This is a genomic window from Clostridium sp. HBUAS56017, assembly GCF_007115085.1.
Classification (GTDB): Bacteria; Bacillota; Clostridia; order Clostridiales; family Clostridiaceae; genus Clostridium; species Clostridium cibarium.
The window spans coordinates 57,672-115,342 of sequence record NZ_SULK01000009.1 but is presented as its reverse complement, the minus strand read 5'-3'; the positions used below and the strand labels follow the sequence as shown (position 1 = coordinate 115,342).

The window sequence follows — 57,671 nt, the reverse complement described above, 5'->3', positions numbered from 1 at the left end:
TGGACAGTGTTATTAACCCAACACTGATATGGGACAAGGATACAATTATGTTAGTAGATGCTGGATATCCAGGACAATTGCCTAAAATTCGTGAGGAAATAGAAAAGACAGGGATAGAATTTAATAAACTAAATAAGGTTATGATTACTCATCAAGATATTGATCATATAGGAAGTCTCTCAAGTATATTGAAGTCTTTACCTAATGAGGTGAAAGTCTTTGCTCATATAGAAGAAAAAGCTTATATAAATGGAGAAAAAGTGCCAGTTAAGCTTTCTGAGTTAGAAACTAAACTGGCAAATGGGGCAGAGGAGCTTAAAATGATATACGAAAAACTTAAGACTGGCTTTGAAAATTGTAAAGTAAATATAGATAAGACATTGACAGATGGTGAAGAATTACAATGTTGTGGTGGAATTATAGTAATTTTTACCCCAGGTCATACCCCAGGGCATATTAGCTTATACCTTAAAGAAAGTAAGACACTTATAGCTGGAGATCTTTTGATGGTTAAAAGTGGGAAGCTAGTTGCCTCTCCTGATTCTATTAATTTTGATAATAATTTAAACGAAAAGTCATTAAAAAAACTTTTAAAATATGATATAGAAACAGTGATTTGCTATCATGGGGGCATATATAAAGGTAAAGTAAATGAGCGTATTGAAAGAATTTTAAGAGAGTAATATTAAGTGACAGTTTAAAGGGTTGTAATATATGTATTAAAAATATACCACTTACTATGAATAACTAACCACTTACCTATAACATATAGACAATGGGAAAAGCAGTTAATATAATAAAAATGTGGGGAGTGAAAATATGAAAATACGAATTGAATTAGATACTAAAATTGAAGAAGATGAAGTTATTATTAGATGTAATGAATTAAGTGAAGAAGTCAAAAATATTCAAGTTTTTCTTGAGGATATGTTGTCAAAAAAGAAAAATATAACTTTTTACAGAGGAGATACTGAATATTATCTTTCATTACAAGAAGTGTTGTTTTTTGAAACTGATGAAAATGGGATTTGCGCGCATACCATAGATAATATTTATAATGTAAAATATAAACTTTATGAACTTGAAGAGTTTTTACCAGGATACTTTATGAGAGTTTCAAAATCAACAATTTTAAATACTAATCATATTTACTCCATAACACGAAGCATATCATCATCAAGTAAAGTGGAATTTCAAAATACTCATAAACAGGTATATGTTTCAAGATATTATTATAAACCATTAAAAATCAAGTTATTAGAAAAGAGGAAATGATATGAAAAAAGATAGGATTTTTTGGGGGATAGGTTTTATATTGCTAGGGGTTTTCTTAGTTATAAATAGGCTAGGATACTTCCCAGATGTAAATGTATTTAGTTTATTGTTCACAGTTTTTTTAGTATTAGTTATAATAAAAAGTTTGCTAAGACTTAATTTTCCAGGTGTTTTATTCCCTTTGGCATTTATTTGTATAATGTATGATAATGAATTAGGGATTACCGGTATTACTCCTTGGACTGTGCTTATAGCAGCATTGTTTGGTAGTATAGGGCTATCAATGATTTTTAATAGACATCATAAATGGATTCATACAAAATATAATTCTGAAGATTATAAGTTTGAAAAGATTGATGTAGAAGATGATAGCCATGTTAGATGCAAAAGTTCCTTTGGGGATAGCATAAAATATATAAATTCAGATAATTTTGAGCAAGCTGATTTAGAGTGTTCTTTTGGAGCTTTGAAGGTGTATTTTGATAATGCAACTATGGCTAATGGGAAGGCTGTAGTTAATATTAATGCTTCTTTTTCAGGAATAGAATTATTTGTACCAAGATCTTGGAATATAGATGATAGAACTCATGTGTTTTTAGGTGGTATTAGTGAAAAAAATAAAAATGACAGGCAAACAGAAAATACTTTAACATTAGTTGGTGATATTTCCTTTGCAGGCGTAGAAATAATTTATATCTAATTTATTATGATTAAAGAGAAGCCTATATCTTATTTTGTGTAACGATTTAAGATATAGGCTTTATTTTTGTATAATTTACAAAATACTAAAATATTTATTTTAAGTCGTAAATTAAATATTCTAATATTTAAGATATGACTTATTGTATTTAAGATATATTTTATTTTGAAAGGATATATCTTTGGTAGAATAATAAAGAAGAAATTAGAAAATGGGGGTATAAAAATGAAAAAACTAAGAAAATCTTGTAGGTGGGTTGCAGCGTTTATTTCAATAATTTTAATTCTTGTTAACTGTAATACTAATACTTGGGCATTGGATTCTTCTATGGTGAATGATACAAATTCATTTAAGAAAGTAGTTGAATTTGAATCTGCCAAGCATTTTTCCTTAGGTAGAGGTAATGCTATAAGAAAAGATCTTTTTAATGGTTATTCTGGAAATGGATTTGTATATCTTGTATCAGGGTGGGCAGATGTTAATTTTACGGTTCCTAGTGATGGAAATTATAAAATAACTATAGTTACTAATTCAGACCAATATAAGGAGAATTGGCTTTATTTAGATAAGGATTCAGCTGGTAAGCTTTGTACTAATGCAGGTAGTTGGACTAAAACTACTAATGAATATACTCTTTCAAAGGGACAGCATAAATTTGGAGTATCCAGTGATTGGGGATATGTAGCTCTAGATTATGTATTAATCGAGAAAGTTGATGATGCAATGCAACCTACAGATCCTGTATCAAAAGGTGGGTTTAATGTAAAAGGCAATAAGCTATACGATGGAAAAGGAAATGAATTTGTAATGAGAGGTGTGAACATTGCACATGCATGGTATACTTCAGAGACAAAAACATCTATTGATGCTGTAGCAAGACTTGGAGCAAATACTGTAAGGGTAGTGTTAGCTGATGGAACACAATGGAATAAAACTACTGCTGAAGAAGTTAATAATATTATTTCTTGGTGCAGAGAAAAAGGATTAGTTTGTATCCTTGAAGTACATGATCATACAGGCTTTGACGATCCTCAAAGATTATATACAGCAGTTAATTATTGGATAGGCTTAAAGGATGTTTTAAATGCCAATAAAGATTATGTTATTGTAAATGTCGCTAATGAATGGCTTGGAACATGGAATAAAGGTGATGTTTGGACAAATACTTACTGCACAGCAATTAAAAAGATGAGAAGTGCAGGAATTGAAAATGCAATAATGGTTGACGCAGCAGGATATGGTCAAGAAACTTCTTCTCTTATATCAAACTGTACAGCAGTAAAAAATGCAGATGTGACTGGCAATATTATGTTCTCAATTCATATGTATTCAGTAGCAGGTGCCAATTCAACTGTAGTAAAGAGCAATATAGACAGAATGCTTGAAAAAGGCGTTTGTACAGTTATTGGTGAATTTGGTGATTACCAAAATGGTGGAGATGTAGATGAGGCAACAATAGTAAATTATAGTGATGAAAAGAAAGTTGGAACAGTAGCTTGGTCATGGAAAGGGAATGGAGGACAAGATGTAACTCTTGATTTATCAAATGACTGGGAAGGAAACAACTTAACTAGTTGGGGCAAATATGTATTCTTTAGTGAACATGGAATTCAAAAGACATCAAAATTAGCATATTAAAATTAAAAACATAATTATCTAATAGGATATGGCAGGTTTTCTTGAAAATCTAGCCATATCCTTTATAGATTATGCTATTACTAGTACTTGTCCAACATAAATGACGTCAGGATCAGGAATATTATTGATTCTAGCAAGTTCTTGATAGGTTGTGCCAAACATTTCAGCAATTTCACTAAGGGTATCTCCATCACGCACAATATAGGTTCCATTAAAATAAATTAATAGAACTTGGCCATCATAAATAAGATCAGGATTAGGAATATTATTAATTGCAGCTAACTCCTGATAGGTTGTACCAAAACTATAGGCAATCTCGCTAAGAGTGTCACCTTCCTTTACAGTATAATAGAATTTAGTAGTGCAAGAATAACCTGTATATTCATTTATATTATCAAAGTTAGTTAAGAATGGTTCTCCAGGTTGTTTCTCTATATGACCAGAGCTGTAAGGATTACCAGCTAGTGTGATATATACCTTGTTTTTATTATAATATCTTCCTATAGCATTTGTTATTGAAAGTAAGCTTAATAACTCATAGCTAGATCCAGCATTTAAGTCGCTAACAAAGTTAGCTGAAAAATCTACATGAACCATATCATCAGTTGCATTATAGTAAAGATAATTGATAGTTGTATTAGGGCCTATGCAAGGAGCAAAGCAGTTAGGTGGATTTTTAAATTCATTTTGAAATTTTACCTTAGTTAAATCATTAGTGAAAAAATTAATATTTTTATCCACATACCAAGCATTAGTAGTATTATTATCAGGATAGAAAAACCTTATTGTTTGAGTTAAAGGAGTAGAGTTTCTAATTTCTTTTAATGAAGAAGAAACTAGAGAAGTATTATTAGAATAGAAGTTAGTTTTAATTAATCCAATTCCTTCTACATAATAATCTATAGTTTTGTTTTGTCCATTAATAGTAGTAATTTCTATAGCAGAAGGAATGTTTATATAAGGAGTTTGAATTGATATATTAATGTGAGTTATAGTCCTTATACCTCCATCAGGTAATGTCCAGGTATTGCCAACTGATATTGGATTTAATATAATATATTCATTTTTATTAGGAGTTTTATTTAAAAAGTTTTCACGGTAATAAGTCTCACCTTGTGAGAAAACTAATTTAACCCCTTCAGTGGTATATTCATATACTCTTACTATTTCAGTTCCACCATTGTTTGTTCTAAGTTGCTCTTTATTATTAGTAGTGTAATCAGTAAAGTTAGTAAAACTTGCAAATTCATTTCCAAGACCTTCGTAGATATATTCTGAGTTTGAAGTTATTGGGAAATAATCTTGAGCTAAAGACAATTAGATCACCTCATAATTTTTTTATTTTACTATAATAATATTGTGTAATATATTATATGATTGAAGAAGTGGAGTTGGCGCATTAAAATTTTATAAGTTTTTATTGACTGATACCTTAGGGAATAGATTAACATATAAAGTAGAGGTGAGTGTATGCTAATAAATGAAGTCTCAAAATTGACTGAATTAACAAAGAAAGCCATTTCTTATTATGAGAAAAAAGGGCTAATAAAACCTAAAAAGAGTAGTAATGGATATAGAGAATATTCAGATGATGATATAGCATTATTAAATGAAATTTCTCTATATAGAAAGCTAGATATATCAATTAAGGATATTAAGAAAATAGTTAACAGTAAAGATAAAGAGAAAGAAGTTAGTAAACTTATAAAAGAGAAACATGAGAAAGAGATAGAATTAAAGATACAAGAGAAATACTTGGAGAAAATAATAAGTGATAATTTTTCTATGAAATCTATAAAGGAATTAAATGAAGAAATTATAGAAGTTGAAAAAAATAATGGAAATTTTATAAGAAGAGAATTAGTTAGAGCATTTCCAAGTGGAATAGGAAAATACCTAGCATATCATTTTGCACCATACCTAAATGAGCCATTAGACACAGTAGAAAAATATAAAGCATGGGTGGAAATAGTTGAATTTTTAGATAATGTACCAGAAATAAAAATACCTAGAATTATTGAGTTTGGATATAAAGATATGAGTGATGAAATGTATAAGAGAATATCTGAGAGGACAAGAAATGAAATAAATAATATGCTAGAGGCTAAGGGTGAGGCTTTAGAAGAATATAAGAGAAAAATATTAGATAATATAGAAAAGCAAAATGATGAATCCCTAATAAAAATAATGAATCCAATTAATAATTTTAAAAAGTATCTTAATGAATTTTTTACGAGCAGTGGATATTATGACATTTTCATACCTAATATGAAGATAATAAGTTCAGAGTATAGAGAATATCATGAAAAACTTACAGAGTTAAATGAGCTTATGATGAAAGAGCTTGGTATTAAGTATGATGACAATATGAGGATAGTAAGAATTTAAAGATGTAGATTTTTAAATTAGTACCATATAATTAATGAAGCCAATGATTTGAAATCATTGGCTTAAAGTTATTTTTAAAGAAATGCTATTGATAAACATCTACAAGTAGGTATTTATCTTTATATTTTATCACATCAACAACGTTACCTTTCTTTAAAATCCAGTTGTTATCTGATATATCACCATAACCAGCAAGCCATGATTTACCTTCTTCTGTATACTGAATATCATAGGTAATATCAACGGTAAATTTATTACCGCTTTCTTTAATAAAGTAGGCATTAGTAATTCTATAGTCTGTAAATGTTGGTAATGGCTTTCTATTCAAGTTTTTATCTTTAACATTCTGCCAATCAGTTGACATTTTGTTTAGATGTTCTTCAAACAAGTTTTTAGCAATTTCTTCTTTTCTATCCTCACTAATATCTTCAACAGAGTATAGATCTCCTATTAAGTTTTCTTTATCAGAATCTGATAATTTATCTAGAGATATTTTAGATAAGCTTTTTTCGCTACCTTTATTGTAAATATATATAGCAAAAAATAAATTTAGTAAAATGCTTAAAATCAAAGCTAAGATAGTAATCTTCCTTTTATTCATATAAAACTCCTTTATATAATGTAAAACTTCATTTATCTATATATTAATTTACACGTTGAGTTCAAAATTCCTTTTTTATTTCTATTTTTTTCAAAAGAAGAGGATGTTTGGGTGGAGATCGAAATTCATTTAATAATCATTAAAACAATGGCTTTAATATGCTACTAAAGTACGTTTTAACAAAAATATTATGAAAATAAAATTTATTCTAAAAATTGAAAAGAATCAGTTTAGAAACTAAAGTATGTGAAAAAAATGTCGAAAATAAAAGTGTTAATAATTATTGAATTAGTTAGACTAGCATAAAAAAATAAACTTACAAAAATATAATCTTTTAGAAGGAGAAAGATATGAAGAAATTATTTAAAGGTATAAAGAGAAAAAATAGAGTCATAAGTTTAAAGCAAGAATTTTTAAGTGTATTTTTGCTAATAGGGATTATTCCATTAGCTATATTTACTTGCATATTTTTCATATTAATTAAGAATTCAATCTACACTAATCAAATAAATTCTATGAAGCAAATTTCTAGTATGGCAACTGAAAATATAGATAAATGGGGAGATAGTAATATATTATTAGTCGAAGAAATTTCTAGTTCACAAATAGTAGCTAGTAATAATTTGAAGGATATTCAAACAGAATTAAAATCTAAATTAGCACAGGATAGCAGCATAAAAAATATATTGTTTTCAGATAAAGAAGGTAATGTGCTTGTTGACGGATTAGGATCAAAAAACTTAAATATTAAAAAGGAACAATATTTTAGTGAAGTAATGAAAGGATATACATATATAAGTGATGTTTTAATTGAAAGCGATTCCGCAGATTCTTTTATTGTGTTTGCAGCGCCAGTGAAGAAAGATGGACAAGTAACGGGATGCATTATAAATCAAGTAAAAGCATCAAGTATGGATTCAATTATAGGCAATGTGTTTTTTGCAAAAAGTGGAACTGTATATACATTTAATAAAAAAGGAGATATTACATTCCATCCTGATAAAGAAAAAATAATGAAAGAAAACATTAATAATTATAATTCGAAAGAATTATCTAATTCAATTAAATATGCGTTAAATGGTAATATGAATAGCTCGAGTTTTAATGTAGAGGGACAAGAAGAGATTGGTGTTTATAACTATATTCCATCCTTAGGCTGGGGTTCAATTACTACAATACATACTAGTGAGCTATATGAAGGATTTACAGAAGTATTAAAGGTATCTATTCCACTTTTGGGAGTACTGATTTTAATCATTATAGCTATAGCTTGGAATCGTCAAAAGAGACTTGTAACTCCAATTGAAAAGTTAGCTAATTTAACTAAAAAAGTTGCAAATGGGGATTTAACAGTAACTTCAAATGTTTATGGTGCTAAAGAAATTATAGATATAGGTAATGACTTTAATGAAATGGTAAGTTCTTTAAAATCATTGACAAGTGACATATATGCTAAGAATGATTATTTGAAAAAAGCTTCAGATAATTTAAATAATATATCAACTTCAGTTGAAGAATCTAGTAAAGAAGTTTCAAGAGCTATGAATGAGATTGCAGGTGGCTCTGTGTCACAGGCAGAAAAAACTGGGGGAGTGCTAAGCAGTGTTATGGAGCTAGAAGACAAGATGGGTGAATTAAATGGTAAGATTATTCACATTAATAGCTGTTTGGATAATTCTAAAGTAGCTATATCTAACGGGGAAAATGGTGTAGATAATTTAAAACACAATACAGGTAATCAAAATTCATTAGTTCAAGATACTGTAAAAGAAGTAGAAGAATTAGAGAAATCAGTAGGAAATATAGATAATATTATAGAAGCTATTAGAAATGTATCAGATCAGACTAATTTATTGGCATTAAATGCGTCTATTGAAGCTGCAAAAGCAGGAGAAAGTGGACTAGGATTTGCAGTTGTAGCAGAAGAAATCGGAAAGCTAGCTAAAGAATCACATGATTCCACTGAACAAATTTCACTTATACTTAAGGACATAAGAAGTAAAGCAGATAATACTACAAAATTAATGAATTCCATGTCAGACAGTATGAAGTTACAGATATCAATAGTTGAAAAGACTGCAAGTATATTTTCTGAAATTGCTGTTGCAGATAATAATATCTCAGAAAATGTAGAATCCTTTAATAAATTAATCGAATATATAAATAAATTTGCAAGTGATTTATTAGGGGTTGTAGAAACTTTATCAAGTGTATCAGAGGAAAGTGCAGCTGTTACAGAAGAAGTTACTGCTTCGTCTGAAGATCAAATAGCTATGATAAAGAAGTTAAGAGAATCAAGTGAGGGAATAAACCAAATAGTAGATGAATTAGAAATTAATATAAAGAAATTTACTGTTTAATTTGAAAGAATCAATTATAGAAACAATAATAATATTTGGAGGATCAAATAATGAAAAAGAAATTATCAAGTGTGTTATTAGTAATATTTACTCTAATAATACTATCTGGATGTACTAACAAAGAAAAGAATACTGGAGTTGTACATATTTCTATATTGAATTCAAAACCAGAAATTCAAGTAGCATTAGAAGATGCAACAAAGGAATTTTCTAAAGAAAATCCTAATATAAAAATAAAGGTTGTTAAATACAATCGAAATGAAACATATTATAATAAATTAATGTCTATGTATTCATATGAAAATGCACCAACAATGACAATAGGGGATCCAACTCATATAAAAAATATTAAAAATAATCTTCTCGACTTATCATCGGAAGAGTGGGTAAAAGATGTTTCGGGGGGAATATCGAATATTGCAAAAAATGAGAGTGGTGAAGTTATAGGGTTTCCTTTTGCTACAGAGGGTGTAGGTTTTATATACAATAAAAAGGTAATAGAGGAAGCTGGGATTGATGTAAGTAGTATCAATACAATAAAATCTTTAGAAGAAGCATTTAAAAAGGTTGAAGCTATAGGTAAAAAAGGTGTGATAGTAACTAATGAAAAATGGTCATTAGGAGATCATTTTTTATCAACTGCTTATTCTGCTCAATCAAAAGATACTAATGATATTATTGAATATATTGAAAATGTTAAGAAAGGAACTCTAAATGTAAAAGATAATGCTAAATTAAATGGCCTTTTAGATACCTTTGATTTAATGAAAAAATATAATATATATAAGGATGAACCGCTTACTCCATCATATGATAAATGTGCAGAAGTACTAGGAAAAGGTGATGTTGGATTTTGGTATATGGGAAATTGGGCATCTAAGTCAATATTAGATAGCAGTAAGGACAATAAAGATTATGGGTTTATTCCTGTACCAATAAGTAATGATAGCTCTGAGTATGGAAATAATGAAATTACATTAGGAGTAACAAAATATATAGTTGTTGATAAAAGTAACAGTTCAAAAGAACAACAAGATGCTGCAAAAAAGTTTTTAAATTGGGTAGTTTACACAAAAGAGGGACAAGAATTCGTGGTTAATAAATCAGGCATTATTTCTGCCTTTGCTAATAATGAAATTAAGCAAGCAGATCCATTGGCTAATGATATAATGAAATATAAAGAAAAGGAAAAAGCAATGGAACTTATGAATAGTTACTTACCAGAAAATAACTCAGAAAATGTTGGAGTTGCACTAAGGAAATATTTATCAAGTGAGATTGATAGAAATCAACTTTTAAATATTATTCAAGAATACTGGGAAAATCAAAAATAAAGGGAATGTAGCTAGATTTTTTAAAACAAATCTAGCTACATTCCTTATTTTTAAAATCAATATTTAATTATTTTAATATTTTTGAACCCCAATTACCATACCATGCATATCCAAGTTGTCTTTCTACTTCGATTTGATTAACGTTATAGAATATCTGACTCTTACGATTTACAAATATAGGTTTGTTAGTTCCAATCTCGTAAAAACGAGCCCAGATAGGAGCTGCTTTAGGATCTTTTTGAAGCTTTAGACCAGTACTTGTCTTAGTCACTTTTGTTCCGGTAATTTTTACTGAATTAAACCAGCTTGTAGCAGCATTAATTGATGTAGCTATTTGTGGTGTACTTCTTCTGGTCTTTAAGAAGTTTACAATACCTACACTTTCAGAAGTAGAAAGAGAAGGAACTTCATAAGCTCTTGCAGATGCAGGCTGTAAAGTTTTTTCATCGTGTTGTTGTCCCCAAGCTGTTAGCTTTCCATTAACTTTAACTTGAGTTTTTAATATACAATCTACACCTTTGTTAACTGCGGCTTTACATCTATCAACTAAATTGTTGTCCACAAATGAAAAATCACCTTTTCTATTAGAAACATCATCTAAAAGAAACATTACATTAACCATTGCATCATCGTTGTATGTTATATGAGTGTGATAACCTGAGCTTTTATAAACTTGTGGCCATCCACCATTATCATATTGCATATTTAATAAGAAGTTAATTCCTTTTATTGCTGCATTAGAATAGGTACTATTTTTTGTCTTTTTATATTCAGCTGCTAATCTTCTTATTTCTGTGTAGGTAGCTTTGTTATCAATAGTCGATTTTCCCCATTCGCCACTTTTTTCATTATAATACTTTATCCAACCCCCATCTGGTTGTTGATTCTTTAAAATATCTGATATACTCGCTGTAGTACCAGTAGCATCTCCCTTTGCAAATGCTTTTTGAGAAGGTTGTAGCATGAATCCAGAAACAGCTAAAGCAACTGTACATGCTAATGTGAATGATATACGTTTTAATTTTGATTTTAACATAAGAACTCCCCCTTTAATTGTTAGTAATTTTTGAAGATTTCTTCAAAAATTAAATAATAAATTTAAACTTATTACAAAAATTATATTTTCTTAGATATGTAAAATCAACAATATTTCGTGAAATATAGCAAAATTATACTTAAAGTGCAAAATGATTTAACTAAAGAACAAAATGTTTATATATGGATTTGACAACTTTATTTAACTATATTACAATATGTTTCATATTAGAATAAAGGGGGAAGATTCAATGAAAAAGATAAAATTTAATAGCTTAGTTGTGATGTCATTAGTGTTTTTTACATTATTAACCAGTGGTGTGACTACACAAGCTAAATCATCAGTATTAGTAAACCAATCTTATGATGTTACATCAAAAAATTACAATTATACTGGACAAGCACTAAACCAAAGTTGGGGTTTAGGAAAGTATCAAACAGAATATGTAAGTAATAATAAACCTTATGATTGGTATATTGATCAAGGAAATACAGGAGCATATTCAGATAGTAATTGTGGACCATCTAGTACTACAATGGCATTAAAATGGGTTAATGGTAATTTTAACAGAACTGCTGAAGATGCAAGAAATACTTATAGAAGTAGTGGTGGTTGGTGGTATACAGATGATGTAACTAACTATCTTAATCTATATAACAGTAGATATAGTGTAAAAGATTTGGGAAAAACAATTCCTCAAGGAGAAGTGGTTTTAAAGGATCAACTAAAACAAGGAAACATAGCAATTCTTTGTATTGATACATCTTATCTACCATATAATTCGTTATCAGAGCGAAGAGTAGGCAAATTCTATAGTTATTCAGGGGGACATTTTATAGTTGTTAAAGGTTATAGAGTAGTTGATGGTAAAACTTACTTTGAAGTTTATGATCCAAATAACTGGAATGAACACTATCGAGATGGACAAGAAAAAGGAAAAGACAGATATTATTTATCTAAAGATTTAATGAATGCAGAAATTAATTGGTGGAATTATGCAATTGTAGTTCAACCTCAAAATTCAAGATTAAGTAGTTCTTTAAATATGGTTAGGTCTTTAAAAAGAGATCAAGTTGATATTACTAAGATAAAATCTGCATATGGAAGATAATTAAACATAGAAAATTATAAAAGACTTAAAGTTAATGAGCTTTAAGTCTTTTATTTTTTTAGGCAAAATGTATGATTATATTAACCGTAATCCATAAGATTTATATACTACAAAGTTTATATAAATTTATTTAGAAAAAAGAATTTCCTGCATTTCATAAGCCAAATCTAAGCCTGCACCACTTTCTCCATATTGAAGCCACAGCTGAAAAGAAGTTAATACATATGAGGCATAATGGAAACAAATATATTCATTTGAAACATTAAATTTACTTTTAAATTTCTTATGTTCTAAATAATTTAAACATTCTTCTATTAAAAGATTTTTTAAGTCAGCATATAAATCAATAGTTTCAGCATGTACACTTAGTAATGCTTGTATAGTAGTTTTCCTATTTCCTAAATAATCGATTATGCCAGAGCACACATCAATAAAATCATGAGAATTTATTATATTAAATCTATTTTTAATATAAGGTTTTAATTCATCAAAAGTTTCATGAACCATTTTATTAAGCAGGTCATATTTATCAAAGTAATGATCATAAAAGGTTGAGCGACCAATTAAAGCTCTATCACAAATGTTTTGAACTGTAATATCTTTAAAGCTTTTTTCTAATAAAAGATTAGAAAAAGCATTTTTTATATTTTCATGTGTTTTTAGTACTCTTAAGTCTACTTTTTTACTCATATTATCCTCCATAAAAAGGGGTATTTTTAAAATTACACCATTAATTTTACTACATATGTTTAATAGATTGAACCTAAAAAATATTTAATAAGAACTAATATATATAGAAAGCGTAAGTTATCATACACTTTCTATATATATTGTAGGATAACTTACAATATATGAATATATGATTCTTTAAATGATAATATTTATCAATTATACTAATAGCATAAACATATATATGTTATAAAAAATATGAAGGAGTGGTTTATTATGTTTAAAGAATTTGTGGAAAATAGACAATTCAATTTTCAAATCAATCGTTTTTTAGGAGGATTTTATACTGATCCTGAAATTAAGAAAGATATTGATTCTGTATTACCAATCCTAACAGATACAGATGCTTGGTATAAGTCTTGGAGAAAACTAGGAGAGCAAAGTGAAGAGAAGGGGCAATTTGAATTAGCAGCTGCCTACTACGAAGCAGGGAATTTTTATTTAAGACAAAATGATCCAAATAAAAAATATATGTATAACAAGTTTAAAGAAAACTTCTATAAGTCTTATAAGGAATTACCATTAGAACATTTCCAGGTTCCTTATGAAAATTCATTTTTATCAGCTGTAGGTGTAAAATTTGAAAACTCAACTAAAACATTACTTATACATGGTGGATATGATTCCTGTTTGGAAGAAATAATTCCATGTCTAGCTTATTTTAAAGGATTAGGGTATGATATTATCGCTTTTGAAGGCCCAGGTCAAGGAGGAGTATTAATGAATGGTTTAAAGTTCATTCATAACTGGGAAAAACCAGTATCTGCTATTTTGGATTATTTCAATCTAGAAGAAGCCAGCATATTAGGCTGTTCCTGGGGAGGCTATTTTTGCTTGAGAGCTGCTGCATTTGAGAAGAGGATTAAAGAAGTAATTTGTTATGATATTTTTTATTGTGGAATGGATGTTATTAGTATGTCAAATAAGGAAATGAGAGACAAATTAGAAAAACTACTGGATAATAATGAAAAAGATAAAATAAATGAATTAATGTCAGCAAAGATGAAAGGAGATATTGATTTTAATTGGAAAATATGCAAGGGGATGGACAATACTGGTACAGAAACCCCATATGATTTTCTAAAAGCTATTAGATTGCATACAATGGCAGGCATAGAGAAGTTTGTAGATCAAGACTTATTGTTATTAGCTGGTGAGGAAGATCAGTATGTTCCAATAGAAACATTGGCTTTATTAGAAAATAATTTGGTAAATGCAAAATCTATAACAAAGAAAGTTTTTACTAAAGAAACAGGAGGGGAACAGCATTGCCAAGCAGGAAGAATGGACCTAGCTTTTGATGAGATTAAGAAATTTCTAACAAGATAAAATTGATTTTATAGAGTATTATTTTTAAATAAATTATACAATTAAAAATATAATCTTAATACACTAACTATCGGATACAAAAAGTCGAAAAAAGATGAAAAAACTGTATCTTCATGCTATAATATAACTCGATTGTATATTTATTTTTTGGGAGGGAAACAAATGAAAAGGGTAATTAGAATAGCATTAATATTTTTGCTGAGTATATCTATGTTAAATGGGCCATTTTTTAATGTGACAAAGGTATATGCTGAAAGTGATTATTTTGATGTTCGAGAGGGTGTATTAGTTGAATATATAGGATCTGGTGGTAATGTTGTAATTCCAGATACGGTTAAAGAAATTGCTTACTATGCCTTTAAAAATAATACGAGTATAACTAGTGTAACATTACCAAACAGTTTAGAAACTATTGGTACAGAAGTGTTTTCAGGGTGCACTAATCTAAATAATGTAATAATACCTGGAAATGTCAGAACTATTAGATCTAAGGCCTTTGCTGGCTGTAGCAGTTTAAGTAATATTACAATACCAAATACTGTTACTGAAATAGGGGGACAGGCATTTTCAGGAACACCTTGGCTTAATAATTTTTCAGGAGATTTTGTAGTCGTTGGAAATAAAATATTAATAAATTACAAGGGAGCGAACACAGATATTACAATACCAAATACTGTTTTAAGTATAGGTGAAGAAGCATTTATAGATAGTAGCATAACAAGTGCTATTGTACCAAATAGTGTAACAACTATAGGGAATGGTGCTTTTTCTAGATGTGGTAAATTAAGAAGTATCTCTTTGCCAAATACAATAACTAAGATAAATGATGGAGTATTTAAAGGTGCAGGGCTAACAAGTATAACTATTCCAAGTAGTGTAATAACTATAGGTGAAGAAGCATTCTGGGGTAATGGTTTTCTATCAAGTGTAAGCATACCAAGTAGTGTAACTTATATAGGTAGTAACAATTTTGATGGAACACCTTGGGAGAATCAGTATCCAAGTGATTTTATTGTTGTTGGAGATGGTATTTTATTATCATACAAAGGTGAAGGAGCTAATGTGACAATTCCAAGCAGTGTAAAAACAATTGGAGTTACTGCCTTTGGAGGTAAACCAATTACAAGTTTGACTATACCAAGTACTGTAAAAAGGATTGAAAAGTCTGCTTTAATATGTACTAATTTAACAAGTATAACTATTCCAGATAGTGTAACAAGTATTGGAGTGGATGCTTTTGGACAGAATCAAGAGCTTAAGAGTGTATATATACCTGATAGTGTTACAAGCCTCGGCGAGTTAGCATTTATAGAGTGCGGAAAATTAACTGATGTTAGGCTATCAAATAAATTAACCAATATTTCTGATGATGCATTTTATGGTTGTACTAGCCTTAAAAATGTTAATATTCCAAGCAGTGTTACTAAAATAGGAGCTCTTGCCTTTTATAAATGTAGTAGCTTAAACAATATATCACTGCCAAGTACATTAAAAAGTATAGGTGATTATGCCTTTTACGAAAATACTAGTTTAACTAATATATCTTTACCACAGGGCTTAACTTATATTGGAGGAAGTGCATTTTTTAACTGTAGTAGTTTAGCAAATGTAAGTATCCCTGAAGGGGTAGAAGAACTAGGAATTGGAGCTTTTGCAGGATGTAGCAGTTTTACAAGTGTAACTGTACCTGGAAGTGTTAAAGTTATTGCATCTTCTGTATTTGAAGATTGTACAAATTTAACTAGTGTAGTGCTTTCAGAAGGTGTAGGAGGCATTGGAGAAAGAGAATTTGAAGGTTGCACAAAATTAACAAGTATAAGTATTCCTAAGAGCGTGATTTCAATCTATGATCGTGCATTTTTTAACTGTAGTAGTCTAAAAAATATAGCTTTGCCTTATGTTGATACTTCATTATTTGGAGGTGGTGTATTCTATGGATGTCCTCCAGATTTTACGATTTATGGCAGCCAATACTCAGATTCTGAGTTTTATGCTAAAAGGTATAATATTAAGTATGTAGTTGTAAGTAATGATGTAGATGGTAACGGAAAAGTGGATTTAGTGGATTTAGCTATAGAAGCTAATGAGTATAATAAGCGTTTTGATAAAGCTAATCCAAGTAAGTTTGATTTAAATTATGATAGTATTATAGATTTATATGATCTTGTTAATGTTTCTAAGGATATAAAATTGGAAGCGATGTAAGTATTGTGGCAGATCACTGGTTTTATCAGTGGTCTGTTTTTATATAAGCTTGTGATTTTTTTGCAATATTCTTATATGGTAATATTCTAATATTCTCGTATTCTTAAGAATATGCTGAAAAAATGCAGGTTTAGAGCTCTTAGGGTGGAAATATTAGTTATATCATTTTTGGGGAAGCCACAAATGACTTCCCCTATATGGAAAATTTATTCTAAATCAAATGAGAATTCAATTGTAGAACGTTCAATAATATCAATATTTTCAATATATATTTTATCAATTAGGATTTCAAAACTTTCGTCATAATAGCTTAATTCATCAAGGGCTTTATCAAACTCAATTTGCTCAGGTAATCTACCGACAGTTAAGTGAGGGCAATATGTTACTTTCCTAAATAAAAAACTCTCTAATATTTCACTGTATAATTTATCATGCAATTCAATTATATTGTCATTTCCCTTCTTTACATTAAGAAACAAATATCCATCTCTAAAGTCCCCTGTAAAATCCTTTAGTTGAACATTGAATTTTTTTATTCCTTTTAACACTTTATTAAAATGGGATTTCAAATCATTTGTTGATATATCACTATCAAATGGAAAAACAATAGTTATATGTGGGTCAATGCAGTTTGCAAGTGGGTCATACTTTTCTCTTATACTCTTAATAATATTAATGTTATGGAAATTTGGAAATAAAATTACTGCCCTTTTCAAAAAAATCACTCCTAACAAAATCATATACATAATTATACCATTTAAGAATCTTTTGTGAAGAAAGTTATAATATGTATTGATAAATTTGACAACATACTATATAATACTACCAAATATATAAGTTTTGTAAGAAATAAGGATGGAGTGAGGTAGTTAAATGGAAAACAAAAAATTAGTTCAGTGTGAAATAGAGCATCATGCAACATTATTTGCACTTTTTGCAAAGTTCACAATAGAGAGTTTTGCTGAAAGAGGAGAAAAAATAATTTTTAATGCAATCGAAAAATATGGACATGAACGTGGAAAAAGAATGGCAGAAAGGGCAATCAGAAATGGTGATTCTTTAGATTTTATAAATAGCCAGGCTTATGGAGAATGGGTTCCCAAAGAAGGACAAATGGAGTTTGGAATTATCGAAACAGAACCAGAATTTGTTAGTAAAGCTACAAGATGTGAATGGTGTGAGTCATGGAAAAAACATAATCTTTTACAGTATGGAAAGTATTATTGTGTCAACATAGATTCAGCTGTTTTTAATGGATTTAATGAAAACTTTCATATGACAGTATCTAGCAATCTAAGTTTTGGAGCTGATCGCTGTGAGTTTCATTTTGGACATGCAATGAGTGATGAGGATATGGTAAAACTATCACAAAAAAGAGCAGAGTTAGGAACTAGTTGTACTAGAGACTTTAACTTTCATACAGCTCATTTATTAAATTCAATAAGTGAAACATTAATTAGCGAACTTGGTGAAGAAGGAAAAGTAATTATTAATAAAGTGCTAGAGGGATATGTGGCACTGTTTGGCAGAGAATACTTAGAGGTGTTAGAAGAAAAATAAGAGAAAAACGAGGGGGAACTATATATGTTGAATAGTAAAATTGCCTTTATTGGTGGCGGTAATATGGCAGAGGGGATTATACGTGGAATTATTTCTAATGAAGTTTTTCAACCTGAAAATATTATTGTTTTTGATATATTAAGTGAAAGAAAAAAATATTTAAATACTACATATGGAATTGTTGAAGCAGAAGATATTTCAAGTGCTGTAAAAAGTTCAGATATTGTTTTAGTTGCAGTACGTCCACAAGATATTGAAAAAGTTGCACAAGATATTAGAAATGATTTAAATGAAAATACTATTATTATTTCTATTTGTGCTGGTATTAAAATAGAAAAATTAGAAGCCATATTTGGAGAAAAACATAAGCTTGTTCGTGTTATGCCAAATACTATGATAGATGTACAACATGGATTTAGTGCTGCAAGTATAAATGAAAAAGTTAGTCTTAGTGACAAAGAAATTATTCAAGAAATTTTAACTTCATTAGGGCAAACAATGTTTATTGATGAAAGTCTTTTCAATTCATTTACTGCTTTTAGTTGTGCTGGACCTGCTTATGTAATGTATTTTATTGCAGCTTTAGTGGATGCAGGTGTTCAATCTGGATTTTCACGTAAAGATTCCATAGCTATTACTTTAGAGAATATAATGGCATCTGCACTCACTATTGAAAAAACAGGAAAACATCCTTATCAAATTACAGACACTATGACTTCTCCAGCTGGAATTACAATTGATGGATTACATGTATTAAGTGAATCAGGTTTTCATGGAATTGTTATGTCTAGTGTAAAACAAGCATTAAAAAGAACAAATGAATTAGAATAAACTAAGGAAAACCAGGGGGCAATATATATGAAAAAAGAATTAATTAGTTTAAAAAAGATAATAATCCTTGCAGGAGCATTATGTGCATATTGGATTGGGGCAGGATTTGCAACGGGGCAAGAAGTTTTACAATTTTTCACCACAAGTGGGGCGAATGGAATTATAGCAGCAGTAATTTTTTTAGCATTAATGAGTGGCTTAACATACATTTTATATGGAATAGGTCAAAAAAAGAAATTTGGTAATCCATATGATGTTTTTGAGTATTATTGCGGTAAAGTTATAGGACAAGTTTACATATGGTATACTGTTGTATTAGTATATGCTATATTTGTAGTTATGCTTGCTGGAGCTGGTGCAACAATTAACCAATATTATGGAATACCAACATATGTAGGTACTGGAGTTATAGCACTTCTTTCATTAGGAACAGTAGTTCTAGGAGTAGAAAAGCTTATTGAAATAATAGGAGTTATAGGACCAATCAAGATTATATTTGTAGCAATAGTAGGAGTTTCAGGAATTGCTACCCTTATTAATCAACCAAACCTTTTATCAGAAGCTAGTAATCTTATACCAACATTAGGCTTTCAAACTGCATCTTCAAATTGGGCATGGTCAGGAATATTGTATGCTTTTCTTGCACTTATGGTTAGTATACCATTTCAAGTTGATTGTGGGGCATCTGCAAAAAGTGTAAGGGAAGCGAGAACTGCAGGACTTATAGGAACTATTGCTTTTACAGTAGCAATTATATCACTTGTGATAGCAGAACTTGTTTATTATAAATTAATTGTAGGTCAACAAGTTCCAACATTAGCAATTGCTAATCATATATCACCTGTATTAGGATTAATTTTTTCAGTATTAATAGTATTAAGTATTTACTCAGCAGTAGCTTCATTCCTTTTAGTGACTGTTAGAAAGTTTGCAGTTGATAAAACTAAAAAATTCAATACTATTGCAATAATATTAACTGCTATAGGTATGATTTTTGGAGGTATACTCCCTTTTGATAAATTGGTGAATATTTTATATCCTTTAGCAGGATATTCAGCTATTATTTTTACTTGTTTTATAATCTATAAAGAATTAAGAGTAAAAAATAGAAAATTTGATAATGAGGTAGAAGTTGATATTAATTAGAGAATTAGTAAGATTAACTATTATTTGATGAAACTAATATAAGGAGAATAAATTATGAATGAAATTAATAAATGGTTTGATGAAAATAGTTCTGATGTATGGAAAATAGCAGAATTTATATTTGAAAATCCTGAATTATCATTAGAAGAAAAGAAATCAAGTAGATGTTTAGCAAATTTTATGGAGGATCAAGGATTTTCAATTGAGTGGAAAGTTGCAGGTTTAGAAACAGCTTTTGTTGCTACATGGGGAGCTGGTAAGCCTGTGTTAGGCTTTCTAGCAGAATATGATGCATTACCAGGTTTAGGACAGAAGCCAGTAGATAGGCGCTCTGAAATTGAAGGCTGTGGCCATGGTTGTGGACATAGTGTGCTAGGGGTTGGTGCAGCGGCAGCTGCTGTTGCTCTTAAAAAAGAGCTTGAGTTAAGTGGTAAAAGTGGAACTATAAAGCTATTTGGTTGTCCTGCAGAAGAGATTATGTATGGGAAAATCATAATGACAGAACAAGGCTGTTTTGATGATTTAGATGCAGCAATTACATGGCATCCATCAGATGTAAATAGAGTTGGAGAAGATATTTATCAAGCTATGGATTGTAAAAAGTTTAGGTTCTTTGGAGTAACGTCTCATGCATCTGGAAGCCCACATTTAGGTAGAAGTGCACTTGACGCAGCAGAATTAATGAATGTAGGAGTAAATTATTTAAGAGAACATGTAACAGATGATGTCCGTATTCATTACACTTACTTAGATGCTGGTGTAAAACCAAATATAGTTCCTGACTTTGCACAAACATCATATTATATTCGAGGTAATAGTCGTAAACATGTTGATGATGCATCTCAGCGTATAGAGCGTATAGCACAAGGGGCAGCCCTTATGACAGATACAAGGTATGAAAGTGAATTAGTATCTAATTGTAAGGAAACAAAATTGAATTTCACATTATTAGATACATTTTATGAAGCTATGACAGAAGTTCCTGTACCTAAATATACAGAAGAAGAAATTCAATTTGCAAAATCAATTAGTGAAGCTGCAAATTTAGATAATGAAGGTAAATATTTTGATGGACTACAGAAATATGAAAGAAGAGCAAAAGATATATATATTTCAACTGATGTATCTAATGTAAGTCACAAGGTTCCTACTGTTACATTAAATGCAGCTACAGCATGCAAAGGAACTCCTTTACATCATTGGGCCTTTACAGCACAAACTGGTTCAACAATTGGCTTTAAAAGTATGATCTATGTAGCTAAGTGCATGGCTTTGGGTGGACTTAAATTAATTGATAACCCAGAAATCTTAGCAAAAGCTATAGATGAACATCTTAATATATAATTAAGTTTGTCTTTAATCTTTTATTTATTCATGTTATTATTTTTCAAGTAACACATTAGTATAAGTTTATAAAATTTTAAATTAATTAAGATTGAGGTAAAAATGAAGAAGGATGATATAAAATATAAAAATTATTTGCAAATTCTAAATGAAGAATTAGTTCCAGCAATGGGATGTACTGAACCAATTTCTATTGCTTATGCAGCTGCAAAGGCTAGAGAAGCATTAGGGGCTATACCTGAAAAAGTTGTAGTTGAAGCTAGTGGTAACATAATAAAAAATGTAAAAAGTGTTATAGTTCCTAATACAGGAGGTCTAAAAGGAATAGAAGCTTCGGTAGCTGCTGGGATTATAGCTGGCGAAGCTGAAATGAAATTGCAGGTTATTTCAAGTGTAAAAGAAGAAGATAAACAACTTATTAAAGAATATTTATCAAATAATTCTATAGAAGTTGAATTTAAAGAGACTTCATTTATATTTTACATACAAATTAATGCATTTTATAAAGATTCATATGTAAAGGTAAGAATAGTAAATTATCATACGAATATTGTTTTAATTGAAAAGGATGGAAAAGTCATTTATGAAAAAGATGCAAATGCATCTAAAGAAGAAGGACTTAGTGATAAAACATTATTAAATGTAGAAGATATTATTGATTTTGCAAATTCTGTTGATATTAAGGACATAGAAAATATTATCGGAAGGCAAATTGAGTATAATTCAAGAATTGCAGAAGAAGGTTTGAAAAATAGCTATGGTGCAAATATTGGAAAAGTTCTATTTTCTACATATGGATCAGATGTAAAGGTAAGAGCAAAGGCTAAAGCAGCAGCTGGATCAGATGCTAGAATGAATGGATGTGAGCTTCCTGTAGTTATAATTTCAGGTAGTGGAAATCAAGGAATGACAGCTTCACTTCCTGTTATAGAATATGCTAATGAGTTAAATGTTTCAAAAGAGAAACTTTATAGAGCTGTAGTTCTTTCAGATTTAATTACAATACATCAAAAAACAGGGATAGGAAGACTATCAGCATATTGTGGAGCTATTTCAGCTGGGGCTGGAAGTGGTGCAGGTATTGCATATCTTTATGGCGGTGGATATAAAGAAATTGCACATACAATTGTTAATGCATTATCTATTGTTTCAGGGATAGTTTGTGATGGTGCTAAAGCTTCTTGTGCAGCTAAAATTGCTGCAGGTGTGGATGCTGGAATTTTAGGATATCATATGTACAAGCAAGGGCAACAATTTAGAGATGGTGATGGTATTGTTAAAAAGGATGTTGAAGCTACAATATCAAGTGTTGGGAAACTTGCAAAAGAAGGAATGAAAGAAACTGATAAAAAAATTATTAGTATAATGATTCAATAATAAATAAATAATTCTTGCAATTAGAAATGGTAACATGGTATAATTTGTTAGGAAATAGTGAGAAATATGTGGGATGTTGATTCACTATGAAACCTTACTTGCAGACAATAAAAACATTTTACGTAGAAACATGGGTTAGCACTTTTTAGTGCTAACTTTTTTTATTTTTATTGAAAAGTTGGTGATAAGATGTTTTATAAAATGAAAAGTTATTTTTACTTAAAGGCATTAGGGGATGATGCAAGGTGAGGGATTTTTCAATAGATGAGCAAGTCAATTCAAGATGCTCTAATGCTGAGTACGCTTTAAATAATTGTGGTAGAAATTTATATGAGGCAAATAGAGTAGCAAAAGAAGCAGTAGAATTAATTAATAGTGATGGTGGACTTGGATACATAGATTATTCTCCTCTTGATAATGAGATTAATGAACTTTTTAATTGGTCTCAAAGGTATACAGTTTTTAAAGGGCTGTGTGGATACTATGATAGCAGTGTTGATAGTGATTTTTTTTCAGAGCAGGAAGATGCCTTAGAAGACTTGGGGCTTATAAGGATAGAAGATATATCTGTAAAAAATAACTTAGGAATAGAAGAGTCTGGCGTAACAGAAGAAGGCTATGAATACACAAGAGAAAAGGCAGGGTTAACTTTTCAAGATTTGTTAACATACGAAGGCGTATCAGATGTTATGAAAAAGCAATATGAAGAATACAAGGAAAATGCTAAAAATAATAATGAAGAATATATCGATGAGTATGGTAAGTATCTAAAACAAACTATAGAAGGTGCAGATGTAACTTATGAAAAGGCATGGAAAAAGTGGGTATCCCTTGGTCTTGATGTAATTCCAATAGTAGGAGATGCTAAGGGATTAGTTGAAGCTGTTATAGGAATGGATTTAATAACCCAAAGAAAGTTATCAGATGCAGAGAGAGCTTTAAGTGCATTGTCGGCAATACCTTTAGCTGGAGATGGAGCAGTGCTAATTAAGGTAGGAAGTAAGTATGGTGCAAAGGAATTAGTTAAGGTTTCAGGGAAGGAACTTATAAGAAATGTAGGTGCCATGGGGACAGGCTATATTTCTATGGAAGCAGCAGAAAAAGCTGGCTTACCACCATGGGTAGGGCTACTTGCTTATCAGGGAACTAGAATTAGTGCTATGGGAGTATCAAGATATGGAGGTACAGTTTCTGCTAGAGTTAAGGGAGTTGAAAGTGGAGGCTTTTTAGACAACCTAAGGATAGAAACTCCAGAGGCTTATAAAGCTTTTATGAAGAATCTACAAGAAGGAACTAAGGATAGAGCAATAAGGCTAAGCAGCCTTGGAGCTGGAGAATTTGAGAGGATTTATAGAAGTAACGAGAACTTGAGAAAGATAGTGACTGAGGTTGATAATCTTGGGCTAACTGCTGAGGAGTCTAAGAGGGTTAGAGCTATTTTAGATAGTGGAGATAAGGAAACTATAGAAAACTTGGCACAAGTTGTTGTAAAATATAAGGGAGATAAGGACAGGATTCTTGGGTTTGTTGATGAAAAGGGGGCAAGTAACCTTTACAGATTAACAACTAAAGATATACCATCTGTAAGAAATGGTGAATTTAATAAGTTCTTTAATTCATTAACTTCTGAAGAATTAGATGAGATATGGAAAGACCCTAAGCTGAGAGAAACGATAGAGGACAGATTAAGACAACCAGGTGGATTACATGAATGGCATTTAGTTTCTAGGACTCCTCAGTTTAAGAATTGGTATGTAACAGCAGAGCAAATTAAAGATTTAAGAAGTTTAACAACAGATGTTAAATTCGTGAATCCTAAAGGAATACATGGGGGTAGAGGTTCAACAACTGCTCATAATGAATTGTTAAAGATAATTGATAGTTCAGCAGACTATGATACGTTTATAAGAAGGCTGAATAATTGGGCAAATTATAGACTGGATGGAGGTGTAGAATCTTTGCCTAAGGGATTACAACGGAAATAAGTTAAAGGAGAGATGAGTATGCAAAAAGAAGGTAAGGTATCATTATGGCTAGGGATTTTTAATGATGAAGAAACTTTCAGAAAATTTATGGAGATTAAATATACCGATGATGGGGACTCAATACCATCAAAGTTTAAAAAGCAATTTAAGATAGATTATTATGATATAGACTTTTCAGAAATAGATTATATGGAGGAAAAGTCAAATGATTTGCAGGTTTTATTAGAAGGCTTTTCTAATGATTATGAGATAATACCTAGATTAAATGAAAAATATAGTGGAGGAATGTATAATTCTATAGTATTGTTATATGACTTTGAATATCAGCATAATGGAGATAATTATAAAAATGGAGATAATGAACTGAAGTTTATTGGATGTGTGGACTACAGTAAATAATTGAATGCATAATAAACTGATAGCATAATCTAAATAATATAGTGAAAAGATGAAATGAATCAACTGAAATTTAAGTAAGTTGGTTCATTAATTTTAGTTAATTAAATCATTATGAAGTGAAAATTATTTATATAATTAGGAGAAATAAGAAAATGAAAGATACAAATATATATGTTATCCATGGTTATACATCTTCAAACCAAGCAGAGTGGTTTCCATGGTTAAAGGAACAGTTTAAAAATAGTCCTGTCAAAATTTATATTCCTAACATGCCTGATTCCAGCAATCCACATCTTGAACCATGGCTTGAGCATCTTCGTAAAAATGTTTTGGACATTGATGAAAATACCATATTTATCGGGCATAGCCTCGGATGTATTATGGCACTTCGATATATACTTGAAAGAAATATAAAAATCAAAGGGGCGATACTTGTTTCAGGTTTTATAAATGAAAATCCTATGGATGAGCAAACAGAAGGATTACAAGAATTTGTAGGTGGACCACTTGATATTACAATAATAAAAAGTTTAATTCAATCAAGAATTGTTATTACGGCAAAAGATGATGATATTGTTCCAACCAAAGCAACACAAAAATTAGCTAAAGAATTAGATGCAAATCTTATGATTCTTTCATCAGGAAAACATTTTATTGCTCGTGATGGATATACTGATTTCCCTGTCTTATTAAATGAAATCCAGAAGTTGATAAGCTTTATTTAAATGGCTAAGGAAGCAAATAAGGTTAGAGCTATTTTGAATGGTAGACATAAGGCAAATATAGTCAGAATACTATATTTGCTGTAAAATATAGGTAGATAGGAATTTCAGAACATTTAGATTGGAGCTATGAGTATGGAAGATTACATAATTAAGGTAGAGAATTTAACCAAAAGGTTTGGAAAAAATATAATCTTTGATAAAGTAAATGTTGGGTTTAAAAAAGGGGAAAGTGTAGCTATTCTTGGAAATAATGGGATGGGAAAAAGCACTTTTCTTAGAATAATTTCTGGACTTACAAGTTTAAGTAGTGGAAAGATAATAATTGATAGAAATGTAAAGTTTAATTATATACCAGAGAATTATTCAAAACTTAATTTAACAATAGAAGAATATTTAAAATGTATAGGTGACTTAGATAATATAAGAAAAGAAGAGTTTGAGTCAAAGGTTAAAGAGCTTTATGAAAAGTTTTATTTAGAGAGTATGAAAGATGTTCCAATGAAGAACTTATCTAAGGGATCACTTCAAAAAGTAGCAGTGATTCAAGCGTTAATTTCTAATTCAGACGTATTACTATTAGATGAACCTTTGTCTGGACAAGATATTAACTCTCAAGAGAACTTTATTAGGATAATTAAAGATCTAATATCTGAAGGCGTAACTGTCATTATGTCATGCCATGAGCCATTTTTAGTAGATGAATTATCTAGCAGAGTTCTCAAAATTGAAAATAAAAAGATAATTGAATCAGAAAAACCTAAAATAGAAAGAGTTAGATATAATATATTAATTTTTGAGAAGAAAGAAAAAAGTAGTATAAATAAATTAATATCAGAATCTGGAGATATTTTAGAGTGCAATGAGGAAGAAGGAGTAGTGAAATTAAAAGTAAGAGAAAGAAGTAGCAATAAAGTTCTTTTAAGTGCTTTAAACTATGGGTTTACATTAAAATATTTCAAGTAATAAATGGAGGAACATTATGATAGCTTTATTAAAGTATAACCATAAAATATATATGAAATACAATAAGTTTATGATACCAGTAATATTTTATTTGTTATTTCAGTTAATTTATTATAGTACAGGCTCAGAAAAGTTTGTGCCTAGTATTATAGTTTGCGCCAGTGTAGTATTTTGTATAATGACTTGGATGGGATTTAGTTATTGCGAATTACAAGACTGGAGAACAGAACAAATTGTATTTCTTAAGACAAATAACAGAAACTTATATTGGATTTCAAAAATAATATTCATGTCTATTATAGAAAGTATCATATCATTAGTTGGAGTACTTTGGCCATTAATTATTAGCTGTATAAATAATGGCGTTTTTTCAAATGATGAGATTAATATAAATGATATTGTATTAGGTTTTCTTATTCTCGTCTTATCTGCATTAATGGGAACACTGTTAGGAATGATTTTCCAAGGGAAGGTTCTTGGAAATCGAAATAGGGCAATATTGGTATTATTCTTAAGTGTAATCATGTCTGTTGTAAAGATTCCAATGGCAAATGAATATCCAATTACAAAAATAATTACATGGCTTGTTCCTCCTATAAACAATCTAACTAACTCTTGTATGAATATGGCAAACTTTTCATTAAGTATACTTGTAATTCCCATTATTTACAGCATGCTTTATATCTTTGTAGAAGTTATGGTTTATGTTGGATTGATGAAAAAAATATTATTTTAAGAGTGATGGTATTTATGATAAACTTCTATATTTTCTATAGTATAATATACTAAATGACATGATACTTACATAAGAAGAAAATATTGACACATGGTAATTAGATATAGAGAGGATTTAAATTGATGACAAATGATAATAATATTCTAGACTTAAAGAAAGTTGATGGTATAAAGTTTAGAATAATGTGGAGTACTAAAATTCTATATTTGATGTTAGGAATCACAGTATGGATAACAATAATATTTCAAATAGGTAGCTTATTAAAGTACGGATTAATTATGAAAAGCTATGATGAATTAGTGCCTTTAGTAGTCATGTATGTGCTAGTGCTGCTTTTGGCTAGTTATCTTAATAGAAAATTTTTAGGAAAGATTGTAGCAGTTATAAATGAAAAAGGAGTCTATACAGAAAGTGGAGTTATTCCTTGGAATAAAATAAAAGAAATCAGATATAATACCCCAATTTCTTTATCAAGGGTAGCTGATCCATATGAACGATATTGCAGTTTAACGGTTACTACTTGTCATAAGGAATATAAAATCTTGCATGCACCTCATATTATGATTAGGTATATAAAAAGATATGTCCCAAATGTAGAAGTTAAAAGGGATAAGGAGCTTATAGTAATGATTTTGATCTCTTTAGGGGTGTCTGTTTTTGTTCTTATTGCTGATAAGTTTAAATTTTTTGGCTAGGAATATAAAATGATAGGAGGGATATGGAGAGTTTGAGATTTGATGAGGCATTTAAAGAATTAATAGATAATAAAAGAACTATATCAAGAAAGGCGTGGTTACCTTCTTGGGATATATCATATGATGAACAAAATAAGGAAATAATATATTTTGATGGGCATGGCTCACAAAGATGGTGTCCTTCACATGAAGATATACTTGCTACAGATTGGCAAATAGTTTAATATTGCAGAAAGTTAGGTGAAAAGGAATATGGCAGAAATTAAATTTGAAATAGAAGAAGAATTAGGAAAAATATCAGAATCAGCTAAAGGGTGGTCTAAAGAATTAAATCTAATAAGCTGGAATGATAAAGAAGCTAAGTATGATATTAGAGATTGGGATTCAGAGCATAAGAAGATGGGTAAGGGTGTTACATTTAGTAAGGATGAGTTAAAGAAGCTTAGGGATATATTAAATGACATGAAATTATAAAATGAACAGAAGTAAAGAGATATTAGTAAGTTTAGATGTAGGTAAGAATGTACATAGCTTATGATCGTTGCTAGTTTAAATGATGGAACTGCTTTAGTAGCAAGTCTATCATTTGGGCTAGCATTTTTTATGGAGGAGTATATGGCTAAGGGTTTGACAGGAGGATTAATAAATTTTATGGGAAACAACAGATATTTTACAAAATGATTACAAAAGTGCAAATAAAGGTGATAAAATGGTAGTAGGATATGTATTATGAGGAAATTTGTTGATGTATTTAGAATGATTAATAATAAAAACTGCGATATTTAGATTAACTTTTGGTTATGTCTAAAATGGGAAGTTCAAAAAGTAAATTTGAATTAAAGAGTATATAGAAGAACATACATTAGAAGTATGGTATGTATTGAAGTGAAAATTTGGAGGAACATGATATATGGATAATACAATTATTAAAGAACTTAATAAAAATTCTGAAAAAATATATTTCATTCACTACTCTTGTCAAAACCTGAGTGATGATAATGAAGGATATTCTCCACGAATTACATCAATAGCAGTTATGCATATGAATAGCGACCAGATGTACAGTTTTTCAATGCATTTAATTGCTGAAGAATTAAAAATTTCTAGGGAAGACATATTAGATAATTACGACGAAATAGAAAAAATTATGTTAAAGCGTTTTTTTAAGTTCGCAGAAACTAGAGATAACAATTCAATATGGATTCATTGGAATGTGATAAATATTAATTTTGGATTTGAGACCCTTGAGCATAGATACAGAGTTTTAACTGGAGATACTCCATTCCATATAAGTGAAAAATTTAGGTATAATATTTCAAAACTTATTCAGAATCGCTATGGCTCAAAATACGCAAAGGATCCTAAAATGCTGAGCTTGATGGAGTTAAACGGTGGGAGACAAAGAAATTTCTTAAAAGGCGATGAGGAAGTTAGTGCGTACAAGGCTAAAGAGTTTGTTAAATTGCATAACTCTACTATGTGTAAAGTTAACTTTTTTAAATCTGTTTTTAATAAATTGGTCAGTAATACATTAAGAACAGAAACTAATCAATGGAGGTATAGGGTTAATGAATTATATCAAAATCCCATAGTTCAGTTTTTGTCAATAATAGGGGTGTTTGGAACTATTATCTCGTTAATAATATCATTATTAGATTAATAGGCCAATAATGATTAAAATTATACATATTGTATATATAATTGAGATAAGGTGGTGTTAAATTGTTAATTAAATTTTAGTTCAATAAATTCAAAATGAGGTGGTTTAATGATATTGAATATAGCATAGAAAATTGGATATACGGGAATGTTTGTATTAAATTAAATAAAGCTCTGGCAAACATTCTTTGGTTAATGCTCTTTGATAAAGAAAAATTGTTAAGAATTCAACAAAATTAGAGGTATGACGATTGAATAGATAATTAACAATAAATTAAAGTTTAGTGTAAGGTTTTATTGAGAGTAGCAAATATGTTCTGTTTATGCATATTGCATATATTTTGAACTGAATAGAGTAATTAGAAGTATAACATATTATTTTTAGAATGGATCATTTAATGCAAATTTTATATGCTTGAAAAAATAAACCCAATTTTTGTATTGATTAATAATTTTAATAAAGGATGAAAGTATAAGTGGTCTAACAACAGTTAGTGAATATAAATAAAACTTTCAATTATACATGTAATTGTACAAGTTATGCATAGGGTAATTAGGCTAATAATTAGAAATTAGAATTTTATTATGTGAACACTCTAGATTTATGTGAAATTAATTTAATTAGGAGGTGATATAGATGGGAGATATTATAAAGGAAATTTTCAAGGGATTTTGGGATAAATTGAGAATACCAGAAGTACTAGGGTTAATAGCAGTAATTTTGCTTGTTTTTAGAATTATTTTTAGCTTAGAATTTAAAAATCTAATGCTAATTTTTTTTGGTGGCTTGGGAAGGTTTGGATTCTTGATTAATATATTTCAGTTAGCTACGGCAATGTTATTTATTGCTTCAGTGATAGCTTTTTTAGCAAGTATATTTAATACTGTAATTTATTTAGTTATTGAGGGAATCATTAACAAAAGACAGAAAGTCTCGAAGAGGTTATTAGATAAATCTGATACAATGCACAGATTTTTTATTGGTTCAAAAATAGCTGTGGTGAGTGTTAATATGTGGCTATTAGTAACTTCTTGTTATTTTTATATGTTTGATGAAGGAGCCTTTAACAAATATAAAGAGTGCATTTTAAACTATACTGTAAATATAAATTTTGGGATTAAATGCATAATAGCAATATATATACTTACTATTTTCATTTCATTACTAAAACTGTTGAATGGAATAATTTATAAATTTTTATATTTTAGATTAGATGAAGAAACAGAAAAGAAATTATATGAGCTTAGAGAGAAATACTCAGGATAACATAAAGTGTTTGGTTTCATTTGATAAGATATTTAAGTTATAACTGCGAAGCTAAGAAGAGGACGTCTAAGTGTACTTCTAATTATCCATATAATTGGACATGCTGCAGTGATTTCAATTAGGGTAATAATGAGAAGATAATATTAAGAATAATATATAAAACTTATTTTTGACAAATGAAAAATATAACATTTGCAAAATACCCATGAGGATTACTTAATTATTTATAGTGCAGGATTTTTATAAGAGGATAAAATATGAAGATTTTAATTTTTGGAATTGTAGCAAGCGGAAAGACAACATTGGCGAAAGAACTATCGAAAGAATTAAACATTCCACATTTTGAAGGTGATTGCATTGCTTGGGGATTTCCAAACGAAAAGAGATACAAACGCTCAGATGAGGAGCAAAAAAGTATTATTGAAAAAATAGATGAAAATGAATCATGGATAATAGAAGGAACATATCGTAAAAGTCAACAATCGGCTTATGACTTGGCGGATAAAATAATCTTTTTAGATACGCCTCTATATAAAAGAAGATTTAGAATAATAACTCGATTTATAAAACAAAAAATGGGCTTAGAGAAAAGCAATTATAAACCAAATTTTGAAATGCTAAAATATATGTTCAAATGGACAAATGATTTTGAAAAGAATAGACAAGTACAGGAAATTAGAATTTTGCATTATAAGGATAAATTGATTTGGATTAAATCAAAAAAAGAATTGGCTGACAGATTATAATTGTATTTATGAAGCTTACAAATATAAATTCAAATTTATGTTGATACGTAATTTTAATAAAGTGCATACATGGAGGAACTAATGAAATTTTATCAGATTAAGAGAAGATTAGATATTGCAATTCAAATCTTAAGGGTGAGGGATTCTTATTTGTTAAAAAATGATGTTAGTGAAAGAGCTATAACTCATAAATTAGCTGAACATTTACAATACGTTATTGGAAACTCTTTAGATGTTGATTGTGAATATAACAAAAATATAGATGATTCAGAGGTCTTCTCTAAGAAGATATATGTTCTTGAATCAGAAATTAAAGAAATGTACAGCAATAGGAATAGAGATCATAGCAGTGTAAATATTCAAGGAGAAAGTTATTTTGAGCTATCTGTATTTCCTGATATAATAGTTCACAAAAGAGGGAAAAAACAAAATAATATTTTGGCTATTGAAGTTAAAAAATCTACCAGTAGGATTGATAGAAACTATGATTATGAAAAGCTAAAATGTTATACAGAAAGTGCTTCTGAGGTTAATAATTTAGGATATAAGTATGGTGCATTTGTAAGGTTTAATACTGGAAGTCCAAATTATGAAGCACCAGAGGTTGTTTGGTTTAAAGATGGAAAACTATTTAAATAGATAAGCAGATTTAGTTTTGAATTCAATATTTCATTATCAATGTTGTACAAGCTCTTATAACCTTAAAAATTGAATTATAAGAGCTTGTTTTTTATTTCATAAACACAAATATTCAAATTTTTATATTTTAAGAAATACTCTTTCATTTTTTATTCTCCATTAGCACTAATACAATGTGAAATTTATGTAAGTTACATTGAGGTTAGTTCCATTACACGAAAAAGGGTTAATTATGCATATGGAAGTTATTGATGGACTTTATGGAAATTAGTAAAGTCTTTATAATATAATTACAAAAATGCAAAGAATGATGATAAAATGGTAGTAAGATAAATATTAAAAAGAAATTTGTTAGATATTATCAGGAAATAATGTTATTTTGAATTAGTGGAAAGTTTGGATTGGAAAATGGGAAATTGAGTTTTAAGATTAAATTATAAGAAAATTAATTAGGAGATTAATGTATATGGGAATGTTGGATTTTAAAGAGATACCACAGGCTAATAATGCAAATGGGAATCAAGATACTTTTGAGTTATTTGCACGAGAAGTATTAAATATGTTAGGTTTTGAAATTTTAGTTAATCCTGATAGGGGACAAGATGGGGGAAGAGATCTAATTATAGAAGAAAAAAGGATAGGATTATTAAACGATACGAAGGTAAGATGGCTAGTTAGTTGTAAACATAAAGTTCACTCAGGAGGTTCTGTAATTGTTAATGATGAAGAAGATATAGCTGACAGAGTGCTAGCGAATAATTGTAATGGTTTTATTGGGTTCTATTCCACTGTCGTTAGCTCACCACTAAATAGAAAACTTGAAAGTCTAAAAGAAAAATTTGAAGTTCAAACTTTTGATAATGAAAAAATTGAGGGATTACTTCTTATGAATGAAATAGGGAAAGACTTAATAAAACGTTTTTTTCCTAAGTCGTATCAGAGATTGGATGACAAAGCACCTTCAAATTTGCTAAATAAATATATGCCTTTAAAGTGTGCATGTTGTGGTAAAGATTTGCTGAAAAGAGACCTCTTAGAAGATTATGCTGGAGTTATTGTTTTTGTAGAGGAGAGTGGATTAAATAAAGGATTTACGGCAGATTTTGAAAAAACGAAAATTGTAGATATATATTGGGCATGTAAAGGTACTTGCGATGACAAATTGACACAGTATTACATTAATCAGGGGTATGTAAATGGATGGGAAGATATTTCTGACATCATTATTCCATATAAGTATTTACAATGGATTATGAGTATCTTTAATAGAATTAGAGATGAAGATGATATATACACCGATGTAGCCTTTGTAAAGTTGAAAAATTTTATTATAGCTGTTTCACAGATAGTATTTAAGAATCAATCAAAAGAAGATATTCGTAGAATTATGGATTTAAATAGTTTGCCAGATTGGATGTAAATAATTTGGTTATTAAGTATATACACAAGTTCCTATTTATAAAGAAGGTGAAATCATGAAGTTATTTTTACGTATGCATCCAAAGAATCGCTTATCCTCTGTGCAATTATAAAATTAATATTGTATGGGGAGGTACCACACCACCATGGACAAAGAATGGAGTGAAAGAGTATCTTAGGTCATTCGATTACTTTATAAGTGGAGCAATGAGTAAAATTTATATAATAATATGTAGCGTACAAATTGAAATTTGTAGGTTATTTAAAATATTAATTGAAAGATAAATAGTAATTTATCGATTTGATTATTATTAAATTATGAAGAAAATTTATAAACAATGAAATTTCGAAATTAGAATTTATTGGAGGATTTAATGAAGGATATTAAGCGATTGGTCAACCAATTTCGACATGCGATAGACATGGCTAAGGATGAAGGGGATTTTAATAAGGACCGTTCATTTTCTAAATTCCCGAGTGGATGCTGTGATGATACTAGTGATTTGTTAGCTGAATTTTTGTTGAGAAACGGTATCAGAACATATTGTGTCTGTGGTACGTATAGAGATGGTTCGTTTGAAAATCACCAGTCTCATGCATGGTTGTTGTATGATAATCATATTATTATAGACATTACTGGCGATCAGTTTAAATATAATTCGAATTTTTTGAATTATGATAAATCAGTATATATAGAAGTAGAGGATGATTTTCATAGACTATTTGAAGTTGAAGACCGGGATATTCGTAAAAGTGTTGGCTTAGATGCCTTGGGTAGTGGGAGCCAGCCGAGGCTAAAGGAGTTGTATAGGAAAATCATTAAATACATTTAAGAAAATATCACGTTTTTTAAAGAAGTGTATAATCTAATGATTTAATACTATGGTTCTATATAATAATGAAAAATTCCAATTTGATGAGGTATTAATATGATAAGAAGAGCAGAAATAAAAGATTCATCAAGGTTAGCAGAAATATTGATTTTTGCAAAAAGAACTGCTTACAGACAAATATTTAATAACGATATTGTTTCATTTAATGAAATGCAGGTTTTAGATTTGGCATTAGACTTTCGTGATAAAGAATGCAAATTAGATGACTTATATGTATATGATGATGGAATTGTAAAAGGACTTATTAAATGGGGAAAAGTAGGTAACAAAGATACTGAAAGTAGTATTGAGATTTATGAGCTTTATGTTGATACTTTTTTTCAAGGACAAGGAATTGGAAGTCTTCTAATAAAAGATTGCATTGAACATGCCAGAAAGCAAAATATAAGAAAAATATTTCTTTGGGTATTAGAAAAAAACTATACTGCAAGGGAAATTTATAAAAGGCATGGGTTTAAACCAGATGGTGCTAGTAAATTTGAGGATGGAACTACAGAAATAATTTTAAGATATAAACTAGAAATATAATTTCTAACTTATATCGGTACGTAATTCTGATAAGGAATTCAATTATCAGTGTTTTAAAAACAACTATTGGTTGGCAGATTATAATTCTACTTATGATGCTTATAAATATAAATTGAAATTTGAAAGAGAGTGGCATATATGCGATTAGAAACTTGTAGAATAATTCTTCGCCCTTTTGAAAAGAAAGATTTAGAGGATTTAAATGAATATTGTAGCCAAGATGGTGTTGGAGAAATGGCTGGGTGGAAGCAGCACTGTAACTTGATAACTTCAAAAGAAGTGCTTGATAGAAATATTCAAAATGAGAACATTTTTGCAATAGAAAATAAAGAAAATAGAAAAGTGATTGGCCATATAGCAGTAGATAACGATTCTGAGAATGGAAGAGAAGATACAAAAGAATTGGGGTGTGCATTGAATCGTAACTACCAGAACCAAGGAATTATGACAGAAGTAATTTATCAGATTCTGGATTATCTATTTTCTAAGGATATAAAATATGTGTATGCTTGTTGTTTTCAAAGTAACAAAACATCTAAGGGGTTAATCGAAAAATGTGGTTTTACTTTTGAGCAAGAAGGCCTATTTTATTCAAAATCACTTAACAAAACTTTTAAGTCATTTGAGTATGTTTATAGTAAAAATGATTGGCAGTCACAGAAGAGACATTAATTGAATAGATTAAGAGGATTCAGTTTTTAGTTCAATATTTTATTATCAATATTGTACAAGCTCTTATAATATTAAAAATTGGATTATAAGAGCTTGTTTCTTATTTCATAAACACAAATATTTAAAAGATGTTTTAGAATAATGAATGGTGAACCATATACGTGGAGAAGCAAAATTAATAGATAAAAAATTTTATATATTTAGTTGGAAATCTTATTGAATTCGTTATTTATATTGTATTTATTTTGATTTTAACTTATTTCTTGATAGATACATTAAAATAATAAAAACTATTATCCAAGTAGTAATAACTAATATTGCAAATTTATATGTTAGGAAACACGCGCCGGTAGAAGTTACAATGGATCTATCGACTATGCTGACGGAGTCCCCTAAAAATGAGAATAGATAACAAAAGATTTTTTTTATTTCATTAAAACTATTTGAAACAGAAATTAGTAAAGTAAGTATAGGAAATAAAATATTTATAGAAATTACAGTAAGTGTATTCTTAAATAAAAGAGAAATTAATGTGCAGAAACATATACAGCTTATTGCAAATAAAAGTTGAAGAAGTAGTGCTTTAAATATTAAATTTCCAGCTGAAATATAAGATGCAGTATTATCAATAGGCGAAATAAATTGATTATATGTTGTATTTAAAGTAGTACTGCTTGCGAATTTTGAAAAAATTAATTCAGGTGCTTTAAGAGTACCAAATCCCCATAATAATCCTGAAGATATATAAGCTATTAAATCAAAAGAAATAATACAACCTATAACAGCAATACAATTAGCAATTAATTTTCCAAGTATTAATTTAAATTTTGATATAGGACGAAGTAAGATAAGTTGGATGGTGTTATTTGTATATTCACTTGTAATACAATCTGATAAAGTTAAAGCAATAATTATAAACATGAGAACTTTTCCTAAAACCCTAAGGTATGCTAGAAAAAATTCATTACTATCCATAGATAAGTTTGACAATGGTTTAATATTATTATCTATTAAGTAATTATTAATTGCGATTTTGGCATCTTTAGTATCCGTATTACTTGATTGTTCTAAATTATGATTTTCATCTTTGAGATATTGTATCCAATTAAAGTTATCATCTTTTAGATTATCATAGTAATCTAAGCTTTTTTGTATTGTTTCTATCCTAGAATCAATATCATCTTTTTCAGCACCCTCAGTTAAGTTAGAACTTTGAGTTTTTAATCTATTTATAAAATCTAGTTCCTTATTGTACCGATTTTGTCCGGAGTCTAAATTGATGATAAATATAAATCCAAATGTTACGATAGCCATAATTAAGAACATAGAAAGAATTTTTTTCCTGTGATATAATTTACTAAGTTCATTTTTTATAATATTAATCATTTTTTACACCTCCAATTATATTTAAATATCTTTCTTCAAGAGTTTTTTCTTCTTTACTTATATTTGTAACATTTATTTTATTGTTAACTAGTTCATTTAAGATATCATTGAAATATTCATCTTTGTATTCTAATATAATTCCTGCTTCAAATTTTTCTGCTTTTTCGATATAATCTAACTTTTGGAAAATAGCAAGGCAATTTGGTAAATCCTTAGTGAAAATTTTTAATGAAGAATTTTCATCATGTTTGTTAATAGACTCAATTGATTTCACCAGCATGAATAAAAGCAACTTTATCACATATTCTCTCCATCTCATCTAACTTGTGGGAAGATATAAATATAGTTACACCTTTTTCCTTTCTTAATTTTTTAATCATATTTCTAAATTCTATGACACCATTAGCGTCGAGACCATTAGTTGGTTCGTCTAAAATCCATAACTTTTTATTTCCCATAATGACTTGTGCAATTCCTAATCGTTGTTTCATACCAAGAGAATAATTTTTAACTTTTTCATTTTCTTTACCTTTAAGACCAACTAAATCAATTGTGTCTGCAAGGTCACTTAGCGGAATATTATCAAGGCGGCATATTTGTTTTAAATTTTCTACTGCTGATAAATAAGGGTACATTTTAGGACTTTCTATTAATGCAGAAAGTTCTGATAATGCAGAAGTTCTTGCCTTAACAATGTCTTTATTGTTTATAAGCACAGTGCCTTTATCTGGATTTAATAATCCACAAATTATTTTCATTGTAGTACTTTTTCCAGCACCATTTGGTCCTAAAAAGCCAAAAATCTCACCTTCCTTAACATTTAGATTTATATTATTAAGAACCTCTGTTCCATTAAAGTATTTTGTTACGTTTGTAAGTGATAACATAGTGTATTTATCTCCTTCCTACAATTTATAGGTATAATTCTAGAGTATTATAGTCCTAAATACATAAAGAGTCAAAATTGTAAAATCCAACTAGTATTTAATGAAAAAGTTTATATCCTTATATGTTGAAAAGGTCCTTGATATTGGTTATTAGACAGTTGTGATACATTATGAATAATTCAATTATTAAAATTATCTTGCACCTCAGAAAGTCTTAAAACTTTCTTAATAATTTTATTCGGGTTTTCTTAAGAAATTAAGACTACAATTGGAATAAATTGGAGGGATAAAATATGAAAAGTAAATTAAAAAAAGTTTTAATAGCTATAAGTATATTTGTTATGATAGTTTCTATAACGTACAATGTGCTTTTAATATTAAAAGTCAACAAGAAGACATGGAACATTGCTTTTGAAAATGCAAATTCAAGGGATACTTATTTTTCAATACATAATGTAAAACAAGCTCAAAGTATAGGTAAAGGAAAAGGAATTAAAGTAGGCATTTTAGATCATTGTTTTGGATATGAACTGCATAAAGATTTGTACAGTGGCGGTGTTGATTTCTTAAATAGTCCTTATGCCTTAAACAAATCCAATGAACATGGCTATTGGATGGCTAGCACTTTAAAAGAAATTGCTCCAGAATGTGAAGTATATGCATTAAATACTGCAGCTAGCATGGATGAAGATAAAAGAGTTACAGCTATGATAGACGCAATAGATTGGGCAATAGAAAATCACATTGATATTTTAACCTATTCTCAAAGCCCTATATCAGATAAAAATCGTAAAAGATTTGATGATGCTGTAAATAAGGCTGTAGAAAATAATATTGTAACGACTTTTATTCATTATGATAATCCTAATAATATTTGGCCAGGACAAATGGTTGATCCTAAGTATATGGAAAAAGGACAGCGAGAACCAGATTTTAGTATTTTACAGTATGACTATAATACTTTGAGAATAGATACATATGATAAGTACCAAAAATTGAAAAGCAATATTAGGAGTGGTGATGATATTCCATATTACTCAGTTTCATCAACATCACCTGTTACAGCAGGCTTTATAGCTATATTGAAAAGCATAAACAATAAACTTACAACAGATGAGTATAGACAAATTTTGAAAAAAACAGTTTATAAAACTACCTTTACAGATCCATTTACATTAAAAAAAGCTGAATGTTCAAATGTTGTAGACATAGGGAAGGCTGCTACATTTATTAAAGAAAATTATTGAGATTTAAAATAAGAGATGCTGTTTAGTCTGTTAAGATTGATTCGGAAAGAAATAACATTTCTGTTATACTGGGATTAATAAGAGCAGGGGGGAAGCATATGTCAGAAGGGAAGTGTAAGGAAGAGTACACACGAAGAATTCATAAAGTGCAGGATTACATCGAGCATCATTTAGGACAGTCTCTGTCCATTGAGGAGCTTTCCAATGCCGCTGGGTTTTCAAAATATCATTTCAGTAGGATCTTTCATGGCATGTTACATGAGCCGTTAGCCCATTATGTGAACCGGATTCGCATGGAGAATGCACTTTTTTTGCTGGCACACCGGGCAGATAAAAATATGACGGACATTGCCTATGAACTGGGCTATACGGATTCAGCGGTATTTTCACGGGCATTTAAGAATTACTATAGTATAAGCCCAAGAGAATATCGTAAGGAATATAGCAAGAATTGCAAAGATTCTTTTTTATTGTCAGAGTACAATAAGAACACAGCAAAGAAAGAATGGGCAGACCAATTGTTTCCGGTGACAGGGCAGATTACCATAGTAAACCTAGAGGAAAAGCAAGTGGCCTATGTGAGACATATAGGCACTTATGAGACATTATCAAAGGAGTATGCCAATTTGATGGAGACATTAATTGCTTATGGAAAGAAGCAGCACTTTTTTGTGGATAGTAAGAACTGGGTCCTTGCCATGTATCATGACAATCCTGAATTCGGAGAGGAAAATAAGTTTCGTACTAGTTTGTGTCTAACAGTGCCAGAGGACATTCGGATTCAGGAAGACGGAATCCTTGGAATGATGAAACTAGAAGGCGGCTTGTATGCGGTAGGACATTTTCATATTCAGCAGGAACAGTACAGTGATGCTTGGAATTACATGTACCAGGAGTGGATTACTAACAGTGGCTATGTTCCAAGAAACTCCTATCCATTTGAAGTGTATCGCAACAATCCGTATGATAATGAGGCTCATATCCATGAGGTGGACATATACCTTCCTATTGAGCCCATTGTTTCTAATATGCTGCAAATAATTCAGAGGTGAGCATATGGAAGAAATAAAGATTCAATTTTGGGTAAGGAGGGAATCAATCATATGAATGAAAATCAAAAGATATGTTTAGAAAAGACAATAAACAGTAGTTATAAGAATATTGCAGGTATTGTCGTGCTGAAAAATGGTAAAACAGTTTATGAAAATTACTTTAATGGATATACTGCTACTAACAAACTTCATGTTTTTTCAGTAACAAAAAGTATTATTTCTATATTGATTGGTATCGCTATAGACAAAGGCTATATCAAAAGTATAAACCAGAAAGTATTGGACTTTTTCCCTGATTATGTAGTTAAAAGAGGAGAAAAAACGATACAGAATGTTACGCTTAAGGATATGGTGACTATGACAGTTCCGTATAAATATAAGTCAGAACCATACACAGAATATTTTACAAGCCATAATTGGGTAAATAGTGCCCTTGATTTATTAGGAGGAAAGGGAAAGATAGGAGAATTTAGATACACTCCTCTCATAGGACCAGATATTTTGTCTGGTATTCTTGTAAAAACAACAGGACAATCCGTGCTTGATTTTGCAACAGAATACTTATTTTCACCATTGGAAATTGATGTTGAGGGAAATGTGATTTTTCGTAATAAGGAGGAACAACTTGCCTGGTATAAAGAGAAAAATGTCAGAGGTTGGGTTGCTGATCCGCAAGGCGTAAATACAGCAGGATGGGGTCTTAGCTTGACGCCTATAGAAATGGCAAAAATAGGTCAATTGTACTTGGATGAAGGAATGTGGAAGGGTAAACAAATTATATCCAAAGAGTGGGTAGATGAGAGTACAAAGGAACATAGTCGATGGGACAAGCTGCCCTATGGCTATCTGTGGTGGGTTATTGATAATAAAGAACATATATATGCAGCTTTGGGGGATGGAGGAAATGTGATTTATGTAAGTGCAAAGAAAAGAATTGTAGTTTCAATTGCTTCTCTTTTTATGCCAAGTGCTAAGGATAGAATAAAACTTATTAAAGAGTATATTGAACCAATGTTTGATGATTATGTATAGTGAATCTTAATTTGGGGAGGAGATTATGACTATAGTACAAAGTTAATCAAATTCTGATTTGTTGAGGGGGAAATTTTTATGATAGTTAATACTTTTGATGACCAAACAGAAGCATATCGTGATGAGGGATTTTCTTATCATTATGTACCAGCATCCGATTATAGTACAATCAAAAATGCCAGTATTGTTGCAAAAGCCTTTATAGTAGTTAAAGAAATGTACTAAGGCGCTAGAAGTTGTTTGGTTTAAAGATGGTTAATTAAGAAACAAATATAACTCTCCACTATATCACCAGACTTTTTATAAGTGTTATGATAATAACATGGAGGTTAAAATAGTATGGATAAGATATATAAAACAGCAGAAGTAGCTAAAAGAGTTGGTGTACATTCCAACACTGTACGTTTGTACGAAAAGCTTGAATTAATACCAAAAGTGAATAGATTACCAAATGGTTATAGAGTATTTACTGACTATCATATAGAGCAGTTTATCCTTGCTAGAACTGCCTTTAAGGTAGAGGTTCTACAAAATGGACTTAGAAAGAAGATAATCAATGTTGTTAAATTATCTGCCAAGGGGAAACTTCAAGAAGCAATTAACTATACAAATGATTATATAAATCAGATAAAGCAAGAGCAAAAAAATGCAGAAGAAGCCATAGAACTGTCAAAGAAGCTTTTATTAGGGATAGATGCTAAAGATAATAATATTTTTTTTACAAGAAAGCAAACTGCAGACTATCTTGGGGTTACAATGGACACATTAAGAAATTGGGAGATGAATGGTTTACTTACTGTTAAGAGAAAGCAGAATGGATATCGAGTTTATACTGAAAGTGATATTAGTAGATTGAAAATAATACGTACATTACGTTGTGCTAACTATTCGCTTACAGCAATTTTAAGAATGATTAATGCTATATCCGAAAGTAATGAAATTGATATTAGAGAGGTGATCAATAAACCAAAAGAGGATGAGGACATTGTTACAGCGTGTGATAAGCTTCTTACCTCCTTAAGTGATGCAGAAAAAAATGCAAATAGTATAATGAAGCAATTGGAATTTATAAAAAAACAATTTAATGTAAACTCTACACTTTAACACCAGACTTAGTGCTGGTGTTATTCTTTTATCAAAAGGAGGGAATAACACATGGAAGTAATAAAAGTTCATAATCTTTGTAAGTCCTATGAGGATGTTCAAGTGGTGAAGGGTGTTAGTTTAACAGTAAAGAAAGGTGAGGTATTTGGATTGCTTGGAGCCAATGGGGCTGGGAAGAGCACTACCATAGAATGTATTTTAGGTACAAAGAATTTTGATGATGGTAAGGTATCTATCTTAGGTATGAATCCTCAAAAAGAAAGAAAACAGTTATTTCAGAAAGTTGGGATTCAGTTTCAAGAATCAAATTATCAAGATAAGATTACAGTGAAAGAGTTGTGTGAAATAACTGAAGTTCTTTACAAAAAACCATTGGATTACAACAAATTATTAGAGAAATTTAAACTTCAAGATAAGGCTAGAAAACTAGTAAGTGAGCTATCTGGAGGGGAAAAGCAACGGTTATTTATTATCTTAGCCTTAATTCCGAGTCCTGAGGTGGTATTCTTAGATGAGCTTACAACAGGATTAGATGTAAAAGCTAGAAGAGATGTGTGGAAGTGCTTATTAAACTTAAAGAAGCAAGGACTCACAATCTTTTTAACATCTCATTTCATGGATGAGGTTGAAGTACTGTGCGATAAAATATGTATTTTGAAAAATGGAGTAATAGATTTTTGTGGAACAGTTGAAGAAGCAGTGGAACTGAGTCCATATGAAAAATTTGAGGATGCTTATTTATGGTTTGTAGATGAGGAGGATTTGGATGATGAAAGTATTTAAAGCTATGTTAAAAACTGAATTAAAGTTATCACTAAGAGGAATTGATATGATTATATTTGCAATTTGTATGCCGGTGGTTTTAACTGTTATTTTAGGAGTTATTTATGGTAATAAACCCGCATTTTCTGGAGCAGATTTTACATTCTTGGAACAATCCTTTGCAGCTGTATCAACTATTGCCATATGTGCAGGTGGAACCATGGGGTTACCCTTAGTATTATCTGAGTATCGTCATAGAAAGATATTAAAAAGGTTTAGAGTAACACCAGTTAGCCCATCAATGATTTTAGTAGTTCAAGGAGTAATCTATGCTTTATATGTCATTGTTTCATTAATATTAGTTTATTTAACAGCAAAAGTATTTTTTAATTTTCAATTTAGGGGTTCATGGACAAACTTTTTAGGAGCATATGCCTTAGTGATGGTATCAATGTTCAGCATTGGATTTATGGTGGGAGGAATAGCAAAAGATACTAAAACAGCAGGTGTAATTGCTAGCATTCTATATTTTCCTATGCTCATATTCTCAGGAGCAACTTTACCATATGAGGTTATGCCAAAAGCCATTCAAAAGGTGGCTGATATCTTACCATTAACTCAGGGGATAAAGCTTTTAAAAAGAGCATCACTTAATTTAACCATAGATAATGCAATACTACCAATTTTGGTTATAAGTACACTTGCTGTGATATGTATTGGGGTATCTATTAAGTTTTTTAGGTGGGAGTAATTTAAAACTGACAACGAAATATTAATAGTTTAAATAGCTTTATAATTTGTTTTCAATACAAGAAATTGAGTAAGTAAATGAGGTTTATTTTAAAAGAATAAGCTTATTTTGAATAATAAAAAATAAATGCAACCTCAATATAAACCTATTATTTTTTGTGATATAATAGAGAAAATTATATAAGTGAGGATGTATCATGACCAAACATCATATATATACAATGAGCTTAGCAAGTGTCTATCCCCTTTATGTTAGGAAGGCAGAGAAAAAAGGGCGTAGGAAAACAGAAGTTGATGAAATCATCCGCTGGTTGACAGGATATAGCCAGGAAGGGCTAGAAGCGCAATTGAAAAAACAGACAGATTTCGAGACTTTCTTTGCGGAAGCTCCTAAGCTTAATCCTTTACGAAATTTAATTAAAGGAGTTGTCTGTGGCGTCCGAGTGGAAGACATTGAAGAACCAATTATGCAGGAAATTCGCTATTTGGATAAGTTAATCGATGAGTTAGCAAGGGGAAAAGCGATGGATAAGATTTTGAGAAAATAATGATTAAAAACCAAGAAGCACTGATTCTATATGTAAAATATAAAGTAGTCGGTGTTTTTTTCTTGAATCGAATTATTTTCAAACTTCATGAAGACAAGTCCGGTAATCTGATAAATAAAACTATATAGCCTAGAGGAATAAGAAAAGAAATGAAAAATATTTTTAAATTATTCTTAATAGGACATATAGGTGTCATATTAAGACCAGTATAATAACCTTATCAAATATATGGAGGTTATAAATATGAAGTGTGAAATTGTTAATTTAGAAGAAAAAATAGTGGTAGGGGTTAGTGCTATTACAAGTAATGATGATCCTAATATGGGAAAAACTATTGGAGGCCTTTGGGAAAAGTTATATCAAGGTGGCATTAATGAAACAATAAAAAATAAGGCAAATCAATATGCTATAGGACTTTATTCAGATTATGAAGATGATAAATATTTAGTTACAGTAGGAAATGAGGTGCGTAAGGCTGAAAATGAAGGACTTACAATAAAGAAAATTCCTGCAGGGAAATATGCTAAGTTTTCTATTGAAGGACATATGGAAAAAGCAGTTACAGAAGCTTGGAATGAAATTTGGCAAATGGACTTAGATAGAAGCTATAAAGCAGATTTTGAAGAATATTTAAATTCAGATTTTAATAATGCTAAGATTGATATTTATATTTCATTGAAGTAATTATTAATAGATACAATGTACTTAGAAGGGAGTTATGATTATATGCATGATGTGATAGTAAAGGGTATACTGTCTAGTAATAATGGAATGAATATTTATAGGGGATGTACTCATGGATGTATATATTGTGACTCCAGAAGTCTTTGTTATGGAATAGATCATGTTTTTGAAGACATAGAGATTAAGTTTAATGCAGTAGAGCTATTAGAGGATACACTTAGGAAAAAAAGAAAAAAGTGCATGATTGTAACAGGTGCAATGAGTGATCCATACATTCATCTAGAAGAAAAGCTTCAAAACACGAGAAGATGTTTAGAGATAATTGATAAGTATGGATTTGGATTATCAATACTAACTAAATCAAATAGAATATTAAGAGATTTGGACTTGCTAAAAAGTATAAATAATAAAGCAAAGTGTGTTGTACAGATGACATTAACAACTTATGATGAAGAATTATGCAAGATTATTGAGCCAAATGTTTCTACAACAAAAGAACGATTTGAAGTTTTAAAGATAATGAGGGATAATAAAATTCCTACAGTAGTTTGGCTAAGTCCTATTTTACCTTATATAAATGATACAGAAGAAAATATAAGAGGAATCTTAGATTATTGTATAGAAGCTAAGGTTAAAGGAATTATGGTATTTGGTATTGGGTTAACATTAAGAAATGGAAATAGGGAATATTATTATAAGAATTTAGATAAGCATTTTAAAGGTTTAAAAGAAAAATACATAACACAATATGGGGATAGTTATGAAGTGATAAGTAAGAATCATGAAAAATTGATGAGAATTATTAAAGAAACCTGTGATAAGAATGATATTATTTTTGGTGTAAGAGAAGTTTTTAATTATATTAGAGCTTTTGAAGAGAAAAATAATGAAGTTCAAATAGGTTTTGATATTTGAATGAACTTGGCCCAAAAAAAAGACTTACCGTACAATGGTAAGTCTTTGATTTATTTAATATGAAATATAGCACATAACCAAATTTTAAATTATGTTAAATCAACTTTGCAAATTGGAATTTGTCATTTGATTTTCTTTAGTGAAGATGAAATATCTTTATATATCAATGTTTGCATACTATCACCATATACAGTCACATCTACTTTCAACAAAGCTTCTCGGATACATTCAACTAAATCTGATTTGTATTTTGCAATGCTTGGTAATGCCTTAATACATTGTCTTGCTGTAATTGGCTTTTCATCTAAAATATGTTTTAAATAATCATCTATAATTTCGTCAATTTTGTTTTCCGTATCCCATTTAGCATTAACAGATATTAAAACAATGCCTCTGGCTCTTATATATGAATTGCTATTTTCAATCATTTCAGCAAACCTATCAAAAAACTTATAAACAGCATTAGATTTTTTACTTTCAATTTCTAATATCTGCAATGCTTGGTATGCAGCTTTATTATCTTTAGAATATAATCTTTCAATCAATTCTGAAACACTCTCCAAAATTTCACCTTCTTAAACAAATATTGAAATTTACAAATTACTATTTGTCTGTGTATCTTTCTATTACTCTGAATTATAATATTAAATTTATTATAACATAAATATCCAATAGTGCAGTATAAATCCATAAGACTAGCACATGACTTTAACACAAGAAGTTCAATTATATAAATGACAATAAATAGTGTATGAATTCACAAATATAGAAGCATAATATATAGGAAATTAATCAACAATTAGTAAAAGGTTATATAAGTTTTTAAAACAATATGAAAAATAAAAAGAAAAGAGGTGGAATTTGTTAGCAAGACTTATAAACAAATTTCTAAGGTGTTTTTTGAAAACTTGATTTATTATAAAGCTTTATAAGTTTTGTATAACGCATATGTATGAGTAAAATAGTTGGTGAAATCCTAACATTTCCATCAGGAAATGAAAATATAAAGTTACGTGTATTTGGTGATGAATTCTATGCTAGACGTGAGTCATTAGATGGTTATACTGCAATTTATGATAATAATTTAGAAAAATATTGTTATGCCAAATTAGATAATGGGAAATTGGTGTCTACTGGTGAAAAGATAAATGGACCAATTCCTAGTGGAATAACTCCTCATCTAAAAGAAGTTCCAGAAGTTATAAAGGAAAAATTCCAACAACAATATGAAAATAGCGGATATTCTAATATAGAAGATATTAATCTAAAAAAAAACACCGATGATGGTGTAAATAAAACAAAGGGAGATAATAAAGGGCTACTTACAGGTGATAGAAGTAGTGAAGGGAAAGTTCTAGGATTAACTATATTAGTAGAGTTTTCTGATGTTTCAACAACTGTTACTTCTCAAGATGTAGAGCAAATGCTAAATGGTGAAAACTATAATGAAAATGGTAATTATTGTTCAGTAAAAAAATATTTTAATATCATGTCAAATGAAAAATTAGAATATAGTAATCACGTTATAGGACCTATAAAATTACCTCATAACAGGGACTATTATATGAATGCTCCTTTTCCTTTTGTAGAAGAAGCTATGAATATTGTTGTAAATGACTTAAAGATTGATCTTTCTATATATGATTCCAAAAGGAGAGGTATAGTAGATGCAATAAACTTTCTTTATGCAGGACAAACAGTTTATCAAGGCAAGTTGTGGCCCCATAATTCATATTTTAGTAAAGACTATAATGGTATTAAAACTGGTTTCTATATGCTAAGTAGTTTAGGGAGAAATGTTAGTGATATTAGCATAGGAACCTTTTGTCATGAAACAGGGCATTTACTTTGCCGTTTTCCTGATTTATATGACTATGGAAATAGAGATGGGGATTACATTGATAGTGAAGGGATAGGTGTGTATTGCTTAATGGGGTCTGGTAATCATTTAAACAAGGGTAGAACTCCTTCACCTATTTGTGCATATTTAAGAGATTTAGTTGGATGGTGTGATAAGGAAATAAATCTTAATAATAAGGGAAGTTATACTATTAAACATGGTGATTATAATACTGTCAATAAATATAATACCTCTAAAGAAAATGAATATTTTATTGTAGAAAATAGGGCATCATTTGATTTAGATAGTTACTTACCTTCAAGTGGTCTTGCTATTTACCATTGTGATATAAAAGGTTCTAATGAATGGCAAGAAGACAATTTAGCATATCACTATCAATGTGCATTGTTGCAATCTGATAGAAATTTAGATTTAGAAAGAAATGTAAATAATGGAGATAAAGGTGATTTATTTGGTCAGGGTAATGGAATAGTACTTTCAAATAGCACTATTCCATCAAGTAAAGAATGGGATGGTAGTGATTCAGGATTTATTATTTCAAATACTTCAGAACCAAATATAAATATAAAAATTGAAGTTTTATAATAACTGTTTAAGGAGGTATTAAAATGGGGCTTAGTAATGGATATGGAGTAGCAATTGGAACATTAAAGAACTACTATAGGGATCCTATTAATAACTATGGACAATACTATCATGCAAATGTAGAGTTACAAACGCCATTAGGAATATACAAATGTGCAATAGACGTAGATAGCAAGAGTTTACCTAATGGTGTTGAATGGAGGGTAGTAGAATTAGGTAATGCTGATTTAAAGGGTTTATTATCCTTTTCAAGTGGATGGTATCCTTTGGAATCAAACAGTTCATCAGGAGCTTTGGATTATATTCGAAGTAAAGAATTTCAGCCAAATGTGAAACCACAATGGAAGCAAGGTACTAGTAAAGATGCATTAATTGACTTAGAACCATTACTTATTAATACCAAAAGGATTTATATCTTTGGAGAACCATTTACAAATGGTCTTGGGGTACATAATATTCATCAAAATCAAGGAGATCCAGATGGAAGCACTTGGTGGAATGAAAATGGTATTTGGCAGGATGGAGGAACTATTATAGAACGTCAAGACCATAGTGTTGTAGCATTCCTTAATAAATTCATTACCCAATCTTATAGTACTGACAATAATGGTCATCAAATTGAAGCAATATCATACAAAGATCTTAAAGTAATTGATCCAATGGCTTTAATCTTAGGTCCTCATAGTAAGGCGTATTTGATTTGGTGCGAAATTCATCATCCCAATTTGCCTAAAGTAGCAGATGTTAAGCAACTAATGGAAAGTATGACTACTGAGGAGAGGGAATTGGCTTTATTAAATGCTAAGGCAATTAAGAGGCAAGGAAAGTTGTTTATGGAATATGGAGAAGTTGTTGAGAAAACTTTAAAGTAAGGTGTAAGTTTTGATATATAGTTAAATAAGTAAATGAAGTTTATAGATTTATTATAAGAATTATATTTTTGATGATTGATACAATTATAAGTAGTGGACTATATTGAATTCATGATTAATTGGACTACCATTCTATTTAACTATAGAATGGTTTTTTTCTAGATATTATAAATATATATCTATTAAGGCTTTAAAAAGGACATAAGCTAAAAAGTATAAATAATAAAGCAAAGTGTGTTGTAGAGATGACGTTAACAACTTATGATGAAGAATTATGCAAGATTATTGAGTCAAATGTTTCTACAGCAAAAGAATGATTTGAAGTTTTAAAGATAATGAGAGATAATAAAATTCATACAGTAGTTTGGTTAAGCCCAATTTTACCTTATATAAATGATACAGAAGAAAATATTATTATAAGAATTTAGATAAGCATTTTAAAGGTTTAAAAGAAAAATATAATTGATAAAGAGGTATAAATTATGATAAAACCAATTGTAAAAGATGTGTTATTTTTAGGACAAAAATCAGAACAAGCAACTAAAAATGATGTAGCAGTAATTGATGATTTAATAGATACATTAAAAGCAAACTTAGAGCATTGTGTTGGACTAGCTGGAAACATGATTGGAGTAAAAAAGCGTATATTGGTATTTACTGTGGGCAACCTTATTGTACCTATGATAAATCCAGTTATTTTAAAGAGAGAAAAACCTTATGAAACAGAAGAGAGTTGTTTATCTTTAATTGGATTTAGAAAAACAAAGAGATATGAAATGATAGAGGTGGAGTACCTTGATAGAAATTTTAAGAAGCAAAAGCAAGTGTTTACTGGTTTTACAGCACAAATAATTCAACATGAAATGGATCATTTTGAAGGTATAATAATCTAATTGAATAATTAAAAATAAAAAGAGGTGGTTATTATGGGTAACCACCAAATTGTTGATGGTGAAACTAACATCCTTAGTGATTGTAATTAAATAATGTAAAGACCTCACTTGCAAGTGATACGGTGAAACGTATCATAAGTAAGTGAGGTTAAAGTTAGTTTTTAGTGAAAATAGCAGTATTATAAGTAAGTTCAAAATTTAATAATCTAAAAAGAATTTTTCTACACTAGTATTTATAGGAACCTCTGAAAATATAATGTGAGTAGAGGTTGTAGAATCTAATGTAGAAATGAAATCTATAAATTTTTCAATTTCATTTATAGATTTAACGCATAGTTTAACTAATAAACAAGAATGTCCTGCTACCCTATAACAAAAGGATACGCGAGGATGAGTATAGATGATTTTTTTGAACTCTTCAAAATTACTATTTTTTATATCAATTTGAATTATGCATTGAATTGACAAGCCTAAAGCTTCTTTATTTATTTTTATTGTATACCCTTCGATTACATTAGTATCTTCAAGTTTTCGTATTCTTTCTGCTACAGATGGTGGAGATAAATTTACTCTTTTTGATAATTCACGAATGGATAAACGACTATCTAATTGAAGTTCTCTTAAAATTTTAATATCTGTATTATCAAATTTCATATGATATGAATTTCCTTTCTTTTTATTTAAGTTGAAAAGTATTTTTATATAAGTAGTAACATATGATAAGGAAAAATAATCCTTTATTTATTATAATATAACTAAGTTAGAAGCTTCAACTTTCAGATATAATTATGAAAGGGATAATGAAAAGTGATAGATATAAAAGATTATGTAACTCTAAATAATGGAGTTAAAATGCCTTTACTTGGATTTGGAACATATAATGCTAATGATTCTAATCAACTTAGTATGGCAATAAAAGAATGTATAAAGGTTGGATATCGTCATATAGATACAGCTTCTTTTTATGGAAATGAGAAAGTAGTTGGTTGTGCGATAAATGAAAGTGGGATATCTAGGGAGGAAATATTTTTAGTTAATAAGGTATGGAATCAGGACCAGGGTTATGAAAAAACTCTTCAAGCATTTAAAAAATCTCTTAAAAAATTAAATACTGATTATCTAGATTTATATTTGATTCATTGGCCGCAATTATTAAATCAAGAAACGTGGAAAGCTCTTGAAAAATTAAATAAAGAAGGATATGTAAGAGCAATAGGTGTAAGTAATTTTACAATTAATCATTTAAAAAATTTAATGAAAAATGCTGAAATTTTGCCTGTGGTAAATCAAATAGAATTTCATCCAAGACTTGTTCAATATGATTTAATGAAATTTTGTGAGAAATATAAGATTCAAATTGAGGCTTGGTCACCATTAATGAGAGGATTAGTTTTTCAGATTCCATTTCTGCAAGAACTCTCACAAAAATATGGAAAAACAATTTCTCAAATAGTATTAAGGTGGAATTTACAGATGGGAATTGTTACTATTCCTAAATCGATGACATTATCAAGAATAAAAGAAAATACAGATATATTTAACTTTAAAATAAGTGAAGAGGATATGAAAAAAATTAAAAATTTAAATGATGGACATAGAATAGGAATGAATCCTGACATAGTTTATGAAAATCCTAATAAAATAAAAACATAATTTTATTATCAATGTTACATAAAGCTCTTATAATCTTAAAAATTGGATTATGAGAGCTTGTTTTTTATTTCATAAACACAAATATTAAATTATACAAAAAGTGCTTAGTTATGTATAGAGATAGAATTATTGATGGACTTTATGGGAAATAGTAAGGTTTTTATAATATAATTACAAAAATTCAAATAAAGGTGCTAAAATGGTAGTAAGATAAATATTAAGAAGAAAGATGTAGCTTTTGAAAAGTTAAAAAATTTTATTATAGCTGTTTCACAGATAGTATTTAAGAATCAATCAAAAGAAGATATTCGTAGAATTATGAATTTAAATAGTTTGCCAGATTGGATGTAAATAATTTGGTTATTAAGTATATACACAAGTTCCTATTTGTAAAGAAGGTGAAATCATGAAGAGATTTTTGCGTATGCATCCAAAGAATCGTTTATCCTCTGTGCAATTATAAAATTAATATTGTAACAGAGGAGTGTATAATAAATGAATAGATTAAATAAACCAGTTATTACAGAAGAAATAATCAAGGCAATGGAGGATATGTCGTTTTTTATCCATGCTAAGATTTTTGACGACTTGCTAATTGTTGCACAAAAACAAACAAATTGTTTTGTACTAAAGACAAGTGATGGCTTGATAGTAATAGATGCTATTTGGCCAGCAAAAAAGGCTTTTGAGGCGATAGTAGATGCCATTAAAGATGTAGGGTGGAATCCTGATACAATAAAAAAACTAGTTTTGACACATGGACATGCTGATCATACAGGATGTGGGAGATGGTTTGCTCTGAAATATCATGTTGATACATATCTTTCTAAGGTAGATGATATTTTTTGGAAGGAACATCCAATAAAACCTGATAGACCAGAAACATGGAAGGATTACAAAATTGATGTTTATATTGAGGATGGTGACACCATAACATTAGGTGATAAAACAATATATGTTTATAGTACTCCTGGTCATACACCGGGAGGATTAAGTTATATATTTCCTGTAAAAGAAGGTGAAGAAATACATATGGCAGCATTATGGGGAGGTACCACACCACCATGGACAAAGAATGGGGTGGAGGAGTATCTTAGGTCATTGGACTACTTTATAAGTGAAGCAATGAATAAAAAAGTAGATGTGGCTTTAAGCAATCATACAGCTGTAGATAATGGGTTGGAACGTATTATGTATTCAAAAGCAAGAATGGACTACATGCCTAATATTTATATTATTGGACAAGCTGGATTTCAAAATTATTGTCAGGTATTTCGTAGATTAAGTCATGATAGGCTAATGGAAGTGGTAAAACTATAATCTAATGACCAATAGTAAACCATTATGTAACAAGAATTATTTAGAGTATTTTTTTAAAGAAAGTGAGAGGATTACTTAATGAAAAAGATAAAGATAGATGAACAGGCACAATTTTTACTAAATGAGTTTAAAGAAATGTATGAGCCAAAAAACAGAACTATTGATGAAATTATATTGAAGGGACAAAATGAATTGAGCAAAGGTAAAATACCTCAAGTTGTTTTGCAACATGTAGTTAGTGCAATTTACCGGGTAGTTCTTATTGAAAAAGTTACAGTTGGAGATAGAGCTGGTGAAACATTAAAAAAGATTGATAAACTTTCAAGGTCAAATGGTTATTTGCCTTTTGGAACTATAATTTTCCCAGTAATTAAATAACTCAATTTTGGCAGAAAAAATCATTTGAAAATAAATTAATTGGTCATGATGGGAGGGAATATTTATCATATTATTTTAAAAAGAGATAAATTGTAATTGATGGAGATATTTTATTTAAGGGAGGCAAGAAAATGAAAATACAAACTGAACGATTAGAGCTTATCCCATTAACTCTTAATCAATTAAAACTATGGATTGAAGATATTCCTAGGCTTGAAAAAGAATTAGACTGTTCTTATAAGGCAGAAATAATGGAAGGGTTTTTCCTTGAAATAGTAAAGGGACAGTATGAAATAACCCTAAAAGATCCCCAAAATTATTTGTGGCATAGCTTTTTTTTCTTAATTCGCAAGGAGGATAGGGTTGTAGTAGGTTCAGCGGATTTTAAAGATATTCCTAATGAAAATGGTGAAGCTGAGATTGGATATGGTTTAGGAAAAGAGTTTGAGCACAAGGGTTATATGACAGAAGCTGCAAAAGCAATGTGTGATTGGGCATTAAAACAAAATGGCGTTAAAAGTGTAATTGCTGAAACTGATTTGGAAGGTTTTGCATCTCAAAGGATTTTAGAACGTTGTGGTTTTAAAATGGATAAACGTGAAGAAACTCTTTGGTGGAGATTATCAGAATAATAGATAGAGTACAAATTGAAATTTGTAGGTTATTTAATGAAGTGGGTATATTTACTTATGATGAATTAAAAAATATTGGGGAAGAACAAGGATGGCTGAAAACATAAGAAATAAAATAGAAGAGGAGAATTTACATGAAAAGACAAAATGAAGCATTTACTGAAGAAAAAATAAAAACAGTGCTTAAATCTAACAGTGAAGAAGCAAAATCAACAATTGAAGATGAGGATAAATTTGAGAGACTTGTTCAGAGACTTGAAAACAAATTAAAGTTAGTGCCGTGTATTGGAAAATATGCAAGTGATATAGCTTGTATGGTTTCTTTAGTTAGAAGGTACATAAATAAGGAATATACCGACATACCTATAGGCACTATAATCAGTATAGTTTCAACATTCATTTATATAATATCACCTATTGATTTAATTCCAGATTATATACCTGTGGTTGGCTACATTGATGATATAGCTATATTAAGTTGGGTATTAAAATCAATTAATTCTGATGTTGAAGAATACAAGAAGTGGAGAACTGACAATAACAAGCAAATTATAGATGAAATTTAATATATGCTTTTACATGTTTACAAATTCCAATTTGAAAAGGAGAATAAATATGGATAGTAATACGTAAGTTGTCCAGAATTTGAAAATGAAAGATTCAATTTAAGATTCATATCTATAAATGATTGTGATGACTTGTTAAAGGTGTACTCTGATAAAAAAGCAGTTCCTCATATTATTTTAAAAAGAGATAAATTGTAATTTATGGGGATGATGATATGATAAGGGAACTATTAAAAGATGATGGAAAGATAGTTTCTTCATGCGTATGCGTAATAATACCAAATCTCACACATAATCAGCAACCATATGCCTTTTATGAACGAGCAGGATACAATCAAAATGACAAGACTGCTTTTATACAATGGATATATAAGACAAACTAAAATTTCATTATATTGGTAAAATCGCAAAGTTAGTTTATAATATAGAGGGACAATAGTAAGATATTGTCCCTCTATATTATTTAGCAACAAGGTAATGGAAGTCGGTATCTTGGTGGGGCAAATAATAATTTATTCAAGGAAAAATTTAATTGGAAAAGTTAAATATGCAATAATGCATGATTTAAATAAAAGTCAAGTTAAAGTTAATTACAAGGGAGGATATTAATGGAATTTAAACAAAAAGAAATAAAGCTAAAAGATGGGACAATATGTATTTTAAGAAGTCCTAATGAAGATGATGCAGAAAAAATGATTGAATATTTAAAAATGACATCAGAAGAAACATATTTTATGATTAGATGTGCTGAGGAAATTAATATTACAATTGACAAGGAAATAGAGATTCTTAAGGATAATTTAAATAGCAATGAAAACATGATGATTGGAGCATTTGTTAATAATGAACTTGCAGGTAATGCAGGAATCAGCTGTGTAAGAAACTTTATTAAGCTTAAACATAGAGCAGTATTTGGAATTTCTATAAAAGAAAAGTACTGGAATAATGGTATTGGAAATGCGCTTATTAAAGAAGTAATTAATCAAGCAAAACAAATTGGATATGAGCAGATTGAGCTAGGTGTATTTTCAGATAATAAGAAGGCAATTGCTTTATATAAAAAGCATGGTTTTGAGGCTTGGGGCACTACGAAAAATGCATTTAGGCTTAAAGATGGAACATATCGTGATGAAATCATAATGGGAAGAATGATATAGTAGTTATTAACTGTAACAAAAATAGAATACAAGGAGAATGTAGAATGAGAGAAATTATAAGAACAGAAATAGACAAAGAGTGGGCACACTCTGCGATTGTTGAGGCAGGGGATTATGTTTATATCAGCTATTGTATGAAGGGTGAGGGACAATCAATAGAAAACCAAATAAATGGTGCATTTGATGTTTTAAGTGAAAGACTTGAAAAGATAGGCTTGACATTGAAATCTGTAGTGCAAATGGATTGCTTATTTAGAGATATTAAAGATTTATCGTTTTTAGGAGAAATAATTAAGGAAAGATTTGAAGGGAAATATCCAGCTAGAAAGGCATATGAAACAAAGTTTATTAGAGATGGAATTGAATTTCAGGTTGATGCGATAGCTTTCAGAGAGAATTAAATAAATTACAATTGTTAGTATGATTATAGATGATTAAATCAAATGTAACTTGTTTATATAAGATGAAATGGGGTAACCAATATGAGTGTTTACGAGATTAGAGATACAAAATGTTTAGAGAAGTTATTTGAAGGTTGGCAGGAGACATTAATTTGGTCATGCTTGCAAGGATATATGGGAAGGGCATATGCAGATAGTATTAGGAGTCCTAAATCAGCTCAAATCGTAGTAGCTGACTTTTGTTTCTTTGCAGGTGAGGTTAATAGTGAACTTGTGCTAAATAAGCCAAATGATTATAAATCTAATTTTATAATTATGACTTCAGAGAATGATGAGTGGAATAATCTTATTGAGAAAACATATAAAGAAAGAGCAAAAAAAGTATATCGTTACGCTATTAAGAAGGAAACTGATATATTCGATACTGTGAAATTAGAAAAAATAGTTGAAGATATAAAGAAACCATTTAGTGTTCATATGATAGATGAAGATATTTATAATCAAGTTATGGGCAGTAAATGGTCAGAGGATTTATGCTCTCAGTTTAGGGATTATGATGATTACAAAAAACGAGGCATTGGAGCTGTAGTAATGAAAGATGGAGAGATTGTTTCAGGGGCATCTTCATATACTGTATACAAAGAAGGAATAGAGATAGAAATTGACACTAGGAAGGATTATAGAAGAAAAGGTTTG

At 29.5% G+C, this 57,671-nt stretch carries 64 protein-coding genes and 2 pseudogenes (2 of these 66 cut by a window edge); 56 read left to right on the top strand and 10 right to left on the bottom strand.

What is annotated here, in order from left to right; translation table 11 throughout:
- The 4 genes from FAY47_RS09760 to FAY47_RS09745 all read left to right on the top strand — a co-directional run.
- Window positions 1-683, top strand: partial view of an MBL fold metallo-hydrolase gene (locus FAY47_RS09760; protein WP_143316522.1) — the 3' portion only. It extends 55 nt beyond the left edge of the window; the window shows 683 of its 738 coding nt (coding positions 56-738); the start codon falls outside the window, past its left edge; it ends in the stop codon at window positions 681-683.
- A gap of 136 nt (window positions 684-819) precedes the next feature.
- Window positions 820-1,275 (top strand): LytTR family DNA-binding domain-containing protein, encoded by a 456-nt coding sequence (locus FAY47_RS09755; RefSeq protein WP_143316521.1) that lies wholly within the window; start codon window positions 820-822, stop codon window positions 1,273-1,275.
- 1 nt (window position 1,276) lies between these two features.
- Entirely contained in the window at window positions 1,277-1,975 is a 699-nt protein-coding gene (locus FAY47_RS09750) for a hypothetical protein (RefSeq protein ID WP_143316520.1), read from the top strand.
- Between the two features lie 225 nt (window positions 1,976-2,200).
- Window positions 2,201-3,613: a cellulase family glycosylhydrolase gene (locus tag FAY47_RS09745; RefSeq protein WP_143316519.1), complete on the top strand. Its 1,413-nt coding sequence runs from the start codon at window positions 2,201-2,203 to the stop codon at window positions 3,611-3,613.
- A gap of 69 nt (window positions 3,614-3,682) precedes the next feature.
- Here the strand turns inward: FAY47_RS09745 and FAY47_RS20925 are convergent, their stop codons facing one another.
- The gene (locus FAY47_RS20925; RefSeq protein WP_243129585.1) at window positions 3,683-4,930 is read right to left on the bottom strand and encodes a LysM domain-containing protein; all 1,248 of its coding nucleotides are present in this window, start codon (window positions 4,928-4,930) and stop codon (window positions 3,683-3,685) included.
- A gap of 153 nt (window positions 4,931-5,083) precedes the next feature.
- Between FAY47_RS20925 and FAY47_RS09735 the strand changes: the two genes are divergently transcribed.
- Window positions 5,084-6,001, top strand: coding sequence for a MerR family transcriptional regulator (locus FAY47_RS09735; RefSeq protein WP_143316518.1), 918 nt, complete (start codon window positions 5,084-5,086; stop codon window positions 5,999-6,001).
- A gap of 85 nt (window positions 6,002-6,086) precedes the next feature.
- Here the strand turns inward: FAY47_RS09735 and FAY47_RS09730 are convergent, their stop codons facing one another.
- Window positions 6,087-6,602 carry a hypothetical protein gene (locus tag FAY47_RS09730; RefSeq protein ID WP_143316517.1) on the bottom strand — a complete coding sequence of 172 codons (516 nt, stop codon included), beginning with the start codon at window positions 6,600-6,602 and terminating at the stop codon, window positions 6,087-6,089.
- Between the two features lie 350 nt (window positions 6,603-6,952).
- On the opposite strand from FAY47_RS09730, the gene FAY47_RS09725 reads away from it, so the two are divergent.
- Window positions 6,953-8,962, top strand: a complete 2,010-nt coding sequence (locus tag FAY47_RS09725; protein WP_143316516.1) for a methyl-accepting chemotaxis protein — start codon at window positions 6,953-6,955, stop codon at window positions 8,960-8,962.
- Between the two features lie 50 nt (window positions 8,963-9,012).
- Entirely contained in the window at window positions 9,013-10,296 is a 1,284-nt protein-coding gene (locus FAY47_RS09720; RefSeq protein ID WP_143316515.1) for an ABC transporter substrate-binding protein, read from the top strand.
- 67 nt (window positions 10,297-10,363) lie between these two features.
- On the opposite strand, the gene pelA is transcribed toward FAY47_RS09720, so the two are convergent.
- Window positions 10,364-11,332: a pectate lyase gene (gene pelA, locus FAY47_RS09715; RefSeq protein ID WP_143316514.1), complete on the bottom strand. Its 969-nt coding sequence runs from the start codon at window positions 11,330-11,332 to the stop codon at window positions 10,364-10,366.
- A gap of 250 nt (window positions 11,333-11,582) precedes the next feature.
- On the opposite strand from pelA, the gene FAY47_RS09710 reads away from it, so the two are divergent.
- On the top strand, window positions 11,583-12,443 hold the full coding sequence (locus FAY47_RS09710; protein ID WP_143316513.1) for a C39 family peptidase: 861 nt from the start codon (window positions 11,583-11,585) through the stop codon (window positions 12,441-12,443).
- Window positions 12,444-12,569: 126 nt separating this feature from the next.
- Here the strand turns inward: FAY47_RS09710 and FAY47_RS09705 are convergent, their stop codons facing one another.
- Window positions 12,570-13,133, bottom strand: a complete 564-nt coding sequence (locus FAY47_RS09705; protein WP_143316512.1) for a TetR family transcriptional regulator — start codon at window positions 13,131-13,133, stop codon at window positions 12,570-12,572.
- A 255-nt stretch (window positions 13,134-13,388) separates the two neighbouring features.
- Here FAY47_RS09705 and FAY47_RS09700 point away from each other — a divergent pair, with 255 nt between their 5' ends.
- Entirely contained in the window at window positions 13,389-14,501 is a 1,113-nt protein-coding gene (locus tag FAY47_RS09700) for an alpha/beta fold hydrolase (protein ID WP_185966786.1), read from the top strand.
- Between the two features lie 162 nt (window positions 14,502-14,663).
- On the top strand, window positions 14,664-16,706 hold the full coding sequence (locus FAY47_RS09695; RefSeq protein ID WP_143316511.1) for a leucine-rich repeat protein: 2,043 nt from the start codon (window positions 14,664-14,666) through the stop codon (window positions 16,704-16,706).
- Window positions 16,707-16,912: 206 nt separating this feature from the next.
- Here FAY47_RS09695 and FAY47_RS09690 read toward each other — a convergent pair whose 3' ends face one another.
- The gene (locus tag FAY47_RS09690; RefSeq protein ID WP_243129590.1) at window positions 16,913-17,431 is read right to left on the bottom strand and encodes a 2'-5' RNA ligase family protein; all 519 of its coding nucleotides are present in this window, start codon (window positions 17,429-17,431) and stop codon (window positions 16,913-16,915) included.
- Between the two features lie 148 nt (window positions 17,432-17,579).
- Between FAY47_RS09690 and FAY47_RS09685 the strand changes: the two genes are divergently transcribed.
- The 22 genes from FAY47_RS09685 (at window position 17,580) to FAY47_RS09580 (ending at window position 36,290) form a co-directional block, all read left to right on the top strand.
- The gene (locus FAY47_RS09685; RefSeq protein ID WP_143316509.1) at window positions 17,580-18,266 is read left to right on the top strand and encodes an L-2-amino-thiazoline-4-carboxylic acid hydrolase; all 687 of its coding nucleotides are present in this window, start codon (window positions 17,580-17,582) and stop codon (window positions 18,264-18,266) included.
- 24 nt (window positions 18,267-18,290) lie between these two features.
- On the top strand, window positions 18,291-19,097 hold the full coding sequence (gene proC / locus FAY47_RS09680; protein ID WP_143316508.1) for a pyrroline-5-carboxylate reductase: 807 nt from the start codon (window positions 18,291-18,293) through the stop codon (window positions 19,095-19,097).
- Between the two features lie 27 nt (window positions 19,098-19,124).
- A complete protein-coding gene (locus FAY47_RS09675; RefSeq protein ID WP_143316507.1) occupies window positions 19,125-20,243 on the top strand; it encodes a hypothetical protein in 1,119 nt (372 codons plus the stop codon).
- A 54-nt stretch (window positions 20,244-20,297) separates the two neighbouring features.
- A complete protein-coding gene (locus FAY47_RS09670; protein ID WP_143316506.1) occupies window positions 20,298-21,587 on the top strand; it encodes an amidohydrolase in 1,290 nt (429 codons plus the stop codon).
- Window positions 21,588-21,689: 102 nt separating this feature from the next.
- Window positions 21,690-22,964: an L-serine ammonia-lyase, iron-sulfur-dependent, subunit alpha gene (locus tag FAY47_RS09665; RefSeq protein WP_143316505.1), complete on the top strand. Its 1,275-nt coding sequence runs from the start codon at window positions 21,690-21,692 to the stop codon at window positions 22,962-22,964.
- A 245-nt stretch (window positions 22,965-23,209) separates the two neighbouring features.
- Window positions 23,210-24,949, top strand: a complete 1,740-nt coding sequence (locus FAY47_RS09660) for a pre-toxin TG domain-containing protein (RefSeq protein ID WP_143316504.1) — start codon at window positions 23,210-23,212, stop codon at window positions 24,947-24,949.
- 18 nt (window positions 24,950-24,967) lie between these two features.
- The gene (locus FAY47_RS09655; RefSeq protein WP_185966785.1) at window positions 24,968-25,348 is read left to right on the top strand and encodes an immunity 22 family protein; all 381 of its coding nucleotides are present in this window, start codon (window positions 24,968-24,970) and stop codon (window positions 25,346-25,348) included.
- A gap of 152 nt (window positions 25,349-25,500) precedes the next feature.
- Window positions 25,501-26,073, top strand: a complete 573-nt coding sequence (locus FAY47_RS09650) for an alpha/beta hydrolase (protein WP_143316502.1) — start codon at window positions 25,501-25,503, stop codon at window positions 26,071-26,073.
- Window positions 26,074-26,205: 132 nt separating this feature from the next.
- A complete protein-coding gene (locus FAY47_RS09645; protein ID WP_143316501.1) occupies window positions 26,206-27,036 on the top strand; it encodes an ABC transporter ATP-binding protein in 831 nt (276 codons plus the stop codon).
- Between the two features lie 16 nt (window positions 27,037-27,052).
- On the top strand, window positions 27,053-27,772 hold the full coding sequence (locus tag FAY47_RS09640; RefSeq protein WP_143316500.1) for a hypothetical protein: 720 nt from the start codon (window positions 27,053-27,055) through the stop codon (window positions 27,770-27,772).
- Window positions 27,773-27,894: 122 nt separating this feature from the next.
- Entirely contained in the window at window positions 27,895-28,467 is a 573-nt protein-coding gene (locus FAY47_RS09635; protein WP_143316499.1) for a hypothetical protein, read from the top strand.
- 23 nt (window positions 28,468-28,490) lie between these two features.
- Window positions 28,491-28,691, top strand: a complete 201-nt coding sequence (locus FAY47_RS09630; RefSeq protein WP_143316498.1) for an MW1434 family type I TA system toxin — start codon at window positions 28,491-28,493, stop codon at window positions 28,689-28,691.
- Between the two features lie 28 nt (window positions 28,692-28,719).
- Window positions 28,720-28,941 (top strand): PC4/YdbC family ssDNA-binding protein, encoded by a 222-nt coding sequence (locus tag FAY47_RS09625; protein WP_143316497.1) that lies wholly within the window; start codon window positions 28,720-28,722, stop codon window positions 28,939-28,941.
- Between the two features lie 60 nt (window positions 28,942-29,001).
- Entirely contained in the window at window positions 29,002-29,148 is a 147-nt protein-coding gene (locus FAY47_RS20265) for a hypothetical protein (RefSeq protein WP_185966784.1), read from the top strand.
- Between the two features lie 229 nt (window positions 29,149-29,377).
- Window positions 29,378-30,127 carry a hypothetical protein gene (locus FAY47_RS09620; protein ID WP_143316496.1) on the top strand — a complete coding sequence of 250 codons (750 nt, stop codon included), beginning with the start codon at window positions 29,378-29,380 and terminating at the stop codon, window positions 30,125-30,127.
- A 636-nt stretch (window positions 30,128-30,763) separates the two neighbouring features.
- A complete protein-coding gene (locus tag FAY47_RS09615) occupies window positions 30,764-31,393 on the top strand; it encodes a hypothetical protein (protein WP_143316495.1) in 630 nt (209 codons plus the stop codon).
- Window positions 31,394-31,650: 257 nt separating this feature from the next.
- Complete coding sequence (locus tag FAY47_RS09610; protein ID WP_143316494.1) at window positions 31,651-32,139, top strand: AAA family ATPase; 489 nt, start codon at window positions 31,651-31,653, stop codon at window positions 32,137-32,139.
- A gap of 81 nt (window positions 32,140-32,220) precedes the next feature.
- Window positions 32,221-32,778, top strand: coding sequence for a hypothetical protein (locus FAY47_RS09605; RefSeq protein WP_143316493.1), 558 nt, complete (start codon window positions 32,221-32,223; stop codon window positions 32,776-32,778).
- A gap of 466 nt (window positions 32,779-33,244) precedes the next feature.
- Window positions 33,245-34,198 carry a restriction endonuclease gene (locus FAY47_RS09600; RefSeq protein WP_185966783.1) on the top strand — a complete coding sequence of 318 codons (954 nt, stop codon included), beginning with the start codon at window positions 33,245-33,247 and terminating at the stop codon, window positions 34,196-34,198.
- A 373-nt stretch (window positions 34,199-34,571) separates the two neighbouring features.
- Window positions 34,572-35,030, top strand: coding sequence for a hypothetical protein (locus tag FAY47_RS09590; protein ID WP_143316491.1), 459 nt, complete (start codon window positions 34,572-34,574; stop codon window positions 35,028-35,030).
- A gap of 96 nt (window positions 35,031-35,126) precedes the next feature.
- Window positions 35,127-35,618, top strand: coding sequence for a GNAT family N-acetyltransferase (locus tag FAY47_RS09585; RefSeq protein WP_143316490.1), 492 nt, complete (start codon window positions 35,127-35,129; stop codon window positions 35,616-35,618).
- A gap of 138 nt (window positions 35,619-35,756) precedes the next feature.
- The gene (locus tag FAY47_RS09580; RefSeq protein ID WP_143316551.1) at window positions 35,757-36,290 is read left to right on the top strand and encodes a GNAT family protein; all 534 of its coding nucleotides are present in this window, start codon (window positions 35,757-35,759) and stop codon (window positions 36,288-36,290) included.
- Window positions 36,291-36,530: 240 nt separating this feature from the next.
- On the opposite strand, the gene FAY47_RS09575 is transcribed toward FAY47_RS09580, so the two are convergent.
- Genes FAY47_RS09575 through FAY47_RS09565 form a run of 3 tightly spaced genes read right to left on the bottom strand, consistent with a single transcriptional unit; the run spans window position 36,531 to window position 38,563 of the window.
- Window positions 36,531-37,676, bottom strand: coding sequence for an ABC transporter permease subunit (locus FAY47_RS09575; protein WP_143316489.1), 1,146 nt, complete (start codon window positions 37,674-37,676; stop codon window positions 36,531-36,533).
- Window positions 37,669-37,950 carry a hypothetical protein gene (locus FAY47_RS09570; RefSeq protein ID WP_143316488.1) on the bottom strand — a complete coding sequence of 94 codons (282 nt, stop codon included), beginning with the start codon at window positions 37,948-37,950 and terminating at the stop codon, window positions 37,669-37,671. Before FAY47_RS09570 ends, FAY47_RS09575 begins: the two co-directional genes overlap by 8 nt.
- Window positions 37,937-38,563, bottom strand: a complete 627-nt coding sequence (locus FAY47_RS09565) for an ABC transporter ATP-binding protein (RefSeq protein WP_143316487.1) — start codon at window positions 38,561-38,563, stop codon at window positions 37,937-37,939. Before FAY47_RS09565 ends, FAY47_RS09570 begins: the two co-directional genes overlap by 14 nt.
- A 293-nt stretch (window positions 38,564-38,856) precedes the next feature.
- Here FAY47_RS09565 and FAY47_RS09560 point away from each other — a divergent pair, with 293 nt between their 5' ends.
- From FAY47_RS09560 to FAY47_RS09515, 10 genes are all read left to right on the top strand, one after another.
- Complete coding sequence (locus tag FAY47_RS09560) at window positions 38,857-39,810, top strand: S8 family serine peptidase (RefSeq protein WP_143316486.1); 954 nt, start codon at window positions 38,857-38,859, stop codon at window positions 39,808-39,810.
- Between the two features lie 98 nt (window positions 39,811-39,908).
- Window positions 39,909-40,862 carry a GyrI-like domain-containing protein gene (locus FAY47_RS09555; RefSeq protein ID WP_143316485.1) on the top strand — a complete coding sequence of 318 codons (954 nt, stop codon included), beginning with the start codon at window positions 39,909-39,911 and terminating at the stop codon, window positions 40,860-40,862.
- A 51-nt stretch (window positions 40,863-40,913) separates the two neighbouring features.
- Window positions 40,914-41,894 carry a serine hydrolase gene (locus tag FAY47_RS09550; RefSeq protein WP_143316484.1) on the top strand — a complete coding sequence of 327 codons (981 nt, stop codon included), beginning with the start codon at window positions 40,914-40,916 and terminating at the stop codon, window positions 41,892-41,894.
- Window positions 41,895-41,972: 78 nt separating this feature from the next.
- Entirely contained in the window at window positions 41,973-42,119 is a 147-nt protein-coding gene (locus tag FAY47_RS09545) for a nucleoside phosphorylase (protein WP_143316483.1), read from the top strand.
- 114 nt (window positions 42,120-42,233) lie between these two features.
- Window positions 42,234-42,998 carry a MerR family transcriptional regulator gene (locus tag FAY47_RS09540; RefSeq protein WP_143316482.1) on the top strand — a complete coding sequence of 255 codons (765 nt, stop codon included), beginning with the start codon at window positions 42,234-42,236 and terminating at the stop codon, window positions 42,996-42,998.
- 51 nt (window positions 42,999-43,049) lie between these two features.
- Window positions 43,050-43,781, top strand: coding sequence for an ABC transporter ATP-binding protein (locus FAY47_RS09535; RefSeq protein WP_143316481.1), 732 nt, complete (start codon window positions 43,050-43,052; stop codon window positions 43,779-43,781).
- Entirely contained in the window at window positions 43,768-44,511 is a 744-nt protein-coding gene (locus FAY47_RS09530) for an ABC transporter permease (RefSeq protein WP_143316550.1), read from the top strand. The genes FAY47_RS09535 and FAY47_RS09530 overlap by 14 nt, the downstream gene beginning before the upstream one ends.
- 196 nt (window positions 44,512-44,707) lie before the next feature.
- The gene (locus tag FAY47_RS09525; protein ID WP_143316480.1) at window positions 44,708-45,058 is read left to right on the top strand and encodes a DUF2200 domain-containing protein; all 351 of its coding nucleotides are present in this window, start codon (window positions 44,708-44,710) and stop codon (window positions 45,056-45,058) included.
- Window positions 45,059-45,301: 243 nt separating this feature from the next.
- Window positions 45,302-45,742 carry a GyrI-like domain-containing protein gene (locus FAY47_RS09520; RefSeq protein WP_143316479.1) on the top strand — a complete coding sequence of 147 codons (441 nt, stop codon included), beginning with the start codon at window positions 45,302-45,304 and terminating at the stop codon, window positions 45,740-45,742.
- A 42-nt stretch (window positions 45,743-45,784) separates the two neighbouring features.
- Window positions 45,785-46,657, top strand: a complete 873-nt coding sequence (locus FAY47_RS09515; RefSeq protein WP_143316478.1) for a radical SAM protein — start codon at window positions 45,785-45,787, stop codon at window positions 46,655-46,657.
- Window positions 46,658-46,779: 122 nt separating this feature from the next.
- Here FAY47_RS09515 and FAY47_RS09510 read toward each other — a convergent pair whose 3' ends face one another.
- Window positions 46,780-47,220, bottom strand: coding sequence for a SufBD protein (locus FAY47_RS09510; protein ID WP_143316477.1), 441 nt, complete (start codon window positions 47,218-47,220; stop codon window positions 46,780-46,782).
- Window positions 47,221-47,609: 389 nt separating this feature from the next.
- Between FAY47_RS09510 and FAY47_RS09505 the strand changes: the two genes are divergently transcribed.
- The 4 genes and pseudogenes from FAY47_RS09505 to FAY47_RS09490 all read left to right on the top strand — a co-directional run bounded on the left by FAY47_RS09505 (window position 47,610) and on the right by FAY47_RS09490 (window position 50,868).
- Window positions 47,610-49,103 (top strand): M6 family metalloprotease domain-containing protein, encoded by a 1,494-nt coding sequence (locus FAY47_RS09505; RefSeq protein WP_143316476.1) that lies wholly within the window; start codon window positions 47,610-47,612, stop codon window positions 49,101-49,103.
- A 23-nt stretch (window positions 49,104-49,126) separates the two neighbouring features.
- The gene (locus tag FAY47_RS09500; RefSeq protein WP_143316475.1) at window positions 49,127-49,975 is read left to right on the top strand and encodes a YukJ family protein; all 849 of its coding nucleotides are present in this window, start codon (window positions 49,127-49,129) and stop codon (window positions 49,973-49,975) included.
- 206 nt (window positions 49,976-50,181) lie between these two features.
- Window positions 50,182-50,435: pseudogene (locus FAY47_RS20920) on the top strand (radical SAM protein); the annotation flags it as partial.
- Between the two features lie 22 nt (window positions 50,436-50,457).
- On the top strand, window positions 50,458-50,868 hold the full coding sequence (locus FAY47_RS09490; protein ID WP_143316474.1) for a peptide deformylase: 411 nt from the start codon (window positions 50,458-50,460) through the stop codon (window positions 50,866-50,868).
- A 198-nt stretch (window positions 50,869-51,066) separates the two neighbouring features.
- Here FAY47_RS09490 and FAY47_RS09485 read toward each other — a convergent pair whose 3' ends face one another.
- Window positions 51,067-51,522, bottom strand: coding sequence for an Lrp/AsnC family transcriptional regulator (locus tag FAY47_RS09485; RefSeq protein ID WP_143316473.1), 456 nt, complete (start codon window positions 51,520-51,522; stop codon window positions 51,067-51,069).
- Between the two features lie 153 nt (window positions 51,523-51,675).
- Between FAY47_RS09485 and FAY47_RS09480 the strand changes: the two genes are divergently transcribed.
- From FAY47_RS09480 to FAY47_RS09440, 10 genes and pseudogenes are all read left to right on the top strand, one after another.
- Complete coding sequence (locus tag FAY47_RS09480; RefSeq protein ID WP_143316472.1) at window positions 51,676-52,521, top strand: aldo/keto reductase; 846 nt, start codon at window positions 51,676-51,678, stop codon at window positions 52,519-52,521.
- 495 nt (window positions 52,522-53,016) lie between these two features.
- Window positions 53,017-53,841: an MBL fold metallo-hydrolase gene (locus FAY47_RS09475; RefSeq protein WP_143316471.1), complete on the top strand. Its 825-nt coding sequence runs from the start codon at window positions 53,017-53,019 to the stop codon at window positions 53,839-53,841.
- Window positions 53,842-53,919: 78 nt separating this feature from the next.
- The gene (locus FAY47_RS09470; RefSeq protein WP_143316470.1) at window positions 53,920-54,219 is read left to right on the top strand and encodes a hypothetical protein; all 300 of its coding nucleotides are present in this window, start codon (window positions 53,920-53,922) and stop codon (window positions 54,217-54,219) included.
- Between the two features lie 131 nt (window positions 54,220-54,350).
- Window positions 54,351-54,851, top strand: coding sequence for a GNAT family N-acetyltransferase (locus FAY47_RS09465; protein ID WP_143316469.1), 501 nt, complete (start codon window positions 54,351-54,353; stop codon window positions 54,849-54,851).
- 134 nt (window positions 54,852-54,985) lie between these two features.
- Window positions 54,986-55,417 (top strand): YkvA family protein, encoded by a 432-nt coding sequence (locus FAY47_RS09460; RefSeq protein ID WP_143316468.1) that lies wholly within the window; start codon window positions 54,986-54,988, stop codon window positions 55,415-55,417.
- A 227-nt stretch (window positions 55,418-55,644) separates the two neighbouring features.
- Window positions 55,645-55,800: pseudogene (locus FAY47_RS20915) on the top strand (GNAT family N-acetyltransferase); the annotation flags it as partial.
- A gap of 94 nt (window positions 55,801-55,894) precedes the next feature.
- Window positions 55,895-56,026, top strand: a complete 132-nt coding sequence (locus FAY47_RS21190) for a hypothetical protein (RefSeq protein ID WP_279232053.1) — start codon at window positions 55,895-55,897, stop codon at window positions 56,024-56,026.
- Window positions 56,026-56,574, top strand: coding sequence for a GNAT family N-acetyltransferase (locus FAY47_RS09450; protein ID WP_143316467.1), 549 nt, complete (start codon window positions 56,026-56,028; stop codon window positions 56,572-56,574). The genes FAY47_RS21190 and FAY47_RS09450 overlap by 1 nt, the downstream gene beginning before the upstream one ends.
- A gap of 44 nt (window positions 56,575-56,618) precedes the next feature.
- On the top strand, window positions 56,619-56,975 hold the full coding sequence (locus tag FAY47_RS09445; RefSeq protein WP_143316466.1) for a RidA family protein: 357 nt from the start codon (window positions 56,619-56,621) through the stop codon (window positions 56,973-56,975).
- Between the two features lie 81 nt (window positions 56,976-57,056).
- Window positions 57,057-57,671, top strand: the 5' portion of a protein-coding gene (locus FAY47_RS09440; protein ID WP_143316465.1) for a GNAT family N-acetyltransferase. It continues 156 nt past the right edge of the window; 615 of the gene's 771 nt are visible here — the first part of the coding sequence; it begins with the start codon at window positions 57,057-57,059; its stop codon lies beyond the right edge, outside the window.

What these genes read in the sequence shown, in the direction of transcription:
- FAY47_RS09725 (WP_143316516.1), top strand. Translation starts at nt 6,953, where the DNA reads ATGAAGAAATTATTTAAAGGTATAAAGAGAAAAAATAGAGTCATAAGT.
- FAY47_RS09610 (WP_143316494.1), top strand. Translation starts at nt 31,651, where the DNA reads ATGAAGATTTTAATTTTTGGAATTGTAGCAAGCGGAAAGACAACATTG.
- FAY47_RS09630 (WP_143316498.1), top strand. Translation starts at nt 28,491, where the DNA reads ATGGAGAGTTTGAGATTTGATGAGGCATTTAAAGAATTAATAGATAAT.
- FAY47_RS09465 (WP_143316469.1), top strand. Translation starts at nt 54,351, where the DNA reads ATGAAAATACAAACTGAACGATTAGAGCTTATCCCATTAACTCTTAAT.
- FAY47_RS09665 (WP_143316505.1), top strand. Translation starts at nt 21,690, where the DNA reads ATGAAGAAGGATGATATAAAATATAAAAATTATTTGCAAATTCTAAAT.
- FAY47_RS09685 (WP_143316509.1), top strand. Translation starts at nt 17,580, where the DNA reads ATGGAAAACAAAAAATTAGTTCAGTGTGAAATAGAGCATCATGCAACA.
- FAY47_RS09625 (WP_143316497.1), top strand. Translation starts at nt 28,720, where the DNA reads ATGGCAGAAATTAAATTTGAAATAGAAGAAGAATTAGGAAAAATATCA.
- FAY47_RS09515 (WP_143316478.1), top strand. Translation starts at nt 45,785, where the DNA reads ATGCATGATGTGATAGTAAAGGGTATACTGTCTAGTAATAATGGAATG.
- FAY47_RS09505 (WP_143316476.1), top strand. Translation starts at nt 47,610, where the DNA reads ATGAGTAAAATAGTTGGTGAAATCCTAACATTTCCATCAGGAAATGAA.
- FAY47_RS09585 (WP_143316490.1), top strand. Translation starts at nt 35,127, where the DNA reads ATGATAAGAAGAGCAGAAATAAAAGATTCATCAAGGTTAGCAGAAATA.
- FAY47_RS09650 (WP_143316502.1), top strand. Translation starts at nt 25,501, where the DNA reads ATGAAAGATACAAATATATATGTTATCCATGGTTATACATCTTCAAAC.
- FAY47_RS09485 (WP_143316473.1), bottom strand. Translation starts at nt 51,522, where the DNA reads ATGAAATTTGATAATACAGATATTAAAATTTTAAGAGAACTTCAATTA.
- FAY47_RS09730 (WP_143316517.1), bottom strand. Translation starts at nt 6,602, where the DNA reads ATGAATAAAAGGAAGATTACTATCTTAGCTTTGATTTTAAGCATTTTA.
- FAY47_RS09520 (WP_143316479.1), top strand. Translation starts at nt 45,302, where the DNA reads ATGAAGTGTGAAATTGTTAATTTAGAAGAAAAAATAGTGGTAGGGGTT.
- FAY47_RS09500 (WP_143316475.1), top strand. Translation starts at nt 49,127, where the DNA reads ATGGGGCTTAGTAATGGATATGGAGTAGCAATTGGAACATTAAAGAAC.
- FAY47_RS09695 (WP_143316511.1), top strand. Translation starts at nt 14,664, where the DNA reads ATGAAAAGGGTAATTAGAATAGCATTAATATTTTTGCTGAGTATATCT.
- FAY47_RS09560 (WP_143316486.1), top strand. Translation starts at nt 38,857, where the DNA reads ATGAAAAGTAAATTAAAAAAAGTTTTAATAGCTATAAGTATATTTGTT.
- FAY47_RS21190 (WP_279232053.1), top strand. Translation starts at nt 55,895, where the DNA reads ATGGAAGTCGGTATCTTGGTGGGGCAAATAATAATTTATTCAAGGAAA.
- FAY47_RS09580 (WP_143316551.1), top strand. Translation starts at nt 35,757, where the DNA reads ATGCGATTAGAAACTTGTAGAATAATTCTTCGCCCTTTTGAAAAGAAA.
- FAY47_RS09710 (WP_143316513.1), top strand. Translation starts at nt 11,583, where the DNA reads ATGAAAAAGATAAAATTTAATAGCTTAGTTGTGATGTCATTAGTGTTT.
- FAY47_RS09450 (WP_143316467.1), top strand. Translation starts at nt 56,026, where the DNA reads ATGGAATTTAAACAAAAAGAAATAAAGCTAAAAGATGGGACAATATGT.
- FAY47_RS09525 (WP_143316480.1), top strand. Translation starts at nt 44,708, where the DNA reads ATGACCAAACATCATATATATACAATGAGCTTAGCAAGTGTCTATCCC.
- FAY47_RS09555 (WP_143316485.1), top strand. Translation starts at nt 39,909, where the DNA reads ATGTCAGAAGGGAAGTGTAAGGAAGAGTACACACGAAGAATTCATAAA.
- FAY47_RS09655 (WP_185966785.1), top strand. Translation starts at nt 24,968, where the DNA reads ATGCAAAAAGAAGGTAAGGTATCATTATGGCTAGGGATTTTTAATGAT.
- FAY47_RS09540 (WP_143316482.1), top strand. Translation starts at nt 42,234, where the DNA reads ATGGATAAGATATATAAAACAGCAGAAGTAGCTAAAAGAGTTGGTGTA.
- pelA (WP_143316514.1), bottom strand. Translation starts at nt 11,332, where the DNA reads ATGTTAAAATCAAAATTAAAACGTATATCATTCACATTAGCATGTACA.
- FAY47_RS09445 (WP_143316466.1), top strand. Translation starts at nt 56,619, where the DNA reads ATGAGAGAAATTATAAGAACAGAAATAGACAAAGAGTGGGCACACTCT.
- FAY47_RS09640 (WP_143316500.1), top strand. Translation starts at nt 27,053, where the DNA reads ATGATAGCTTTATTAAAGTATAACCATAAAATATATATGAAATACAAT.
- FAY47_RS20265 (WP_185966784.1), top strand. Translation starts at nt 29,002, where the DNA reads ATGATCGTTGCTAGTTTAAATGATGGAACTGCTTTAGTAGCAAGTCTA.
- FAY47_RS09670 (WP_143316506.1), top strand. Translation starts at nt 20,298, where the DNA reads ATGAATGAAATTAATAAATGGTTTGATGAAAATAGTTCTGATGTATGG.
- FAY47_RS09620 (WP_143316496.1), top strand. Translation starts at nt 29,378, where the DNA reads ATGGATAATACAATTATTAAAGAACTTAATAAAAATTCTGAAAAAATA.
- FAY47_RS09470 (WP_143316470.1), top strand. Translation starts at nt 53,920, where the DNA reads ATGAAAAAGATAAAGATAGATGAACAGGCACAATTTTTACTAAATGAG.
- FAY47_RS09750 (WP_143316520.1), top strand. Translation starts at nt 1,277, where the DNA reads ATGAAAAAAGATAGGATTTTTTGGGGGATAGGTTTTATATTGCTAGGG.
- FAY47_RS09535 (WP_143316481.1), top strand. Translation starts at nt 43,050, where the DNA reads ATGGAAGTAATAAAAGTTCATAATCTTTGTAAGTCCTATGAGGATGTT.
- FAY47_RS09635 (WP_143316499.1), top strand. Translation starts at nt 27,895, where the DNA reads ATGACAAATGATAATAATATTCTAGACTTAAAGAAAGTTGATGGTATA.
- FAY47_RS09720 (WP_143316515.1), top strand. Translation starts at nt 9,013, where the DNA reads ATGAAAAAGAAATTATCAAGTGTGTTATTAGTAATATTTACTCTAATA.
- FAY47_RS09475 (WP_143316471.1), top strand. Translation starts at nt 53,017, where the DNA reads ATGAATAGATTAAATAAACCAGTTATTACAGAAGAAATAATCAAGGCA.
- FAY47_RS09460 (WP_143316468.1), top strand. Translation starts at nt 54,986, where the DNA reads ATGAAAAGACAAAATGAAGCATTTACTGAAGAAAAAATAAAAACAGTG.
- FAY47_RS09745 (WP_143316519.1), top strand. Translation starts at nt 2,201, where the DNA reads ATGAAAAAACTAAGAAAATCTTGTAGGTGGGTTGCAGCGTTTATTTCA.
- FAY47_RS09600 (WP_185966783.1), top strand. Translation starts at nt 33,245, where the DNA reads ATGGGAATGTTGGATTTTAAAGAGATACCACAGGCTAATAATGCAAAT.
- FAY47_RS09530 (WP_143316550.1), top strand. Translation starts at nt 43,768, where the DNA reads ATGAAAGTATTTAAAGCTATGTTAAAAACTGAATTAAAGTTATCACTA.
- proC (WP_143316508.1), top strand. Translation starts at nt 18,291, where the DNA reads ATGTTGAATAGTAAAATTGCCTTTATTGGTGGCGGTAATATGGCAGAG.
- FAY47_RS09545 (WP_143316483.1), top strand. Translation starts at nt 41,973, where the DNA reads ATGATAGTTAATACTTTTGATGACCAAACAGAAGCATATCGTGATGAG.
- FAY47_RS09615 (WP_143316495.1), top strand. Translation starts at nt 30,764, where the DNA reads ATGGGAGATATTATAAAGGAAATTTTCAAGGGATTTTGGGATAAATTG.
- FAY47_RS09575 (WP_143316489.1), bottom strand. Translation starts at nt 37,676, where the DNA reads ATGATTAATATTATAAAAAATGAACTTAGTAAATTATATCACAGGAAA.
- FAY47_RS09645 (WP_143316501.1), top strand. Translation starts at nt 26,206, where the DNA reads ATGGAAGATTACATAATTAAGGTAGAGAATTTAACCAAAAGGTTTGGA.
- FAY47_RS09590 (WP_143316491.1), top strand. Translation starts at nt 34,572, where the DNA reads ATGAAGGATATTAAGCGATTGGTCAACCAATTTCGACATGCGATAGAC.
- FAY47_RS09755 (WP_143316521.1), top strand. Translation starts at nt 820, where the DNA reads ATGAAAATACGAATTGAATTAGATACTAAAATTGAAGAAGATGAAGTT.
- FAY47_RS09565 (WP_143316487.1), bottom strand. Translation starts at nt 38,563, where the DNA reads ATGTTATCACTTACAAACGTAACAAAATACTTTAATGGAACAGAGGTT.
- FAY47_RS09490 (WP_143316474.1), top strand. Translation starts at nt 50,458, where the DNA reads ATGATAAAACCAATTGTAAAAGATGTGTTATTTTTAGGACAAAAATCA.
- FAY47_RS09605 (WP_143316493.1), top strand. Translation starts at nt 32,221, where the DNA reads ATGAAATTTTATCAGATTAAGAGAAGATTAGATATTGCAATTCAAATC.
- FAY47_RS09550 (WP_143316484.1), top strand. Translation starts at nt 40,914, where the DNA reads ATGAATGAAAATCAAAAGATATGTTTAGAAAAGACAATAAACAGTAGT.
- FAY47_RS09675 (WP_143316507.1), top strand. Translation starts at nt 19,125, where the DNA reads ATGAAAAAAGAATTAATTAGTTTAAAAAAGATAATAATCCTTGCAGGA.
- FAY47_RS09705 (WP_143316512.1), bottom strand. Translation starts at nt 13,133, where the DNA reads ATGAGTAAAAAAGTAGACTTAAGAGTACTAAAAACACATGAAAATATA.
- FAY47_RS09735 (WP_143316518.1), top strand. Translation starts at nt 5,084, where the DNA reads ATGCTAATAAATGAAGTCTCAAAATTGACTGAATTAACAAAGAAAGCC.
- FAY47_RS09700 (WP_185966786.1), top strand. Translation starts at nt 13,389, where the DNA reads ATGTTTAAAGAATTTGTGGAAAATAGACAATTCAATTTTCAAATCAAT.